Raw genomic sequence first — 53,607 nt, forward strand, 5'->3', positions numbered from 1 at the left:
ATCGCCATCAGGGTGTCGGCGGTCTCGCCCGACTGGCTGATCGCCACGACGAGGGTGTTGCGGGTCAGGATCGGGTCCCGGTAGCGGAACTCGTGGGCCAGCTCGACCTCGCAGGGGATCCGGGTCCAGTGCTCGATGGCGTACTTCGCCACCAGGCCGGCGTACTCCGCGGTGCCGCAGCCGACGATGATGATCTTGTCGACCTCGCGCAGCTCGTCATCGCTGACCCGCACCTCGTCGAGCTCCAGCCGGCCCTGCTCGTCATGCCGGCCGAGCATCGCGTCGGCGACGGCGCGCGGCTGCTCGAAGATCTCCTTGCGCATGAACCAGTCGAAGCCGTCCTTCTCCGCCGCGGAGAGGTCCCAGTCGACGTGGTAGCGCTTGCCCTCGGCGGGGCGGCCGTCGAAGTCGGAGACCCGGACGTCGTCCCGGGTGATCGTGACGACCTGGTCCTGGCCGAGCTCGAGCGCCTCACGGGTGTGCTCGATGAACGCCGCCACGTCGGAGCCGACGAAGTTCTCCCGCTCGCCGAGGCCGACCACGAGCGGCGAGTTCCGGCGCGCGGCAACGACTCGGGACGGGTCCTCGCCGTCGAGAGCGACCAGCGTGAAGGCGCCTTCGAGCCGCCGACACACCTGCTGCATCGCGGTGGTCAGGTCGGCTCCGCCCGAGACCGCGTCCTCGAGGAGGTGGGCGGCCACCTCGGTGTCGGTCTCCGAGCGCAGGTTGTGCCCGGCGGCCTCGAGCTCGTCGCGCAGCCGGGCGAAGTTCTCGATGATGCCGTTGTGTACGACGGCCACCCGGCCGCTCTGCCCCGAGTGCGGGTGGGCGTTCTCGTCGGTCGGCGCGCCGTGGGTGGCCCACCGGGTGTGTCCGATACCGGTGGTGGCTGGCGGCAGCGGGTCCTCCTCGAGGGCCTTCTCGAGGTTGGCCAGCTTGCCGGCTCGCTTGGCGCCGGCGATCCGTCCGCCGGCGATCACCGCGATCCCCGCAGAGTCGTAGCCGCGGTACTCGAGCCGACGCAGACCGTTGATCACCACGTCCCGGGCCAGCTTGTCGCCGACGTACCCCACGATCCCGCACATGGGCCGCAGTCTAGTTGCCTTCCTCTCGGCACGAGACCGCATCGGTGCGGACCGCGCCGAGGGGCCTAGGCTGATCGCCATGCAGATGACCGACTCCGTCACGGTGCACATGGACGCCTCCGCAGACCGGGTCTGGGACCTGCTCAGCGACGTCACCCGGATCGGCGAGTTCAGCCCGGAGACCTTCGAGGCGAAGTGGACCCGTGGCGCGACCGGACCGGCGGCCGGCGCGTACTTCAAGGGGCACGTGCGGCGCAACGGGATCGGCCCGGTCTACTGGACGCTGTGCCGGGTGGTCACCTGCGAGCCCGGCGAGGAGTTCACCTTCACCGTGCTCGCCGGGAATCGCGAGGTGAACACGTGGGGCTACCGGATCGCCCCGGCCGGCAACGGCGTCGACGTCACCGAGTTCTTCCAGCTCGCCGGCAATCCCCTGCTGAAGGCCTACTGGGGTGTGCTCGGGCGACTGCGTGGGCGGACGAACCGCAACGGCATGCGCACCACGCTCGAGCGCATCAAGGCCGTCGTCGAGCACGCTGCCTGAGCCCGACCGAGCCCGGCCTGACAGGATCGCCCCATGGCCAACGGCACGCACGCCGGCGAGTCCTCGCCGTACGTCGAGCTCGAGCGCGACGCCTGGGCCGAGTTGGGCGCACACACCGATCAGCCACTGTCGGCCGAGGAGATCGACCGGGTCCGCGGCCTCGGTGACCAGCTCGACATCGGTGAGGTGCAGCAGATCTACCTGCCGCTGTCGCGGCTGCTGAGCATGTACGTCGAGGCCGCGGGCGCCCTGCACCGAGCCCAGGAGGACTTCCTGCACCGGACCGTGCCGCCCCGCACACCCTTCGTGATCGGCCTGGCCGGCTCCGTCGCGGTGGGCAAGTCCACCACCGCACGCGTGCTGCAGCAGATGCTCGCGCACTGGCCGGCGCACCCTCGCGTGTCACTGGTGACCACCGACGGCTTCCTGCACCCCAACGCCGAGCTCGAGCGACGCGGGCTGCTGGGTCGCAAGGGCTTTCCGGAGTCCTACGACCGCAAGGCGCTGCTCCGCTTCGTCATCGACATCAAGTCGGGCAAGGAGGAGGTCGAGGCGCCGGTCTACTCCCACCTGACCTATGACGTCACCGACGAGAGGGTCGTGGTGCAGAGCCCCGACATCGTGATCGTGGAGGGGCTCAACGTGCTGCAGCCGGCGGGCATCCGTGGCGACGGCCGCACGGGCCTGGCAGTGAGCGACTTCTTCGACTTCACCGTGTACGTCGACGCCGCACAGGCCGACATCCGACGCTGGTACACCGACCGGTTCCTGCGGCTGCGGGAGACCGCATTCCGCGACCCGGCGTCGTACTTCGCGAAGTACGCCGGCCTCTCGCACGACGAGGCCGTCACCGAGGCGAACCGAATCTGGGACACCATCAACGGACCGAACCTCAATGGGAACATCGCACCGACCCGGTCACGGGCCACCCTGGTGCTGCGCAAGGACGCGGACCATTCGGTGCGCTGGGTGCGTCTGCGCAAGCTGTGAGAGCGGGCGTCACGCACAGCTTGCGCCAGCAAGGAGGACGAGCATGGACGAACAGCCACCGCTGACCCGCTGGGAGCGCGCGGGCGAACGCAACCACGGCTACGACCAGCGGTTCACCGCGCTGATCGCCGCCGGCGACGACATCGACGGCGAGGCCCGGCTGGCCGACGTGCTGGCGCCGCGGGGCGCTCGGATGCTCGATGCCGGTGCCGGCCTGGGCCGGGTCGGCGCGGCCCTGCAGCGCCGCGGGCACAGGGTCACGGCCGTCGAGAAGGACGGGCATCTCATCGGTCGCGCGCACGAGCTGTTCCCCGAGCTGCCAGTCATCGAGTCCGACGTGCTGGCGCTGACACCGGAGCTGCTCGAGGCGCACGGCGCACCCTCGTCGTACGACGTGGTCGTGCTGGTCGGCAACGTGATCGTGCTGGCCGCGGAGGACACCGAGGTGCGGATGCTGCGCACCCTGGGCGCACTGCTGGTCGAGGGCGGCCGAATGCTGGTCGGCTTCCACCACCACGGCGGTCCGGCCCATGCCCGCGAGTACCCCTGGGATGACTTCGCCGCCGACGTCACCGCGGCGGGCCTCTCGGTCGAGCAGCATTTCGGCAGCTACGACCTGCGGCCGCCGGACGACGACTACGTCGTTGCGGTGCTCACCCGGGGCTGACCAGCGGCGTCATCGGCCCTCGTCGGTGTGCCCGCGGCTCTCCCGCAGTGCGCGCCCCAGGGCCACCTCTTCGCGCAGCTTGGCCTCGTCCTTCTCGATGTTGCGATCGTCGCGGACGGGGAGCTGCACGGAGCGCTCGGCCGCCACGCCCGCCTGCAGCTCACGTCCGCGCTCGAGCTCGCTGTCGAGCTCGGCGCCCAGAAGCAGTGCCAGGTTGGTGATCCACAACCAGAGCAGGAAGACCACGGCTCCGGCGAGGGCACCGTAGGTCTTGTCGTAGCTGCTGAAGTTGCCGATGTAGAAGCCGAATGCCACCGACGCGACGATCCAGAGCACGATGGCCAGGACCGCACCCACGCTCACCCAACGGAACTTCGGCTGCGCGATGTTCGGCGTCGCGTAGTAGAGCACCGCGACGATGACGACGACCGCGAACAGGATGACCGGCCACTTCGCGATGCTCCAGATCGTGACGGCGGTCGACCCGAGCCCGATCGCGTTGCCCACCGACTGTGCCGCGCTGCCGGTCAGCACCAGCGCGAGCGCCACTGCCGCGGCCAGCACGATCGCCACCAGCGTGACCAGCAGCATCATCGGGCGGAGCTTCCAGAACGGTCGGCCCTCGCGGATCTCGTAGATGCGGTTCATCGCCCGTCCGAACGAGCCGACGTACCCCGATGCAGACCAGAGCGCCGACAGCACGCCCAGCACGAAGCCCAAGCCGGCAGCCCCGGTGGAGCGGCCGAGCTGGAGCAGGGTCGGCTCGATGCTCCGCGCGATCCCACCGACCCCGACGGTGCTCAGCACACCGACCAGGGTGTGCACGGTCGACGGTCCCTGACCGACCAATCCCACCAGGGAGAGCAGCGCGATCAGTGCAGGGAACAGCGAGAGCACCGAGTAGTAGGTCAACGACGCGGCGAGGTCTGTGCACTGGTCACGGGAGAACTCACGCAGCGTCTTGCGGGCGACATACCTCCAGGACGACCCGGTGAGGTCTGTCGGCGACGCCGGCTCCTCGACGTGTGTCATCCCGAGCCGGTGCCCGCTGACCATGCGGCCAAACCACCGCCGTGCCGGCCCCACCGACGGGACCGGGCGGCCCTGCTGGAGAAATGATGCCGGTTCGGCCGCTTCCAGCGGATACCTTTGCGCCCATGTTCGAAGCCCTGGGCCGGCTGGCCTCCCGTCGTCCCTGGTTCGTCGTCGCAGGCTGGATCATTCTCGCCGTGGTGGTCATCAGCATGGCGCCGAAGCTGACCTCGACCACGGACGAGTCGGCGTTCCTGCCCGACCACTACGAGTCGATCAAGGCCGCAGAGATCCAGGCCAAGGAGTTCCCGGCTGCGAGCCAGCCCGGCGCGATCCTCGTCTTCGACCGCACCGACGGCCGGGCGCTGTCCGCTGCAGACACCGCGAAGGCGAGTGGGATCGTCGATGCGCTGAACACCAGGCTGACCGGCCCGATGAGCCGCACCTTCTCCCATGGTGCCGTCGGAGCCGTCTCCCAGGACCACCAGGTGCTGATCGGAGTGATCGGCCTGGCCAAGGGCGCCACCGGCTACGACACCAGCGCGATCAACGACGCCAAGACCCTGCGCGCCGACGCCAAGCCGCTGGTCAAGGGCACCGACCTGCGGCTGCAGATGACGGGACCGGCGCCGCAGAGCCTCGACTCGCAGGACTCCAGCGCGAAGACGATGGAGATCGTCGGCGCCGCAACGGTCCTGCTCATCGTCGTGCTCCTGGCGCTGATCTTCCGCAGCGTGATCATCTGCCTGCTGCCGATCGTCGTGGTGGGCATCGCCTCGCAGGTCGCCACCGGGTTGATCGCGTGGGCGAACCAGGCCTTCGACCTGAAGGCGGACAGCTCGATCCAGGTGATCCTGATCGTGGTCCTCTACGGCATCGGGACCGACTACATCCTGTTCCTGCTCTTCCGCTATCGGGAGCGTCTTCGCGCTGGGGTCGCCCCCAGGGAGGCGATCGTGCAGGCGATGGAGCGGGCCGGTGAGGCGATCGCCTCGGCCGGCGGCGCGGTGATCGTCGCCTTCATGGCCCTGGTGCTCTCCTCGCTGAGCATCTTCCGCTCGATCGGCCCCGCCCTGGCGATCGCGGTGGCGGTCACCCTGGTGGCGGCGCTCACCCTGGTCCCCGCCGTGATGACGCTGCTCGGCCGGGCGCTGTTCTGGCCGTCGAAGAGCTGGCGCGACGAGCCGCAGGGCACGCGCTTCGCTGCGATCAGCAAGGCTCTCGGCGCACACCCGGGCAGGTTCGCACTGGCCTCCGGAGCCGTCTTGGCGGTGCTCGCTATCTTCGCGCTGAGCTTCAACCCGACCTTCGACTTCAACTCCAGCCTGCCGTCCAACCTCGAGTCCACCCAGGCCACCCACACCCTGCAGAAGAGCTTCCCGGCCGGCCAGAGCGACCCCGCGACCGTGCTGGTCCGCAGCGACGACGGAGGGCCCATCGACAAGTCGGCCCTCGCCGGCTTCGGCACGGCCATGTCCGGGGCCACCGGGGTCGCGAAGGTGCTGCCGCCGCAGATCTCGAAGGACGGCACCACCGCCTCGGTCGCGGTCGTGCTCGACCACGATCCCAGCTCGGACGCGGCGTTGAGCGACATCAAGGGACCGATCCGGGACATCGCCCACCGGTCGGCCCCGCCCGGCACGACGGCGTACGTCGGCGGCACCACGTCCGTCTTCGCCGATCTCCAGCAGGCGATGGCCCGCGACTACTCGGTGGTGTTCCCGGTCGCGGCCGTGATCATCATGCTGATCCTCGCCCTCCTGCTGCGCAGCCTGGTCGCACCGGTCTACCTGATGGTCTCGGTGGGCCTCGGGTTCGGCGCGACCCTGGGGGCCAGCGTGATCCTCTTCCAGCACATCAAGGGCGACAGCGGGCTGATCTTCATGTTGCCGATCTACATCTACCTGTTCGTGGTGGCGCTCGGCACCGACTACAACATCTTGATGATCGCCCGGCTGCGCGAGGAGGCACGTGCCGGCAAGGATGCTCGCGCGGCCGCTGCCGAGGCGGTCAAGCACGCCGGGCCGACCATCGCCGCGGCCGGGCTCATCCTGGCCGGCACCTTCGGCTCGCTGATGCTCGGCGGTCAGTCGCTGATCGTGTCGATGGGCTTCGCGCTGTCGTTCGGCATCTTCGTGGCCGCCTTCGTGATGGCGATGTTCTTCACGCCCTCACTGACCGCGCTGATCGGGCACGCCGCCTGGTGGCCCGGGCACGGCGACGAGACCGAGGCCGAGCACGAGGCGCGCGTGGGTCACGGAGCCGTCGCGCAGCCCCAGCTCGAGCTGCCCCAGACGCTCGACCAGCCGCCTAACGCGCCTCGCTAGAGGGCGAGCTGGGCGCGCACCACGTCGGCGAGCCGGGCCGCGATGCTCGCGGCCTGGGCGTGGCTCGACGCCTCGACCATCACCCGGACCAGCGGCTCGGTGCCGGACTGGCGCAGCAGCACCCGACCACTGTCACCGAGCTCGGCCTCTGCCTCGGCGACCGCGGCGGCGACGACGAAGTCGTCGTCGGCACGCGACTTGTCGACGCCGGGAACGTTGAGCAGCACCTGCGGAAGGCGGTTCATCACGCCCGCGAGCTCGTCGATCGACGCGCTCGTCGCGGCCATCCGGTCCAGCACCTGCAGGGCGGTCAGCACGCCGTCTCCCGTGGTGGCGTGTCGGCTCATGATGACGTGGCCGGACTGCTCGCCGCCCAGCGTGTGGCCGAGGGTCTTCATCGCCTCCAGGACGTAGCGGTCGCCCACCTTGGTCTGCAGCACACCGATCCCGGCGCCGCGCATCGCCTGCACGAAGCCCAGGTTCGACATCACGGTCGCCACGACGGTGTCCGCGTGCAGCTCGCCGCGCTCGCGCAGGGCGAGCGCGAGGACGGCGAGGATCTGGTCGCCGTCGACGACCTCCCCGCGAGCGTCCACGGCCAGGCAGCGGTCGGCGTCGCCGTCGAGAGCGAAGCCGACGTCGGCGCCGTGCTCGACCACGGCCCGCTGCAGGCCATCGAGGTGGGTGGATCCGCAGCCGTCGTTGATGTTCAGCCCGTCGGGCTCGGCCGCGATCGCGATGACCTCCGCACCGGCGTCGCGGAGCGCCTTGGGCCCGACGACCGAGGCCGCCCCGTTCGCGCAGTCGAGCACGACTCTGAGCCCGCTCAGGTCGTGACTGACGGTGCCGACCAGGTGCGCGGCGTACTCCTCGATGGCGGTCGGGTGCCGACGGATCCGTCCGACGTCACCGCCGATCGGCCGCTCCCACGGCTCCTGCATCCGCTTCTCGATGGCGTCCTCGATGGCGTCGTCGAGCTTGACCCCCCCACGGGCCAGGAACTTGATGCCGTTGTCGGGCATCGGGTTGTGCGACGCCGAGAGCATCACACCGAGATCGGCGCCCAGCGCGCCGGTCAGGTACGCCACTCCCGGAGTGGGCAGGTCACCGAGGATCAGTACGTCGACGCCGGCTGAGGTGAGCCCGGCCACGACGGCTGCGGACAGGAACTCCCCGGACACGCGAGTGTCGGTGCCCACCACGGCCACGGGCCGGTGACCGGCGAAGGTCCCCCGTTCGCCGAGCACATGGGCTGCCGAGACCGAGAGGTCCAGGGCGAGCTCCGCGGTCAGGCGACCGTTGGCCAGCCCCCGGACTCCGTCGGTGCCGAAGAGGCGTCCCATCAGCGCTTGCTGAACTGAGGAGCCTTCCGTGCCTTCTTCAGACCAGCCTTCTTGCGCTCGATCACGCGGGCGTCACGGGTCAGCAGTCCGGCCTTCTTCAGCGACGGACGGTTGGCCTCGATGTCGACGGCGTTCAGCGCGCGGGCCACGCCCAGGCGCAGCGCACCGGCCTGACCGGTGATCCCGCCGCCGTGGATGCGGGCGATCACGTCGAAGCGGCCCTCGAGCTGGGTGGTCGCGAACGGCTCGTTGACGACCTGCTGGTGCAGCTTGTTGGGGAAGTAGGAGTCGAGCGTGCGGCCGTTGACCGACCACTGACCGGTGCCGGGGACGATGCGGACCCGCGCGACGGCCTCCTTGCGACGACCGGTGGCCGCCGCCGGGGCGATGGTGGCGGGCTTCAGCGGCGCGTCGGCGGACGGGGCGCTCTCGGACGAGTAGGCGATGCCCTGCTCGTCGACCTGGTAGGTCTCCTCGACCTCGGTGGATGCGTTCTCAGACACGTGTTTACCTCGGAGCTGGAAGTTGAAGTCTTACTGGGAGATCTGCGTGATCTCGAACGGCTTGGCCTTCTGGGCCGCGTGGGGGTGCTCCGGGCCGGAGTACACCTTGAGCTTCTTGATCATCTGGCGGCCGAGACGGTTCTTCGGCAGCATCCCCCAGACGGCGCGCTCGACAGCCTTGCGGGCGTCCTTCTCGAGCAGCTGGCCCATCGGGGTCGACGACAGCCCGCCGGGGTATCCGGAGTGCTGGTAGGACAGCTTCTTGGTCGCCTTGTCGCCGGACAGCGACAGCTTCGACGCGTTCACCACGATGACGAAGTCACCGGTGTCGACGTGGGGCGCGAACATCGGCTTGTGCTTGCCGCGCAGGAGGTTGGCGACCTGGACGGCGAGCCGGCCGAGCCGGACGTCGGTCGCGTCGATGACGTGCCATTCGCGCTGGATGTCACCAGGCTTGGGGCTGTAAGTGCGCACGTGCGTTGCCACTTTCTCGTTCGTGATCCGCTCGGGCTGGTCCCGAACGGCGGTGGTGCCGCGGCTTCTGACGAACACTGCCCGGCCTCAGTGGCCGGGTCTGCCCCAGGTCGTCGTGAACGAGCCGTGGAGCGGCAGGAGTCGCTACCAGCAAGGCTACCGGTGCCGCGCCGTACCGGTCAAAACGAGCCGACCGCGAGACGGCGGTTGGCGGCGGCAACAGTGGTGGGCGTAGGTTCGGAGGCGGAAATGGCACGATCAAAGTGACAGGAGCCGACGTGGCTGACAACGGCAGTTCCGCGGGGAACGACACCCTCACCGTCCGCGACAACCGGACTGGCAAGGAGTATGAGATCCCGATCAACGACGGCACCATCCGCGCCGCCGATCTGGGTCAGATCAGGACAACCGACCCTGAGACCAACGAAGAGGGCCCCGGACTGGCCACCTACGACCCGGGCTTCGTCAACACAGCGTCGTGCAAGAGCGCCGTGACGTTCATCGACGGCGAGAGGGGCATCCTGGAGTACCGCGGCTACCCGATCGAGCAGCTCGCGGAGGGCTCGTCCTTCCTGGAGGTCGCCTATCTCCTGATCCACGGCGAGCTGCCCTCCAAGGTGGAGTACGACCAGTGGGTGCACGAGATCACCTTCCACACGTTCGTGCACGAGAACGTCAAGGAGTTCATGCAGGGCTTCCGGTACGACGCACACCCGATGGGGATGCTGATGGCATCGGTCGGGGCGCTGTCGACGTTCTACCCGGAGTCCTCCAACATCCACGACGCGGACAACCGGCACATGCAGATCGTCCGGATGATCGCGAAGATGCCGACCCTCGGCGCCTGGGCCTTCCGGCACGCGCAGGGCAAGCCGTTCGTCTACCCGGACAACGAGCTCGGCTACACCGCGAACTTCCTCTCGATGCTGTTCAAGATGAGCGAGCGCAAGTTCGACGCCGACGAGCGGCTGGTCAAGGCCCTCGATGTGCTCTTCATCCTCCACGCCGACCACGAGCAGAACTGCTCGGCCAATGCGGTTCGCTCGGTGGGCTCGTCCCAGGTCGACCCGTACTCCTCGGTGGCGGCGGGCGTCGGCGCCCTCTACGGTCCACTGCACGGCGGCGCGAACGAGGCGGTGCTGCGGATGCTGCGCCGGATCGGGGGCAAGGAGAACATCCCCGACTTCATCAAGGGCGTGAAGGACGGCAACGAGCGGCTGATGGGCTTCGGCCACCGGGTCTACAAGAACTACGACCCGCGGGCGAAGATCATCAAGAAGGCCTGCGACGACGTCTTCGAGGTCACCGGGGTGAACCCGCTGCTCGAGATCGCGATGGAGCTGGAGAAGATCGCGCTCGAGGACGAGTACTTCGTCAAGCGCAAGCTCTACCCCAACGTCGACTTCTACTCCGGGCTGATCTACGAGGCCTTCCAGTTCCCGCCGGAGATGTTCACCGTGCTGTTCGCGATCGGTCGTACGCCGGGCTGGCTGGCGCAGTGGCACGAGCTGGTCCAGGACAAGGAGCAGAAGATCGCCCGTCCCAAGCAGATCTACACCGGCGACCGCGGCCTCACCTTCACCCCGGCGGCCGAGCGCTGGAAGTGACGTCAGCGGGGCGCCGTCGCGCTAGATTTGCCTCATGCTGGCGGACGACGCACCCGACCCCGAGCTGATCCAGCCCGAGGACTTCCTGCCGCCGAGCCCCTTCCCCACCGACGCCCAGCGGATGGGCTTCGACCGCTTCACCGGCGACAACGCCGCACTCCTCGCGGTCGCGTCTGCGCTGGACCCGGCGAAGTCGTCCCACCGGATCATCGCGTGGCTGCTGCTCGTGGTGGTCGGCCTGCCCGTGGTGCTGGAGATCTGGCGCCTGCTGGCGCGCTGAGGCACGTCGTCACCTGCTGCACCGACCTCAGGCAGTGCGGCGGACCAGCTGCAACCGCCAGGCCTCCGGACCGCGCTCGAGATAGCTGACCTCGAACACTGAGGGCTGACGCTGCTCGATCTGGGCCAGCAAGGGGAGCGGGTCGTGCGGGGCCACCAGCACCAGGCCGCCGCCGGGGTGCACCGCGTCGAGGGCCCCGAAGATGGTGGCGTGCCGGATCGCGTGCGGGACCATCCTCGCGTCGAGCTCGGGGTAGCCGGGCCCGTCGTGCTCGCCACAGGAGCAGTTGTGCCCCGCGGGCGCTGCCTCGGCCTCCTGCTCGTGGCCGTGATCGGCTGCGCCGGCCAGCTCCGCGTGCATCGCCGAGAGCAGGTCGGGCAGGCTCACCCCGGGAGCACCAGCCAGCGCGGGCAGGAGCTGGTCGTTCTCCTTGGCCAGGTGGCTGTCGAAGAGGACCTGCAGTGCCCGGGCCGCGCCGACGGCACGAACCGCGTCGGTCGCGGTGCGCAGGTCGGCGACCAGGGACGCGAGCACGACGTGCTCGGCGAGCATCGCCTCCACAAGGATCCGGGCCGGAGCGATCGCCAGGCCCGCAGGATAGAGGGCCGACTCCTCGGCGGCCGCGTGCGGCAGCAGGTCGCTCTCGCACCAGCCGACCAGGTCGGCACGCGCGGCGTCGACGCCGTCGCCGCCGCGAGCGGCCAGCTGCAGCGCGGACACCCGCGCGCTCAGCGCACCGGCCAGCTCTGCGTGGTGCTGCTCGATCGCCTGGACCGCGGCTGCGTCGGCCGCGGTGCTCGAGATCGCCACGTCGTTCATTGATCCTCCTTCGGTCCCGGATCCGGGACCGGCTCGGCGACCGCACCGGGATGTGCGATCCGCTGGGTAATTTACTACACTATTTCCCGTGGAAAATCGAACCCCCGATCTGGGCCCGCTGCCGGCGACGCCCACGGTCACCGGACTGAGCCGGGGGCGGCGCACCGTGCTCGACCTGCTGGGCGCCCGACCGGAGCCCACCACGCTCGCCGACCTGGCCGAGCTGGCCGGGCTGCACGAGAACACCGTCCGCGGACACCTCGACGCGCTCGCCGACGACGGCCTCGTGACTCGGGTCCGCGCCGAGCCCGAGGGTCGGGGCCGACCTGCCTGGCTGTGGAGCGCGAGCGGGGCCGGCACCGACCACCCGGAGTACGCCGGCCTCGCCACCGCCCTGGCCCGCACCCTGCTGCGCACCAGCGCCCATCCCGAGGACGACGCCGTCGAAGCAGGTCAGGTGTGGGGCCGCGAGCTGGCCAGCGCCTCGACCGCGACGTCCGAGGGAACCCCGCCCCGGCAACGGGTCCGGCGCCTGCTCGCGGACCTGGGCTTCGCGCCCGAGCCGGGTCGCTCGGCGAGCGGAATGCGGTTGACCCGGTGCCCGCTGCTGGAGCTGGCGCGCGAGCAGCCGGGCATCGTCTGCAACGTCCACCTCGGTCTGGTCGGCGGCGCGCTGGAGGAGTACGGCGCCACCGACCTCGACGCCGAGCTGCGGCCGTTCGCCGAGCCGGGAGCCTGCCTGCTCGACCTGCGAGACCAGCCGTGACGCTGCTGCACCCGGCCCCGGCCGAGGCCGGTGGTGCCAAGCGACCCACGGGATCCCGCGCCTGGCTGCTCCTGCCGGCAGCCGTCGCGCTGCTCGCCGGGCTCGACGCCGGGCTGATCCTGCTGGGCGTGCCGGCGCCGGTGAGCGCCCGTCGGCTGCCCGACGTCCACGGCATGGTGATGGCGCTGGGGTTCGTCGGCACCGTCGTGTGCCTCGAGCGCGCGATCGCATTGGGCGAGCGACGTGCCCTGGCGGCACCGGCCCTCCTCGGCGTCGGCAGCCTGCTGCTGGTCACGCCGCTTCCCCTGGTGGTCGGTCGAACAGCCCTGGTCGCCGGGATGGCGGCGATGACGTCCATCTACGTGCCGCTGTGGCGACGACAGCGCGACGATGCGGTGCTCGTGCAGGCGCACGGCGCCGTGCTGGGCACCGGCGCGGCCCTGATGTGGCTCGGCGGGACGCCGATGGCGACGCTGCTGCCGTGGCTGGCCGCCTTCCTGGTGCTGACCATCGCCGGCGAACGGCTCGAGCTCGCCCGGCTGGCGATGGGCCCCGGCGCCGGGCCGACCCTGGTGCTGCTCTCCGGGCTGCTGACCTGCGGGGTGGTGGCGGCGCTGCTGTGGCCGTCCGCGGGTCACCCCCTGCTCGGGCTGACCCTGCTGGTGCTCACCGGCTGGCTGGCGGTGCACGACGTGGCGTGGCGGACGATCAGGTCCACCGGGCTGCCGCGCTACACCGCCGCCGGGATGCTCGGCGGGTACCTATGGCTCCTCGTCGCCGGCGCGGTGTGGCTGGTCAGCGGATCGTCGTACGGAGGCCCGGCGTACGACGCGGTGATCCATGCGGTGTTCCTCGGCTTCACCATCTCGATGATCATGGCCCACGCCCCGGTGATCCTCCCGGCGGTGCTGCGCCGGCCACTCCCCTATCACCCGCTGATGTGGGCGCCTCTGGCGCTGCTGCACGTGTCGCTGCTGCTCCGGCTCTGGATCGGTGACGCCCTCGGGCAGCAGCAGTGCTGGCAGCTCGGTGGTGTCCTCAACGAGGCCGCGCTGCTGTCCTTCGCGGGCCTGGTCGTCTGGTCCCTGGCTCGTGCCCGCCGGACGGGGGTCCGATGAGGATCGCGAACGGACCGGTCGAGGTCGGTGCGCGCAGGCGCTTCAACCCGATGCGGGACATCCCCGCGGTGCTGTGGCTGCTCGCCGTCGTGGTGGTCGCGCTCGTGCACCGCGAGCTCGCCGCGCCACGATGGCTGATGTTCCACCTGCTGCTGCTCGGTGCGGTGACCCACTCGATCCTGGTCTGGAGCCAGCACTTCGCCGACGCACTGCTGCACACCGCGCCCACCTCGTCGGCGTACCGCAACCGGACCGTCCGACTGGTGCTGCTGAACCTGGGTGCCCTGGTCGTGGTGCTCGGCGTCACCGGCGTCCACTGGGAGGTCGCCGCGGCCGGCGGGACCGCGGTCGTGGCCGCGGTCGGATGGCACGGGGTCTCGCTGGTGCTGCAGCTACGCCGCGCTCTGGGCTCCCGGTTCGCAGTGACCGTGCGGTTCTACGTCGCCTCGGCGGCACTGCTGCCGGTCGGGGTGCTCTTCGGCGTACTGATGGTGCGCGGCGCGGGGATGCCTTGGCATGCCCGGCTGATGACCGCGCACGTGGTGGTCAACGTCCTCGGCTGGATGGGCCTGACCGTGATGGGCACCATGGTGACCCTCTGGCCGACGATGCTGCGCACCCGGATCGTCGTCGGGGCGGAGACGATCGCCGCGCGCGCCCTGTGGGTGCTGCTGGGCGGCATCGTGGTGGCGGTCGGCGGCTGCCTGGTCGGGCAACGCCTGCTGGTGACCCTCGGACTGCTGGGGTACGCCGCCGGGCTGGTCGTGCTCGCGCGGCCCTTCGCGCTGGCGATGCGCAGCAAGCCACCGCTGCACTTCCCGACCTGGTCGGTGCTGGCCGCGGTCAGCTGGCTCACCGGCGTCGTGGTCGCCCTGGCCGTGGGTGTCGGTGTGGCGCCCGGCTGGATGGCCGCCCACGAGCTCCTGGAGGCTCTCACGCCCGCGCTCGCCGCCGGCTTCGGGGCGCAGGTGCTGCTCGGCGCCCTGTCCTACCTGATCCCGGTCGCGGTCGGCGGAGGCCCGGCCGGCGCCCGCGCTGCGAACACCGTGCTGGACCGCGGCAGCGCCCTCCGGGTCATGGTCGTCAACGCCGGACTCGTGGTGTGCCTGCTGCCGGTCCCGGCGATGGTGCGGCTGCTGGTGTCGGTGACGGTCCTCGTCTCACTCGCCTCGTTCCTCCCGCTGATGTTCGCCGCGATGCGGGCTGCCCGCCAGGCTCGTGACGGGGCCGCGTCCATGGCCGCCCGAGAGGTGCCCGCTGCCCGGCGTACCGGTCCGGCGCCGGTTGCCGGCGAGAGGCCCCGCGGTCAGATCACCGGCCTGGCCGCAGCAGGGTTCGCGGTCGTGGTGCTCGCCGTGGCCGTCGGAGTTGCTCTGGACCCGGCCGCGCTTGCCGGCACCGAGCACCGCTCCTCCGCCGATGGGGTGGTCGCGACCGGCCACACCACCCACGTCGTCGTGCGCGCCGCGAACATGCGGTTCACCCCGTCGACGGTGAGTGTCCCGGCCGGCAACCGGCTGGTGATCGACCTGCGCAACACCGATGCCCACGACGTGCACGACCTGGTGCTCGACTCCGGCGCGCACAGCCCGCGGCTGGGACCCGGGGAGTCCGCCACGGTGAACGCCGGAGTCGTGGGTCGCGACATCGAGGGCTGGTGCTCGATGCCCGGGCACCGACAGTTGGGGATGGTGTTCCACGTCCGGGTGACCGGGCTGGCGGCCGTGCGGCACTCCGGCACCGGGCACGACATGCCGGGGATGGACATGGGCGGCACGACGAGCGCCGACCATCGGGCCGCGGCACCCGTCGACCTCTCCAAGAGTCCTCCGGCCGGGTTCCGGGCGCATGACCCGGTGCTGCCGGCGCTCCCGCACGGCCGCGTGATCCGCCGTACCTTCACCGTCAGCGACGTCGAGTCGGCCGTGGCGCCGGGCGTCCGGCAGGACCTGTGGACCTACAACGGCACGATGCCCGGCCCGACCCTGCACGGACGGATCGGCGACCGGTTCGTGATCCGGCTGGTCAACGACACCCCGATGGGCCATTCGATCGACTTCCACGCCGGCCAGGTCGCACCGGATCGTCCGATGCGCACCCTGGCACCCGGACAGGCGCTGACCTACCGCTTCACCGCCCACCATTCCGGGATCTGGCTCTACCACTGCTCGACCATGCCGATGGCGGTCCACGTCGCCAACGGCATGTTCGGCGCGGTGGTGATCGACCCGCCGCACCTCCCGCCGGTGGCGCACAGCTATGTGCTGCTGCAGTCCGAGCTCTACCTCGGCGCGCAGGGTGGCTCGGTCGATGTCGCCAAGGTGCTGGCCGAGAGGCCCGACGCCGTCGTCTTCAACGGGTACGCCGACCAGTACGACGCCGATCCGCTGACCGCCCGGGTGGGCCAGCGGATCCGGATCTGGGTGCTCGACGCCGGCCCCGACCGCCCCACCTCGTTCCACGTGGTCGGCGGGCAGTTCGACACGGTGTTCTCCGAGGGCGCCTACCTGCTGCGACGGGGCAACCCCGAGCACGGTGCGGCCCAGGTGCTGAGCCTCGGCCCCGCGCAGGGCGGCTTCGTCGAGATCTCGTTCCGCCAACCCGGGCACTACCCGTTCATGTCACACCTGATGGTCGACGCCGGCCGAGGCGCCCACGGGATCATCCGGGTCCGCCGCTGAGGACGGCGGTCGCTCGTCTAGATGACGCTGCGGTCGTGCCCCTCCCAGTACTGCCGGCGCAGGTCGCGCTTGAGGATCTTGCCGGTCGGGTTGCGCGGCATCTCTGTGACGAAGTCGACCGAGCGTGGGCACTTGAAGTGGGCCAGGTGCTCGCGGGCGTGGGTCACCAGCTCGTCTTCGGTCACCTCAGCGCCCGGCGCCCGGGTCACCACCGCCTTCACCACCTCGCCCCACCGGTCGTCGGGAACGCCGATGACCGCGACCTCGGCCACGCCCGGGTGCTCGGCGAGCACCCGCTCGACCTCGGGGGAGTAGATGTTCTCCCCACCCGAGATGATCATGTCCTTGAGCCGATCCTCGACGTACACGTAGCCGTCCGCGTCCACCTTCCCCATGTCGCCGGTGCGCAGCCAACCGTCCTCGGTGATCACCTCGGCGGTCGCCTCCGGCCGGTTGAGGTAGCCCTTCATCGTCTGCGGGGTCCGGAACCACAGCTCGCCGTGCTCGCCCGTCGGTACGTCGGCCAGCGTGGCCGGGTCGACGACCCGCAGCTCCGCCTCCGGCAGCAGCCGGCCGGCACTGGTCAGCCGTTCCTCGCGCCCGGTCGCCAGCGCCTCTCGGTGCTCGTCGGGCATCAGGTGGGTGATCACCCCGCACACCTCGGTGAGCCCGTAGACCTGGATGAAGTCGGTCTCCGGCCAGGCGTCCATCGCCGCCCGGAGCAGCGGCAGCGGCATCGGCGAGGCGCCGTAGCAGTAGGTCTTGAGCCGGCCGAAGAGGGCGATCGCGTCCGGGCCGGACTGGAGCACCTGCGCGAGGACCGCCGGAACCAGGAACGTGCGGTTGGCGCCGGCCATGATCGCGCCGGCCAGCGAGGCGCCGTCGGGCTCCCTGGTCATCACCGTCGGGACGCCGTCGTGGACGCCGAACTGGACGTACGACGAGCCGCCGACGTGGAACAGCGGCATCGAAACCATGTTCTTGTCGCCGGGCTCGAACGACCAACCGTCGTGGGCGTGCCGGGTGTGCTCGAGGACATTGCGCTGGGTGAGCATCACTCCCTTGGGATGCCCGGTGGTGCCCGAGCTGTACATCACCAGGCACACGTCGTCAGGAGTGACGTCCCGACCACGAGGGGCCGGAGCGGCAGCGGCAAGGGCCGACTCGTACTGGTCGTCCTCCCCGCCCTCGGGCGTCACGGTGACAATCCGCTCCACCGCGGTCAGCCGGTCACTCAGGCTCTCCACCAGGGGCATCAGCTCGGTGCCGACCAGGAGCAGCCGGGCGCCGGAGTCGTTGACGACGTAGTCGACCTCCTCGCCGGCGAGCCGCCAGTTGAAGATGGCCGTCGCCGCGCCGAGCGACGCGGCGGCGAAGGTGAGCTCGACGGTGGCCGGATGGTTCTTGTCCAGGCTCCCCACGACGTCGCCACGACCGATCCCCCACGACCGCAGCGCGCCCGCGAGCCGGCGTACCCGGTCGTCCCACTCGCGCCAGGTCCACGTCCGGCCGAGGTAGCTGAGCGCCTCGCCGTCAGGGTCGACCGCTGCCCAGTGGGCCAGCCGGTCGTCGAGGTGGGTCGGATCAGGCGGCGTCGGATCGGGCTGGGTGGGATCGGTGCCGGACGCGGTGGGCTCCATGGCGGAACTGTGACACATGACACAAGCGTCGTGCGGCCGGTCCGGGTCGTCTCCACCGGTTCCAGACCGCGGGTAGGGTCCGCCGGGTGATCACCGCAGCGGCCTTCGACCTCGGCAACGTGCTGATCGACTGGCAGCCCGAGCACGCGATCGCCCGAGCCGTCGGGATGGACGAGGCGCGGCGATTCCTGGCGTCGTACGACTTCCGTGCCTGGAACCACCTCCAGGACCAGGGCATGCCGTTCGAGGAGAGCGAGCGGCAGGCGATCGCCGCACACCCGGAGTGGGCCGAGCACCTGCTGGCCTACCGTCGCAACTTCGTCGCCTCGCTGGTCGGGCCCATCGACGGTGCGGTCGACCTGGTCCGAGAGCTGCACAGGCGCGGCGTCCCCGTCTTCGCCCTGACGAACTGGTCGGCGGAGACGTTCCACCACGCCCGAGAACGGTTCGCCTGGCTCGATCTCTTCGCAGACATCGTGGTGTCCGGGCAGGAACGGGTCGCGAAGCCGGATCCAGCGATCTTCGAGCTGCTGTCGCGGCGCTCCGGTGTCCCCCTTGATCAACTCTTCTACACCGACGACAGCCCGCGACACGTGACGACGGCGCGGGCGCTGGGGATGACGGCCGTGGTGTTCGCATCGCCGGAGCAGCTCCGTCGCGACCTGGTGGCTGCAGGGCTGCTGCCCGACTGACGGGGGTCGAGCCGGATCACGTCGCCTCGATCCGGCCGGGCTCCTCGGGGCCCTTGCCCACCCCCATCACGATCACACTGGCGAGCACCACCAAGGCCAATCCGGCCACCTGGGTCCCGGTCAGCGTCTGCCCGAGCACCAGCAGCCCGGCGAGCGCCGCGACCGCCGGCTCGACGCTGAGCAGGATGCCGAACACCGCAGCCTTGAGCCGGCGCAGCGCCAGCAGCTCCAGGGAGTACGGCAGCAGGGAGGACAGCACGGCGAGCCCCAGGCCCTTGGCCACGTGGTCCGCGGTCCACACGTCGTGGCCGGCCAGGCCGGCCGGCAGCACCACGACGGCAGCCACGCACAACGCGAGGGAGAGGCCGTCAAGCTCGGCGAAGGCCGCGCCGGTGCGGGCACTGAGCAGGATGTACGCCGCCCAGCAGGCGCCGGCCGTCAACGCCAGCAGCAGGCCGACCCAACTGAGGTCGCCCAGGGGGATGCTCAGCGCCCGCGAGATCAGCAGCACGCCCCCGGCGGCAGCGGCCACCGCGACGAAGTCCAGCGGCCGGCGCGACAGCGCCGTGGTCAGCACCAGCGGGCCGAGGAACTCGACCGTGACCGCCACGCCGAGCGGCAGGTGGGCGAGCGAGCCGTAGAAGCTCCAGTTCATCAGCCCCAGCGCGAACCCGAAGGCGACCACCGTCGCCCAGTCGGCACGGGTGTGCCCGCGGAGGGTCGGCCGGCTGACCGCCAGCAGGATCAGCGCCGCGAAGCCGACCCGGAGCAGGACCGACCCGCCTGCTCCGATCTGCGGGACCAGGGTGGCGGCCAGGGCGCCGCCGAACTGCACCGAGACGATCCCGCCGAACACCAGCACAGGCGCGGGAACCCGGTCGGCAGACACCCGGCGAGGGTAGTCGGGCAGGCGGCTCACCGCGCCCGCTCGACCCTCGTCTCATCCCAGACCGGCTCGGGTGACTCGTAGACCGCCCCGTCGGCCCCGAAGACCACGAAGCGGTCGAAGGACGCTGCGAACCAACGGTCGTGGGTCACCGCGAGCACGGTGCCGTCGTACGTCGCCAGTCCGGCCTCGAGTGCCTCGGCCGACTCCACGTCGAGGTTGTCGGTCGGCTCGTCGAGCAGCAGCAGGGTCGCCCCTGAGAGCTCGAGCAGCAGGATCTGGAACCGCGCCTGCTGACCGCCGGACAGCGAGTCGAAGGTCTGCTCGGCGGCGTGCGCGAGCTCGTAGCGGTCCAGCACCCGGCTCGCCTGCTCGCGCCCCATCCCCGTGCGGCCCCTCCCGTCGACGCCGGCGTCACCGCGATGCAGGATCTCCAGCAGGGTGCGGCCCACCAGCTCGGGGTGCGCGTGCGTCTGGACGAACCAGCCGGGGCGCACCCGGGCCCCCAGCTTCGCCGTCCCGGCGTGCGCCACGGGAGCGATCTCGATGTCCTCGACGGGCAGGTGCTCGGCCTCCGGACGGGTCCCTCCCGCGGCCAGCAGCCGCAGGAAGTGGGACTTGCCCGAGCCGTTGGAGCCGAGCACGGCCACCCGTTCGCCGTACCAGACCTCGAGGTCGAAGGGCCTCATCAGACCGTCGAGCTCGAGATCCTCGCAGACCACTGCCCTCTTGCCCGTGCGCCCACCGCGCAGCCGCATCGTGACCTGCTGCTCGCGGGGCTGCTCGATGGGTGGGCCGGCCTCCTCGAACTTGTGCAGCCTGGTCTGTGCAGCGCGGTAGCGCGAGGCCATGTCGGAGTTGTACGCCGACTTCTGCTTGTACATCAGCATCTGTGCGCGCAGCTTCGCGTGCTCCTCGTCCCAGCGCTTGGTCAGCTCCTCGAAGCGGGCGAACCGCTCCCGCCTGGCCTGGTGGTAGGAGCCGAACCCGGCCGGGTGGGTCCAGGTGGAGTTGCCGGCACCCGAGCCACCGCTCGAGAGCTCGACCGTCACGATCCGGGTGGCGGTGTTGCTCAACAGCTCGCGGTCGTGGCTGATGAACAGGATCGTCTTGCTGGACTCACGGATCCGCTCCTCGAGCCACATCTTGCCCGGGACGTCGAGGTAGTTGTCCGGCTCGTCGAGCAGCAGTACCTGGTCGGGGCCGGCGAGCAGGTATTCCAGCACCAGGCGCTTCTGCTCGCCGCCGGAGAGAGTGCCCAGGGAACGGTACTTGGCGCGGTCGAAGGAGAGGCCGAGCGCGGTCGTGCAGCAGCTGTCCCAGGCCACCTCGAGGTCGTAGCCACCTGCGTCGGCGTACTCGGCGAGTGCGGAGGCGTACTTCAGCTGGGTGGCCTCGTCGTCGGTGTCCATCAGCCTGAGCTCGAGCCGCTCCACCTCCGCGGCCGCCGCCCGGACCCGGGGTGGTGCCACGGACAGCAGCAGCTCGGCGACCGTGGTCGCGCCCTCACCGACGTGCTGACGCATCACGCCGAGGCCACCGGACCGCGTGACCGCGCCGGCATGCGGCGTCAGCTCGCCGGTGACGATCCGCAGCAGCGTGGTCTTGCCGGCACCGTTGGCGCCGACCAGGGCCACCTTCGCGCCCTCGCCGACCCGGAAGGACACATCGTCGAGCAGCACCCGGCCGTCGGGGAGCTGGTAGCGCACTCCGGCGACGTCGACGTGACCCATGGGATGGATTCTCTCGGTCGCGCACGCCGAGCGCGAACGGATATCTGATTCGGGCGTCTCGTCCTACGCTGGGCCGATGGCGGACGTGATGGCACTGGCCACGGAAGAGCGCCGGGACCTTGCCGACTACCTCGCGACCCTCACCGACGAGGATTGGTCGCAGCCCTCCCTGTGCCCGCGCTGGTCGGTGCGCGACGTGGCCGGCCACGTGCCGAGCTACGACGAGCTCGGCTGGCCTGGCCTGCTCGCGCTCCTCGCCCGGTCCAGGCTGTCGCTGGAGCGCAGCAACCAGCGCCTCGTCGAGCAGACCCGCCGACGGAGCACCGACGATCTGGTCGCACGCCTGCGCCAGCACGCCGTACCCCGGGGCATCACCGCCATGTTCGGGGGCCGGATCGCGCTCACCGACACCCTGATCCACCACCAGGACATCCGACGGGCCCTCGGTCACCCTCGCAGCGTGCCGGCTGGTCGGCTGGTCGCGGCGCTCGAGTTCGCGCCCCGTGCGCGTGCGCTGCCGGCACCGGGCAACGTCCGCGGCCTCCGGCTGGTGGCCACCGACCTCGACTGGAGCAGCGGCAGCGGTCCGGAGGTCGCCGGCCCCGGGGAGGCCCTGCTCGTCGCGGTCGCCGGCCGCTCGGAGGCGCTCTCAGACCTGAGTGGACCGGGGCTCGGCCTGTTGGCAGAGCGTGTGGCCGGGAGCAGCGAACGGTCGTGAGCCTGTCCGACCACCGGCGCGGCCCGATTCCTGGAAGCAGCTGGTGCGTGCCCCCAGGGGTGGTGGACGGTCCGAAGGGAGGGTGCCGGTGCGATTGACGACGAACCGGTGACCGTGGGGCGTCGTCCAGGTGACGACGCCTGGTTCGACGACGGCCGCGTGGTAGCCGGCGTGGGTCTTGAGGCGGTGGTGGTGTCGGCATAGCGGGATGAGATTGCAGGTGCAGGTGGATCCGCCGGTGGCGTAGGGGTGGACGTGGTCGTGGTCGCAGGCGGTCGCGGGATGGGTGCAGTAGGGGAACAGGCAGTGCCGGTCGCGGCGGTCGACGATCTCGCGGAGCCGACCGACCACCTGATAGGCGTCGCTGGCCCGGTGGGCGTCGGGATCCAGGACCGGGAGCACGGTCAGATCGGTGGCTGGGCGGCCGCACCAGGCGGCGATGCGCTCGGCCAGAGTGACGAACCCGTTGGTGGTCTCGGGCCGACAGTGGCCGACGGGGTCCAGGCCGAGCAGGGCCAGGTCACTGATCCGTAGCTCCAGCACGGTGCGCGACCGGCCCGGGATGCGAGCCGGTGCGCTGGTCTCAACGTCGGTCAGTAGCTGGTGGGCCAGGGCAGGGTCGGCGAGCACGCCCAGGGCGCGGGCTCGGCGGACCGCCAGGGTGTCGTGGGCGGCGTCGGGGTGCACCCGGTCGAGCACTTCGGCCAGCGCGGTCAGGGTGGTGTCGAGGTCGTCGAGGTCGGCGTAGTCCGCGCGGATGTCCATCCCGCTCACTCCGGTGTGGCCGACCGCCTCCTTGTCAAAGCGCACGTATCGACGGTCCAAGGCCTCGAGGCTGGCTGCCTCCACCTGCTCTGGATACAGCCTCAGCATCACCTCGCCGACCAGGCGCCGTACGGTGATCTGCCCGGCTCGGTCGGCGACCGGGGCGAGGGCGGCATCGATGGCGGCGACCACGTCGTCGGGCGCGCCGGCGACCTCGGTCGCGATCATCCGGGCCCGCCAGGCCGGCACCTGCCCGGCCCGGGTGCGGGCCCAGATCGCCGGCAGTCGGTGGGCCAGCACCAGCACGTCCCGAAGCAACCCCCGCCCAGCGGCCGTGGACAACCCGCATGCTGCAGCCAGCCCGGCCGGCGCGTCCCAGGCCACCGGTGGCAGGCCGGCCCACGCGGGAGAGTCCAGCGACTGCTCAGGGTCGATCCCGACGAAATGGGCGGCCAACGCGTCGTCATCGACCCGGGTCGGCGAGACCGGCTGACCGTCATCGCCCAGCTCAGGATGCGCATCGGCCCACGCCAACGCCAGCACCACCACTTCGGTCTCCGCTGCCGCGACCCGGGCGCGAGCGTCGCGGATCCGGTGTGCCAGCCCTACCGGCGAGCAGTCCTCCATCGGCAGCGCCGACTCACCGGGCCACGCCGGGTCGTCACGATGCGGAGCCAGTGTCATGAACTCATGATACTCGAACATCTGTTCGATTTCAAGAGAGATATAGGGGTCGGATTGCAGGGCGGCCTCAAGGCAGGCGTCCCAGAGCCATCGGGGTCATCCGGATGTCAGATCGCACATGCGCACAGCCCTGGAGCCGGCTCGACTCCCCTCAGCGGTGCTGGTCCCGATAGTGCTGCGCGAGCAGGTCGGCTCCCCAGTCACGGCGCAGGTCACGGACCACCGTGTGCACGTGGTTGGCTCCGGTCTGGGTGTTGTCCAACTCGATCAGCAGGCTGTCGGCGCGGACGGCGTAGTAGTGCCCCTCCCCCGGCTCGACCGAGCCCAGCCAGGCGAAGGTCGACCGATCAAGTGTGGACGTGACGGTCTGCGCCGGCCGCCCCGTGTAGACCCCGACCAACCTCGACAGCAGGTCGCGCTGGGAGGGGTCGAGGTCGGCGTACCCGATGCCGCGCGGCACCGCGGTCACCTCGGCCCGTACGGCGTTGCCGGTGATGATGTCGGCGGGAGCGTGGTCCGCGACGACCGCCACCGCCCGCTGGTCGGCGTCCAGGCTCTCCAGCAGTGCCCGGCCGGCGTCCTCCTCGGCGGCCAGCGGCCGAGTGCCATCCGGGGCGGTCGCCGGGTTGGCGCCGAGGAACAACGGCAGCGCGGCCACCGAGTCCCCCACGACGCTCACGTGCACGCAGACGTGGTGGCCGCCCAGCCGCCAGCCCCAGACCTCGTCGGCCGGATCGGCGAACACCGAGAGCCAGTAGTGGCCCGGGTCGCGCCGCTCCCAGCCAGGTCGGCCGGCCTGCTGCTCGACCGCACGCAGGACGGTCTCGAGGTCCATCACCGCCCGGGCCCGGGCCCACCCCGAGTCGCTCAGCCCGGTCGCCACCAGGTCGAGCGCCGCGGCGCGCTGCGGGTCGGTCATTCCGCCGAGGATCAGCCCGCCACGAGGCCCGGGGGTGTACTGCCAGCGCATCCGCTCGACGTCGTCGAACGAGTACGTCGCGCTCGCCCGCTGGTCGTCGTCGAGCAGGCCCAGCCACCTCGCGGCAGCCGCCCGCGTCCGCTCCGAGGTCGCCGCGGTCATCGCTGCTCGGAGACCACCGCTCGTCCCGCCTCCAGGCGCGCCACCGGCACCCGGAACGGCGAGCAGGAGACGTAGTCCAGTCCGACGCCGTGGAAGAAGTGGATCGATCGCGGGTCGCCGCCGTGCTCGCCGCACACCCCGACGTGCAGGCCGGGACGTGCGGACCGTCCCTTCTCGGTCCCGATCCGCACCAGCTCGCCGACGCCCTGGGTGTCCAGGGACTCGAACGGCGAGATGTCGAAGATGCCGTTGTCGAGGTAGGTGGAGAAGAACGACGACTCCACGTCGTCACGAGAGAAGCCCCAGGTCATCTGGGTGAGGTCGTTGGTGCCGAAGGAGAAGAAGTCGGCCGACTCGGCGATGTGGTCGGCGAGGATCGCCGCCCTGGGCAGCTCGATCATGGTGCCGACGAGGTGGTCGACCGCTCCGCGCTCCTCCGCCACCTCGGCGGCGACCTGGGCGATCTTGAGGCGGATGACGTCGAACTCGCGCACGCTAGCCACCAGCGGGATCATGATCTCCGGCCGTGGGTCACCACCCACGGCCTTGCGGTCCGCCGCGGCCTCGAGGATCGCCCGTGCCTGCATCACGAAGAGCCCCGGGATCAGGATGCCCAGGCGGACGCCGCGGAGCCCGAGCATCGGGTTCTGCTCGTGCAGCCGGCGGACGTGCTCGAGCAGCACCCGGTCGCGGTCGTCGACGGGGTCACCCCCCTGCTGCTGACGTTGCTCCTGCAGCGCGACCGCGACCGACAGCTCGGTGAGGTCGGGGAGGAACTCGTGCAGGGGCGGGTCGATCAGCCTGATCGTCACCGGCAGGCCGTCCATCGCCTCGAAGATCTCGGTGAAGTCCTGTCGCTGCAGCGGCAGCAGGGCATCCAGTGCCGCCTGCTGCTCGGTCTCGTTGTCGGCGACGATGAGGTCCTCGACGAGCTGGCGTCGCTCACCGAGGAACATGTGCTCGGTGCGACACAGTCCGATCCCCTCGGCACCGAACCTCCGGGCCCGGGCCGCGTCCTCCGGGGTGTCCGCGTTCGCCCGCACCCGCAATCGGCGTCCGGAGTCGGCGCGCTCCATCACTCGGGCGACGGCGGAGACCAGGTCGTTCGAAGCGGCCGGCACCTCGCCCTCGAAATGCTGCACGATCAACGAGTCGCTCACCGGCACCTCGCCCGCGAAGACCTCGCCGGTGGTGCCGTCGATGGAGATCACGTCGCCCTCGTTGACGACCCCGCCGTCACGGACCTGGACCGACCGGGCGGACACGTCGACGTCGAGCGCCTCGGCGCCGCACACGCAGGTGCGGCCCATCCCGCGTGCCACCACGGCTGCGTGGGACGTCTTGCCACCCCGGCTGGTGAGGATGCCGCGTGCGACCACCATCCCCTGCAGGTCGTCGGGGTTGGTCTCCTTACGCACCAAGATGACGTCCTCGCCCCGCGCGGCCCACTCGACCGCGGTCGCCGAGTCGAAGACCACCTTGCCGACCGCGGCGCCGGGAGACGCCCCCATGCCGGTGGCGAGCAGCGTGCGCTCGGCGGCCTCGTCGAAGCGGGGGAACATCAGCTGGGCGAGCTGGGCGCCGGTCACCCGGCGCAGACCCTCGTCCTCATCGATCAGCCCCTCGCTGATCATGTGCCGGGCGATCCGGAACGCCGCCTCCGGTGTCCGTTTGCCGACCCGGGTCTGCAGCATCCAGAGCTTGCCGCGCTCGATGGTGAACTCGATGTCGCACATGTCGCGGTAGTGCTTCTCGAGGATCGCCATGATCCGGAGCAGCTCGTCGTACGACGTCTTGTCGATGCGCTCGAGGTCGGCGATCGTCAGGGTGTTGCGGATGCCGGCGACCACGTCCTCACCCTGCGCGTTCTCGAGGTAGTCGCCGTAGACGCCTTGGTTGCCACTCGCGGGGTCCCGGGTGAAGGCCACGCCGGTGCCCGAGCCGGCACCACGGTTGCCGAAGACCATCGCGACGACGTTCACGGCAGTGCCCAGATCGTCGGAGATCCGCTCCTGGCGACGGTAGAGCCGGGCCCGGTCGGTGTTCCAGGACTGGAAGACGGCGTCGACGGCGAGGTCGAGCTGCTCGCGGGGCTCCTGCGGGAAAGGCCTGCCGGCGTGCTGCTCGACGAGTGCCTTGTACGTCGCGACCAGCGCACGCAGGTCGTCCGCGGACAGCTCGGGGTCCTCGGTGACGCCGCGCTCCTGCTTCAGCGCGTCGAACGCCCCGGAGAACACGTCACCCTCGATGCCCAGCACCGTGACGCCGAACATCTGCACCAGCCGGCGGTAGGAGTCCCAGGCGAACCTCTCGTCGTCGGCTGTACGGGCCAGCCCGACCACGGACTCGTCGTTGAGACCGACGTTGAGGACGGTCTCCATCATCCCCGGCATCGACACCGCCGCACCCGAGCGCACGGCGACCAGGAGCGGGTCGTCGGACTGCCCGAGCCGCTTGCCCATGGTCTGCTCGAGCCTGGCCAGGTGCTCGTCGACCTCGGCGCGCAGGCCGTCAGGGAGGGTGCCGTCGACGAGGAACGCGCGACAGGCATCGGTGCTGATGATGAACCCGGGAGGCACCGGCAGCCCGATGTTGGTCATCTCGGCGAGGTTCGCGCCCTTGCCGCCGAGCAGCTCCTTGTGGTCCTTGTCGCCCTCGGCGAAGTCGTAGACGAACTTGGTTCCCATGACCTGACTATGCCCGATCGGCAGATCTTCATGGGCGACGGGTCAGGGGCGGCGGGCCTGCAGCACTCGGAACCCCTTGGCGCTGGCGATCCGGTCGGTCGGGTAGCCCTGCTCGGTGAGCCACCGGGTCAGCGAGTCCGCGCCGAGGTTCTTGCCAACGACCATCGTCGCCGAGCCTCCGGGCACCAGGTGCGGGAGCCAATGCAGCAGCAGCTCGTGCAGGGCGGACTTGCCGACCCGGATCGGTGGGTTGGACCAGATCTCGTCGTACGACGTGTCCGCGTCGACCGCGTCCGGGAGCACTGCCTGGAACCGGTCGGCGACGCCGAGCGCCGCGGCGTTCTCGTTGGCCAGCAGCAGCGCCCGCTCGTTGACGTCCACCGCCGTCACCACGGCGTCCGGGCAGGCCACGGCGACAGCCAGCCCGATCACGCCGTAGCCGCACCCGAGGTCGAGCACCGAGCCGGCGGTGACCGGCGGGCCCACCTCGCGCAGCAGCACACCGGTGCCGATGTCGAGCCGGCCGCGCGCGAAGACTCCCGACCCGGTGGTCAGCTCCAGCCAGTGCCCCCAGACGTCGGCGCGCATCGGCACCCGCTGGAAGGGGCTGGCCGGGTCGGCGCTGAAGTAGTGGTCCTGCTCGTCGTCCATGGCTCAGTCCTCGGTCTGGCGGGCCCAGAGGTTCACGCCCGACTCCACCGCGTGCCCGTCGATGGCGGCCAGCTCCTCCTCGGTCAGCGGCGCCGCGTCGAGGGCGTCGAGGTTGGTGTCCAGCTGCTCGACCGATGACGCCCCGATCACCGCGCTGGTCACCCGGCGATCGCGCAGCGCCCACTGGAGCGCGAGCTGCGCCAGCTTCTGGCCACGTCCCTGTGCGATCTCGTCGAGCGCCCGGATCCGACGCAGCACGCTCTCGTCCAGCCCGGAGATCGTGCTGTCCGCACGTGCCGCTCGCGAGTCGGCCGGGACACCGTGGAGGTAGCGGTCGGTGAGCAGTCCCTGGGCTAGCGCGGTGAACACGATGCAGCCCATCCCCTGCCGCTCCAGCTCGTCGAGGAGCCCATCCTCGATCCAGCGGTTCAGCAGGGAGTACGACGGCTGGTGGATCAGCAGCGGCGTGCCCAGCTCGCGGGCGATCCTGGCCGCCTCGGCCGTCCGACCCGGTGAGTACGACGAGATGCCGGCGTACAGGGCCCGGCCGGAGCGCACCGCGGTGTCCAGCGCCATCATCGTCTCCTCGACCGGCGTCTCGGGGTCGAAGCGGTGGCTGTAGAAGATGTCGACGTAGTCCAGCCCCATCCGTGCCAGGGACTGGTCGAGCGAGGCGAGGACGTACTTCCGCGAGCCGCCGCCCTGGCCGTAGGGGCCGGGCCACATGTCCCAGCCGGCCTTGGTGGAGATGACCAGCTCGTCGCGGTGGGTCCCGAAGTCCTCGCGCAGGTAGCGACCGAAGTTCTCCTCAGCGCGACCGTAGGGCGGCCCGTAGTTGTTGGCCAGGTCGAAGTGCGTCACGCCGCGGTCGAACGCGCGGCGCAGGATCGCCCGCTGTGTGTCCTCCGGACGGTCATCGCCGAAGTTCTGCCACAGCCCCAGGGAGAGCGGGGGCAGCTTGAGCCCGCTCCGTCCGCAGAAGCGGTAGTCGCGGCCGTCGTACCGGTCGTGCGCTGCTTGATAGCCCATGCGACTCATCCTGCCGCACCGGTGGAGACCCGCCGCGTCCCCATAAACCCCGAGCGCCGACCGGGGTGTTCCCCTATGGTGCGAGGGATCGAGCCGCGATGGGATGTGCGCATGACCGTTTCCCGGATCGCCGCGCCGTTGCGGCGCCAGGTGCTGCGCTGGACGATGGGCCGCCGCGGTGGCCTGGACATCAGCATGGTGCGGAAGATCCCCGCGTCCACGACCTACCCGCTGCGCCGGGTGGGCGTCGACCCGGTGCCCGAGCTCTCCCGCGCTCGCGACAGCGCGCCGGTGACCCGGCTCGGACGGGTCTTCGGGATGAACATCTGGCTGGTGAGCGGGTACGACGCGGCGCAGGCCGTGCTCGCCGACTCGACCCGGTTCAGCAACGACCTGCGCCACCTGCTCGGCACCAGGGAGCGCACCGACGCGCAGGGGGTCGGCGGACTGGGCATGACCGACCCACCGGACCACACCCGGCTGCGCCGGCTGCTGACGCCCGAGTTCACCCGCCGGCGCCTCGCCCGACTCGACGGACGGATCGACGCGATCGTGGCCGAGACGCTCGACGCACTGGCGCGGACCGGCCCGCGCGCCGACCTGGTCGCGGACTTCGGGTTCGCGATCCCGTTCCGGGTGATCTGCGACCTCCTCGGCCTCTCGGTCGCGGACCGACAGGCCTTCCATCGGCTCGGCGCTGCCCGGTTCGATCTCAGCGAGGGCGGGTTCGGGGTGTTCAACGCCGCCACGGAGTCGCGTGAGTTCCTCATCAACGCCGTGCGCCGGCAGCGCAGCGATCCGGGTGACGGACTGATCGGCGCGCTGCTGACCGAGCACGGCTCGGAGTTCGATGACGTCGAGCTCGGTGGCCTTGCCGACGGCGTCTTCCTCGGTGGCTACGAGACCAGCGCCAGCATGCTGTCGATGGGGGCCTACGTGCTCAGCCAGAACCCCGACGCCTACGAGGCGCTGCGCCGCGGGGAGGCTGCCGAGGTCGACGCGGTGGTCGAGGAGCTGCTCCGGTTCCTCTGCCCCGTGCAGGTCGCGTTCCCGCGCTTCGCCCGCGACGGCATGGACCTGTTCGGTGCCCGGGTCAACCGGGGCGATCTGGTGGCGGTGTCGCTGTCCGGCGCGAACCGCGACCCCCGCAGGTTCGACACGCCTGAGGAGTTCGACCCGGCCACCGCGACGGCCGCCCATCTCGCCTTCGGGCACGGCCTGCACCGCTGCGTCGGCGCCGAGCTCGCGCGGATGGAGCTGCGGGTGGCGCTGCGGGGCCTGGCCCGCCGCTTTCCCGACCTGGCCCTGGCTGTGCCGGTCGAGGAGCTGGCCTTCCGGGAGCTGTCCGCCGTGCACGGGATCGATGCGCTGCCGGTGCACCTGTGGGCGCCGACCGGGACGCACCTCGAGGCCGTGCCCGGATGAGCGACCCGGCCGCCGGCCGGCCGGTGATCGTGGTGTGTGCGCCGGCGCACGCGGAGGTCCTCGTGGACGAGTTCGGCCGCTACGCCCGTGACTACGACCTGCGCACGACCCGCTCCGCGGCGGAGACGACGGCGTTGATGAGTCGGTTGCGGGCGGCCGGCGTACCCGTTCCGCTGGTGGTCACCGAGTCTCGGCTGCCCGACAGCGGGGTCTACGAGGCCTTCGCCGCCTGGCGCGAGGCGATCCCGACCGCCCGCCGGCTGGTCGCGGCGCACTGGGAGCACTTCGGCGCCGACGCTGCCGGGCTGCGCCCCGGTCTCGCCAAGGGGAAGTACGACGCCTACCTCCTGATGCCCCGGGGAAGGCGCGACGAGGAGTTCCACACAGCGGTGACCGAGCTGCTCTCCGACTGGGGCTCGACCGTGCCCCGGCCCGAGGTCGCGTCCGTCCAGGTCGTCGCCCCGTCACTCGACCCGGTGACCGTGGCCGTCCGCGACTTCCTCGACCGGATGGGCATGCCGCACGAGCTGCTGCACCCCGACAGCGAGGCCGCGCGCGCGATCCTGGCCGACCTCTCGGGCAACGTGGCCTACCCGGTGGTGGCCGCCTACGGGCGGGAGACCGTCGTCGCCCGCAGCGTGCGCGACGTGGCCGCGTCCTTCTACGGCCGGCCCGCCGACATCGTGGTCGACGAAGTGGTCGACCTGGCGATCGTCGGTGCGGGTCCCGCGGGGCTGGCGGCGGCCGTCTACGGAGCCTCCGAGGGACTCGACACCGTGGCCGTGGAGGCCGAGGCGGTGGGCGGGCAGGCCGGGACCAGCTCGATGATCCGCAACTACCTCGGCTTCCCGCGAGGCATCTCCGGGATGCGGCTGGCCCAGCGGGCCCGCAACCAGGCGATCCGGTTCGGCACCCGCTTCTTCACCGGCTGGCCGGTCGAGTCGCTCGCTCCCGGCGGCGACGGCGAGCCACACGAGGTGGTGACCGAGGGCGGCACCATCCGCGCACGCGCGGTGGTGGTGGCCTCCGGCGTCGCCTACCGCCGCCTCGGTGTCGCTCCGCTCGAGGAGCTGGTCGGCTCTGGCGTGTCCTACGGTGCTGCGGCCGGGAGCGCGCGCGAGTTCGAGGGCGCCGACGTGGTGGTCGTCGGCGGCGGCAACTCGGCAGGTCAGGCCGCGATCCACCTGGCCCGGTTCGCCCGCTCCGTGCGGCTGGTGGCGCGACGCCCCGACCTGGCCGCCACCATGTCGGCGTACCTCATCCGCGAGATCGCCTTCAACAGCCGGATCAGCGTGCTGACCGGTCGCGAGGTCATCGACGGCGGCGGCGACCAGCGCCTCGAGTGGTTGGTTCTCCGCGACGTCGCCAGTGGCGAGGCCGAACGACTGACCGCCTCCGGCCTGTTCCTGCTCATCGGCGCCGAGCCGCAGTGCGAGTGGCTGCCCGAGGAGATCTGCCGCGACGATCGCGGGTTCGTGCTCACCGGCCGCGACGTGCCCAAGGCACTGTGGTCGGGCGGCGTCCCGCCTGCCGACCTGGAGACCTCGGTGCCGGGTGTCTTCGCCGCCGGTGACATCCGGGCCGGCTCGATGAAGCGGGTGGCCGCAGCGACCGGAGAGGGCGCCTCGGTGGTCGCGCTGGTGCACGCGCACCTCGGCACGCGTCAGTCCTGACCGGGCGACGACGAGGGCAGCACCCGCAGGGTGCGGGACGCCTCCGCCCGGGCGGCGAGCTCCGCGTCGGGCGGATAGCCGACCTCCTCGAGAGTCAGGCCGTGCGCCGCAACGACGTTGACCGCCGGATCGCGGACACCCGCGCGCAGCACCTCGCCGATCCACCCGGGTTCGCGCCTGCCCTCGCCGACCGCCACCAGGCCGCCGACCAGCGACCGCACCATGTGGTGGCAGAACGCATCCGCGCGGACGGTGCCGACGAGCAGCCCGGCCTCGTCCCGGGTCCAGGACAGCACGTGGAGGGTGCGGATCGTGGTGGCGCCCTCGCGACGCTTGCAGAAGGCGGCGAAGTCGTGCTCGCCGAGCAGCGCGACGGCGGCGTCGTTCATCGCCAGATCGTCGAGCGGTCGCGGCCACCCCAGCACGTGACCGCGGGTGAGCGGGTCGACGGTCTCCGCCCGGTCCGCGATCCGGTAGGCGTAGCGGCGCCACACGGCGGAGAAGCGTGCATCGAACCCCGCCGGCGCCGCCACCACCCGGCGCACCCGCACGTCCGCGGGCAGGACCCCATTCAACCGCCGTTCAAGCCCGTTGAGTTGGGACCCCGTGCCCGTTGAGTTGGGTGTTCGTGCCTGTTGAGTAGGGAGTTCGGGTACGTCGACATGGGCGACCTGGCCGCGGGCGTGGACACCAGCGTCGGTGCGACCGGCACAGGTCATCGCGACCGACGGCACGCGCAGCACGGTGGCGAGAGCAAGCTCCACGGTCTCCTGCACGGTGCGAAGACCGGGCTGGGTGGCCCACCCGTGGAAGCCGGCGCCGTCGTACGCCAGGTCGATCCGCAACCGCACGCAGGTGAACCTACCCATCACGCCGTGGGGCGGTTCGTTCGGGACGCCGGAACACGCCGAGATGCACCCCTGATCGGCCCAGGCGACTCAGTGGGCGAGCCAGCCGGCATCAAGAGTGAGCACGGAGCCGGACATGGACCACGCTCCCGGCCGACAGACGAAGGCCACCGCTTCGGCGACCTCCTCGGGTTCGATCAGCCGCTTCACGCTGTTGGAGGCGAGGAGCACGTCGGTGAGCACATCGTCCTCGGCCAGGCCGTGGGCACGTGCCTGGTCTGCGATCTGCGCCTCCACCAGCGGAGTGCGCACGTAGCTGGGACAGATGGCGTGGGCCGTCACGTCCGCGCACCGCGCCCCGGCCTCGAGCGCCACCACCTTGGTCAGCCCGACGATCGCATGCTTGGCAGCCACGTAGCACGCCTTGTACGGCGAGGCGACCAGACCGTGCACCGAGGCGATGTTGACCACCCGGCCCCAACCGCGGTCGTACATCCCGGGCAACACGGCCTTCGTCAGCAGGAACGGAGCAGTGAGCATCACCGCGAGCATGGTGTTCCACTCCTCCTCGGGGAATCGCTCGATCGGGTGGACGCGTTGCAGTCCGGCATTGTTGACCAACACATCGACGGCGCCGACCTCGGCCGCGAGACGGTGCACGTCCTCGGCCCGGGCCAGGTCGGCCACGACGGTCACACAACCGGGCAGCGTCTGCTCGAGGCGGTGGAGCGCAGCTCCGTCGACATCGGCCACCACCACCCGGTCGCCGTCGTCCGCCAGGCGTCGGGCCACGGCCAGGCCGATGCCCGAGGCACCTCCGGTGACCAGGACCCGGCGACGCTCAGGCATCGGCACCGACGCCGAGGTAGGTCCGGATCTCCGCGCTGTCGCGAAGCTCGTCGGCTGGTGCATGGTGGCGCACCGCCCCCTTCTCGATGATGTAGCCGCGGTCGGCGTACTGCAGCGCGAACAAGGCGTTCTGCTCGGTGATGAGGACCGTCACCTTCTCCTCCCTCAGGATCGCCAGCCAGCGCCCCAGGTCCCCGACGATCGCGGGCGACAGGCCCTCGGTCGGCTCGTCCAGCAGCAGGATCCGGGGACCCGACAGCAGGGCGCGGGCGAGCTTGAGCATCTGCTGCTCGCCGCCGGACAGGAAGCCCGCCCGTCGATCGGCGATCTCGGCGAGCTTCGGGAACATCCCCAGCACCCGTTCCATCGGCCAGGCACCGCTTCCGCGTCCCTTGCGGACCGAGAGCGCGAGGTTCTGCCGCACGGTCAACGAGCCGTAGGCCCGACGACCGCTGGGAACGAACGCGACGCCGCGACGCGCGATCCGGTACGTCGGTCGGCCGGTGATCCGGTCGCCGTCCAGGGTGACCGACCCTCGCCGCGGGGGCGTGAGTCCGACGATGCTGCGCATCGTCGTGGTCTTCCCCGCGCCGTTGCGTCCCAGCAGCGCCACGGTCTCACCGTCGTCCACCGTCAGGGTGATCCCCTGCAGGACGTGGCTGCGCCCGTAGTAGGCGTGCACGTCCTCGACTTCCAGCGTCATGCCTGGCTCCCCAGATAGATGGCCATCACGTCGTCGTCGGCCCGGACCTCGGGCGCCGGGCCGTCAGCAAGGACCTGGCCCTGGTGCATCACGGTCACCCGATCGGAGATCCCGAAGACGGTGTCCATGTCGTGCTCGGACAGGATGACCGTCAGCCCGTTGTCGCGCGCGAGGCCCTGCACCAGCTGCACCATCCGTTCGGACTCGAATGGCGACATCCCGGCAGTCGGCTCATCCAGCAGCAGCAGCCTCGGCCTCATCGCCAGGGCCAGCGCCACCTCCAGCGCTCGTTGGTCGCCGTGCGACAGCGTCTGCGACTCCACGTCCGCTGAGTCGCTCAGGCCCACTGTCTCCAGTACGTCGCGAGCCTCGTCCTCGACCCGGAGATGGAACCAGCTGGCCACGTCAGCGGTACGGCGGTGCCGGCTGACCAACGCAGCGCGGACCGACTCCAGCACGCTCAGCCGGGGAAAGATGTTCGTGGTCTGGAAGGCCTGGGCCAGGCCCAGACGCGCGATCACGTGTGGTGGCCGGCCCCCGATCTGCCGCCCGTCGAGCTCCAGTGACCCCGAGGTCGGACGCAGGATCCCCGTGAGCAGTCGGAACAAGGTGGTCTTGCCGGCACCGTTCGGGCCGATCACCGAGTGGATGCTGCCCGCGTGAACCACCAGATCGACATCGTCGACGGCACGGAACGCCCCGAAGTCGCGGGTCAGCCCCTGGGCGCGCAGCAGCACCTCATCGTGCTCAGCCATCGCTGTCCTCCTCCCCTCCGGAGCTCCGTCGGCGTCGGATGGCCCCCCAGCGGACCCGGGCGTAGGTGCCCAGAAGCCCGTCCGGCCAGAACATCACGATCAGCAGCAGCACCCCGCCGAGGACCAGCTGCCAGTCGTCGACGTAACGCACCAGCTCGTCGTGCCCGAACTGGTAGATGAACGCGCCCGCCGCCGGGCCGAGGAAGACCCCCATCCCGCCGATCACCGCCATGAAGACCGGCGCTCCCGACGTCGTCCAGTCGAGCAGCTCCGGATAGGCCGATTGGCTGTACACCACGAACATCGCTCCTGCCAGGGAGCAGAAGAAGCCGGAGATCACGAAGGCAGCCAGTTGATGGCGGTAGACGTTGACGCCGAGCGCCTGCATCCGCTCCCGGTTCTCCCTGATCGCCCGCAGCACCAGGCCGAAGGGCGAGTGGTTCACCTTCCAGAGCAGCAGCAGACTCACCACGGTCACCGCGAGCAGGAAGAAGTACCCGGTCACGGGGTTGGTCAGGCTGGCGGGCACGAACGGGCCGAACACGCCGTTCGCGCCCTTGGTGAAGCTGTACCGGGACTCGGCCAGCTGGTAGGCCAGCTCGGAGAATGCCAGGGTCGACAGCGCGAAGTACAACCTGCGGGCACGCAGTGCGACCAGCCCGATCGGAACGGCGAGGGCCGCACCGACGAAAGGCGCGAGGAAGAAGGTCAGCCAGAACGAGAGCTGCCAGTGCAGCCACCCGAGAGCCACCGTGTAGGCGCCGACACCGTAGAAGACGCCCTGACCGAAGCTGACCACGCCTCCTCCGCCGAGCAGGAGGTTGGTCGCCGTCGCGAGGACCACGAGCGCGAGCACCTCCTGCAGGGTCAGCAGTGGGCTGGCCTGCAGAACCAGCCCGAGCACGGCCATGATCGCGACGAGCACCACCGGCAGCAGGGCCTGCAGCCACGGTCGCCGGCGCATCGCCGGCCGAGTGCTGGCCAGGTCGGGGGCCCGGTCCACGGTCGAGGTGCCGCCGGGCAGGTCATTGCTCACTGTCATCTCCCTCTCCGGCCTATCTCTCCGGGGTCCCGAACAGTCCCCACGGCCGGACCGCGAGCACGATGATCATCAGCGCGTACATGAAGGTGGAGGCCCACGAAGGGGCCCACACCGCGCCGAGCGTCTGCACGATCCCGATCACCAATGACCCCACCGCGGCGCCCACGATCGAGCCCAGGCCACCGATGACGGCGACGATGAACGCGGCGACGATGATCTGCGCGTCCATACCCGGCTGCACCGCCTGCTGAGGCGCGATCACCACACCGCTGAGCCCGGCCAACAGCGCGCCGAGGGCGAACACTCCCGTGAGGAGCAGCGGGACGTTCGTGCCCGACGCGGACAGCACCTCGGGGTCGTCGACCACGGCCCGGATCCGCCAACCCAGGCGGGTCCGCGCCAGCAGGACCCACAACCCGAGCCCGACGACCCCCGCGACCCCCACGATCACCATGTCGTACGTCGGCACCACGGCACCGGCCACGCGGAAGTTGCTGCTGACCACTGCGGGCGGGTCGATCCCGCGGACGTCCTTCCCCCACAGCCGCAGGGCGAGGTCGGCGAAGATCAGCAGCAGCGCGAAGGTGGCCAGCAGCTGGGTCAGGTGCTCGCGCCGATAGAGCCGACGAAGAACCGCGACCTCGACCACCACGCCCATGACCGCCACGACCAGCGGGCTGACCACGAGAGCCACCCAGAAGCCGACGTGGGGGACGTGCGCGACCAGGGTGGTGGCCAGGAAGGCCCCGTACATGTAGAAGCTGCCGTGCGCGATGTTGATCAGCCGCAGTGCGCCGAAGACCAGGGTCAGCCCCGTGGCCACGATGAACAGCGACGAGGCAGTGGTCAGCACACCGACGGTGTCCGTGACGACCGTGTCCATTCAGTCCTCCTCGACCGAGTCCGCGTCGACCGGGCGGCCGCCGCGTCGGGCGGCCACCCGGACCTGTCGATCTGCCCGCGATCAGGGCTGCTGGGCGGTGGCCTCGCTGCAGGTGAGCGCGATCTTGTCGAACGGCGCCACGAAGACCGGCTTGTCATACAGGTGCATACCGCCGTACGACGAGTCCCCGCTCGAGCTGATCGTGCCTACGTACTCCGGGACCTCCGCCTGGTGGTCGCACGCCCGGATCGTCATGGGCCCGATGATGCTCGGCACTGTCGCGCCCGGCAGCGCCTTGCTGACCTTGGCAGCGTCGAAGCTGCCGGACTTGGTCACCCCGTAGGCCCACTCCTGCGCGGAGGCGTAGGCGAGGATCGCCCACTCGGTGGGGTACTTGCCGTACTTGGCCTGGTAGTCCTTGACGAACGTCTTCATCGCAGGGGTGTCGATCGCCCAGAAGGGCGCGCGGTCGAAGCCGATCGCTCCGACGGGCGCAGTGTCGCCGAGCGCAGCCAGCGGCGCGTAGGCGTACATCGCAATCACCTTGGTGTCCTTGAAGAACCCGTAGGACGAGGCCTGCTTGGTGAACGCGACCAGGTCCCCGCCGTACTGAGCGTTGAACACGTACTGCGGGTGCGCGGAGACCAGCGCCGACAGGTACGAGCTGATGTTGCTCGCGCCGAGCGGTGGGAACTCCTGCTTCACCAGCTTGAAGTGCACATGGAGGTCCTTGAGCGCCTGCAGGAACCCGTCGACCGTGTCGTGGCCGAAGCTGTAGTCGGGCGCGAAGGTGGCGATGGTGATCTGCTTGCTGCCCACCTTCTGGGCGAGATAGTCGGCAACGGCCCGCGGTTCCATCATCGTGTTCGGCACGTTCTGGAACGCGTACGGCGTGAACGTCTTGGTCATCAGGCTGACGTCGTTGGAGGTGTGGAAGAAGATCGGGATCTTGTACTGCGCCGCCACCTGCTCCTCGGCCGACGCGATCGAGCTCGCGACCGGGCCGAAGAGTGCCACGGCGTGATCCTTGGTGATCATCGAGCGGGCGTTCGAGGCTCCCGTGGCGGGGGTGATGTTGTCATCGGCACTGACGACCTTCACCTTCTTCCCGAGCAGGCCACCCTTGGCGTTGATGTCGCTGATCGCCATCTGCAGGCCCTGCAGTCCGGTCTGGCCGAGGTTCGCGATCGATCCGCTCAGCGAGGTCGACTCGCCGACCGTGACCGTGCCGCCGCCGCCACCACTCGTGGAGCCGCCCGCGGCTCCGCAGGCACTCAGCGTCGTGGCCAGGACGGCCGCGGAGGCGATCGTGAGGACTGGTCGTTTCTTCATCATGTGGTGCGCTCCTTCGTGGATTGCTTCTGCCGACCTGGAATGACCTGGGCCCGTGGGGGTTCGGCAACGGCTCGCCGGCGGGGGGCGTCGGTCGTCCCGAGTGCGTGCCGCAGACGCAGCGCCAGCAGCACGTTCTCCGCGGCTGCGCCGCTGTCGAGGTACTCCTGCCCGCAGCTGCGCAGCTCGTTGAGCCGGTACTTCAAGGTGTTGACGTGGATGTCGAGGTGTGCCGCGACGTCGCGCTGGCTGCCGCGGTGCTCCAGGTAGGCCTCGAGCGTGGGCAGCGCCCAGGTGCGCGCAGCCACCCGCGAGAACGGCTCCAGGGTGGCGGTGACGAACCGCTGCGCGCGTTCGGGGCGGCGGAGCATCTCGACGAGGGGAGCCAGGTCGAGGTAGTCGTAGACGTCGCCGCGCGGCCCGACCAGGGGACCGACCCGCAGAGCGTCGGTCGCCTCGAGGTAGCTCTCGCGCGAGTCGTGCGCGTGGTACGCCGCACCGCCGAGCCCGATCCGCAGCTCCTCGCTCCGGGACGCCAGCACCTCGAGCTGGCCGCGCACCAGGGCCCGTTGGTCGCTCGATCCCGCAGGAACGGCGGCGACCAGGCTCGAGTGGCGGACCGTCCATAACAGTGCGGAGATGGACTTCTCGAGCGCGTGGCCGAGCTCCTCGAGCTGCGTCATGGTGCGATCGGTGGCCGTGTCGACCACGACGATCAGGTGTGGGCGACCAAGCTCGACGAGCCGGTTCGCCGACTCCGCGCTCGATGACGCGAGGATCACGTTGAGCAGAGCGGATCGGCGGTACTCCTTCTGCTGCGCCGTACGAGTGGCCTCCTCCAGGAAGCACGACTCGACCTGGGTGCACAGCAGGTCGGAGTAGTCCAGGACCCAGCCGGTGATCAGAGCACTCGACTTCCGCAGGCTCGCCGACGTACGCCAGTCGGGAGCCTGGGTGAGCTGGGTCCACATCGAACGGACGCCGAGCCGGTAGGCGCGCAGCAGTGCGCTCAGGTCCATCCCCTGAGCGGCGCGCCGCCGCGCTCCCTCCTGGATCTGCTGCATCAGCTCGGGGTCAGCAGGGTCACCGGTGCGCAGCATCCGCAGCCAGCATCGGACCAGCGCCGCTGAGACTGCCTGAACGTCGGCCAGCAGTCCCTGGTCGGTGATCGCGGCGTACTCGGGGATCTCCTCGACATAGCCCGCGACCATCACCCGGGCGATCTCGTTGCTCGACGACTCCAGGGTGCCGGCGATGACCGTCAGCGCCTTCTGCGCTGCCGTGGGCATCGCGGCGTAGGTCGCCAGCATCCGTTCGATGACCGGCTCGGGAGCGGGTCCCGTGGCAGGCGGGTGCGACGACGGATCCATCCGGACCCCTTCTGGCGGTGTGGGCTGCAAGGACGCCGCTGTGATGCGGCTCACCATTATCTGAACGGCCCATTTGGACGAAGCAAGGCCCACAGAGGGCGAATTTGTGGCCAGTTTTCGTCTATTGGAGACAAGTCACGTCTCGACGGGACAAGGAAACCGGCCTCTTGGGTGGGCCGTTGCCGCCTGGTGGGGTGTCGGAGGGCATGCGAAAGGGCCCGCCACCATCGGTGACGGGCCCCTCGCAGGGATCAGAGCGGTCTTACTCGCCGGCCTTGGTGAACCCAGCGGCCTCGGCAGACTCGGCGGTGTCGAACCACACCTCGGCCACCGTCTGGGCGAACCACTGGCCGTCGGGCTCGTGGTACTTCATCGAGTCCCTGTTGCCCTTGATCGGGAAGCCCTCGGGTGCCTCCTCGGCGTCCTCCAGGGGCGCGTGCGCCCCTGCGGGAAGCTCCTCGGACGCTGCCTCGGTAGGAGTCTCCTCGACCGGAGCAGCCTCGACCGGAGCAGCCTCGACCGGACCAGCCTTGACCGGCTTGGCCTTCGGCGCCGACGGGGTGTAGGACTCGGTCACCAGCTCGATGACCGCCATCGGGGCGTTGTCGCCCTTGCGCGGACCGATCTTGGTGATCCGGGTGTAGCCGCCGGGACGCTCCGCAAAGGTCGGGGCGATCTCGGTGAACAGGGTGTGCACGACCGACTTGTCGCGGATCGTCTTGAGGACCTCGCGACGGTTGTGCAGGCTCTGCACGGTGCCGAGCTCGGCCTTCTTGGCCCTGGTGATCAGCTTCTCCGCCACCGGACGCAGCACGCGTGCCTTGGCCTCGGTGGTGGTGATCCGGCCGTGCTCGAACAGCGCCGTGGCGAGGTTCGAGAGGATCAGCCGCTGGTGCGCCGGGCTGCCGCCGAGGCGGGCGCCCTTCTTGGGAGTGGGCATTGCTTCTCTCGTTTCTCCCCGGCCGTGTCAGGTACCGGGATAGATGGTTCTTCGATGGTCCCGCAGAGGGCCCGAGCAGCTCAGAGCTGCTCGTCCTCCTGGTAGCTCTGGTCGTCGTAGTCCTCGTCGTACGCCGCAAGCGCCGCAGCCGGGTCGAAGCCAGGAGCGCTGTCCTTCAGCGACAGGCCCATCTCGACGAGCTTCGCCTTGACCTCGTCGATCGACTTGGCCCCGAAGTTGCGGATGTCGAGAAGGTCCTGCTCCGAGCGGGCGATGAGCTCACCCACGGTGTGGATGCCCTCGCGCTTGAGGCAGTTGTACGACCGGACGGTCAGCGCCAGGTCCTCGACCGGGAGGGCGAGGTCCTGGGCAAGCTGCTCGTCGACCGGGGACGGACCGATGTCGATGCCCTCGGCCTCGACGTTCAGCTCGCGCGCCAGGCCGAACAGCTCGACCAGGGTCTTGCCGGCCGACGCGATCGCGTCGCGGGGACGGATCGACTGCTTGGTCTCGACGTCGATGACCAGCCTGTCGAAGTCGGTGCGCTGCTCGACACGGGTGGCCTCGACCTTGTAGGTCACCTTCAGCACGGGCGAGTAGATCGAGTCGACCGGAATCCGCCCGATCTCGTTGTCGGCACCCTTGTTCTGCGCAGAGCTGACGTAGCCACGGCCGCGCTCGACGACGAGCTCCATCTCGAGCTTGCCCTTGTCGTTCAGGGTGGCGATCTTCAGGTCGGGGTTGTGCACCTCGACCCCCGCCGGCGGCGCGATGTCCGCTGCGGTGACGTCACCAGAGCCCTGCTTGCGCAGGTACATCGTGACCGGCTCGTCGTGCTCGGAGGAGACGACGAGACCCTTGAGGTTGAGGATGATCTCGGTGACGTCTTCCTTGACGCCCTCGATGGTGGAGAACTCGTGCAGAGCCGTGTCCACCTTGATGCTGGTCACCGAGGCCCCCGGGATCGAGGACAGCAGGGTGCGACGCAGCGAGTTGCCGAGCGTGTAGCCGAAGCCGGGCTCCAGCGGTTCGATCACGAACCGCGAGCGGAACTCGTCGACGACATCTTCCGACAGGGTCGGGCGCTGAGCGATGAGCACTGGTGTCTTCCTTTCCGAGCCCACCCGCTATTTGACGGGCTCGAACGGTGTTTGGGGTGGTTACTTCTTGGAGTAGTACTCGACGATGAGCTGTTCCTGGATCGGCATGTCGATCTGGGCGCGGACGGGCAGCGAGTGCACCAGGATCCTCATCCGGTTCGGAAGCGCCTCGAGCCAGGCCGGCACGATCCGCTCGCCGTGCGTCTCGCGCGCGACGATGAACGGGGTCATCTCCAGGCTCTTCTCGCGCACGTCGATGATGTCGTGCGCCGCTACCTGGTACGACGGGATGTCGACCTTGTGGCCGTTCACCCGGAAGTGGCCGTGCACCACCAGCTGGCGAGCGTGGCGACGGGTCCGGGCGAAGCCGGCGCGGTAGACGACGTTGTCCAGGCGGCACTCCAGCAGCTGGAGCAGGTTGTCACCGGTCTTGCCGGCACGACGCGATGCCTCGTCGTAGTAGCGGTGGAACTGCTTCTCCATCACGCCGTAGGTGAAGCGGGCCTTCTGCTTCTCCTGCAGCTGGTTGCGGTACTCGCTCTCCTTGATACGCGCGCGACCGTGCTGGCCGGGAGCGTAGGGACGCTTCTCGAACGCGGCGTCGCCGCCGACGAGGTCGACACCGAGACGGCGCGACTTCTTGGTCATGGGGCCGGTGTAGCGGGCCATGGAACTTCTCCTTAGACTCTCTCGTCGTCGCCGGTCAGACGCGCCGGCGCTTGGGCGGGCGGCAACCGTTGTGCGGGGTGGGCGTGACGTCCTGGATGGTGCCGACCTCGAGGCCGATCGCTCCCAAGGACCTGATCGCGGTCTCACGGCCCGAGCCCGGGCCCTTGACGAAGACATCGATCTTCTTCATGCCGTGGTCCATCGCCCGGCGCCCGGCGGCCTCGGCGGCCATCTGCGCGGCGAACGGGGTGGACTTGCGCGAGCCCTTGAAGCCGACGGTTCCGGCCGAGGCCCAGGAGATCACCGCACCGGTCGGGTCGGTGATCGTGACGATCGTGTTGTTGAACGTGCTCTTGATGTGGGCTTCGCCCTGCGCGACGTTCTTCTTCTCCTTGCGGCGCACCTTCGCGGTGCGGCTCTTGGGAGGCATTCAGATACTCCTTGAGGTTCTCGAAAGTTCGGTGACGTGATCGTGGCGGCGCACGGGAGCGCCGATCACTTGGCCTTCTTCTTGCCGGCGACGGTCCGCTTGGGACCCTTCCGGGTGCGGGCGTTGGTCTTGGTGCGCTGACCGCGGACCGGGAGGCCCTGACGGTGGCGGCGACCCTGGTAGCTGCCGATCTCGACCTTGCGTCGGATGTCGGCCTGGACCTCACGACGGAGGTCGCCCTCGATCTTGAAGTTGCCCTCGATCTCGTCACGGAGCTTCACGAGCTCCTCGTCACCCAGGGTGTGCACTCGGGCGTTCGGGTCGACCCCGGTCGCGGCGAGCACCTGCTGGGCGCGGGTACGGCCAATGCCGTAGATGTAGGTGAGTGCGACCTCGATGCGCTTGTCGCGCGGGAGGTCCACACCAACGAGGCGTGCCATGTATGGCCCTTTCCTGAAGGGTCTCCCCTTCGACTTTCACGGTGGTCTGGTCGTGATGCGCCCCACGGCACTCGCTGCTGTGGGCTCCGGCCATCCGCTCCGGAGGTATTTCGGTCCTGGCCCGGCGACTGGTCACCGGTGGGCAGGACGTAGCGATCACGTCGATGGCTTGTTCAGTTGTGTGGTCGGGCTCTCAGCCCTGGCGCTGCTTGTGGCGCGGGTTCTCGCAGATCACCATGACGCGGCCATGGCGACGGATCACCTTGCACTTGTCACAGATCGGCTTCACGCTCGGGTTGACCTTCATGTCAGCCCTTTCTTGCTAGTTCGGCTGTTACTTGTAGCGGTAGACGATGCGACCCCGCGTGAGGTCGTACGGCGAGAGCTCCACCACGACCCGGTCCTCGGGGAGGATCCGGATGTAGTGCTGGCGCATCTTGCCGCTGATGTGGGCGAGAACCTTGTGTCCGTTGGTCAGCTCGACCCGGAACATGGCATTGGGAAGGGCCTCCACGACGGAGCCCTCCATCTCGATCACGCCTTCTTTCTTCGGCATGTCCTCCACAATCTGTTGTCTCGTCGTCTACCGTTGGCCCGCGAACCGCCCGGGACCGGGCCCTTCGACACGCTCAGGGACCGGCAGTTCCGGTGGACCTCGTCGGGCCGTCCGAAGCACCTCTTCCCTCGCCCGCGGGCGTGACGGAGCACGTCACGCACACGGATTTCGGGCAGCCGCGAGGCACCACAAAACGGACCCACGTTGGGCCGACGCACCAGTCTAGGCGAAGACTGCTCCAAACCGTTAATCGGGGTGGCGCCGCTGCCGGCCGTCGCCCGCTCAGTCGCCGCCGTACGGCACCCCGAGCTCCTCCAGCTTCGCCCGGCCGCCGTCGATCGCGGTCAGGACCCACACCCCGTTGGGGGTGAGCGTGAAGGTGTGCTCGAAGTGCGCTGCCCAGCTGCCGTCCTCGCTGGTGATCGTCCAGTCGTCGTCCTCGACCAGGGTCCGCTTGCTGCCCAAGGTGATCATAGGCTCGACGGCCAGGGCGAGCCCCCGCTCGAGCCTCGGTCCCCGGCCGGGACGGCCGAAGTTGGGCACGTTGGGCGGCTGGTGCATCGCGGTGCCGATGCCGTGGCCGGTGTAGTCCTCGACGATCCCGAAGCTGCCGCCGTCGGGGTGGGGCTGCGAGCGGACGTAGCTCTCGACCGCGTGCGAGATGTCGGTGACTCGACCACCGAGCCGGGCGGCGGCGAAGCCACGCCACATCGCCTCCTCGGTGACGCGCATCAGCGACCGGGCGGCCGCACTCACCTCACCGACCGGCACGGTGAGGGCGGCGTCGCCGTGCCAGCCCGCGACGATCGCCCCGCAGTCGATGGACACGATGTCGCCGTCCTCGAGCCGGCGAGCACCGGGGATCCCGTGCACGACCTCGTCATTGACAGACGCGCAGATCGTCGCCGGGAACGGCGGCTCGCCGTAGCCCAGGAACGACGGCACGCCCCCGCCGTCACGGATGTTCTGTTCGGCCAGCGCGTCGAGCTCACCAGTGGTGACCCCAGGTGCCACCGCGCCGCGCAGCAGCTCCAGGGTCTGTCCGACCAGGAGGCCGGCCACACGCATCTTCGCGATCTGGTCCGGCGTCTTGATCTCGACGCCACGGTCCCGGAAGGACATCGACTACCCGTTCATCGGAGCGGCTGCGCTGCGCGGAGCCCGCTCAGCTCTGCCTGACCGCGTCGAGCGCGGCGAAGATGCGGCCGGTCACGTCATCGACGTCGCCCATGCCGTCGATCTCGACGAGAAGGCCCCGGTCCCGGTAGACCTCGATCAGCGGCTCGGTCTGCTCGGCGTACACCTCCTGGCGGCGCCGGATGACGTCCTCGGTGTCATCGGCACGCCCTTCGACCTGCGCGCGCTGCAGCAGCCGGGCCACCAGCTCGTCGGCGTCCGCGGTGAGCACCACGACCGCGTCGAGCTCGTGGCCGGTGAACTTGACCATCCCGTCGAGCTCCTCGACCTGGGCCAGGGTCCGCGGGTAGCCGTCGAGCAGGAAGCCGGGCTTGGCGTCGTCCTCGTCGATCCGGTTGCGCACCATCAGGTTGGTGACCTCGTCCGGCACGTACTCACCGGCGTCCATGTACTTCTTCGCCTCGACACCCAGCGGGGTGCCTTCGGAGACGTTGAACCGGAAGATGTCACCGGTCGAGATGGCCGGAATGCCGAAGTGATCGGCGACGAACTTGGCCTGGGTGCCCTTGCCGGCCCCCGGAGGGCCCATCAGGATCATGCGCATTTATCTCAGGAACCCTTCGTAGTTGCGCTGCTGCAACTGGCTCTCGATCTGCTTGATCGTATCGAGTGCCACACCGACCATGATGAGGATCGAGGTGCCACCGAAGGGGAAGTTCTGGTTCGCGTTGACCAGAACCAGTGCGATCAGCGGGATCAACGAGATGATTCCGAGATAGAGCGAGCCGGGCAGCGTGATGCGGGACAGGACGTAGCTGAGGTATTCCTGCGTCGGCTTGCCCGCCCGGATCCCGGGGATGAAGCCTCCGTACTTCTTCATGTTGTCCGCGACTTCCTCTGGGTCGAAGGTGATCGCGACGTAGAAGTAGGTGAAGAAGACGATCATGATGAAGTACAACGCCATGTAGATCGGATGATCGCCCTTGACGAGGTAGGTCGAGATCCAGGTGATGATCGGCGAGGTGGAGTTCTGGTTGAAGCTCACCGCCATCGCCGGGAGGTAGAGGAGGCTGGAGGCGAAGATCACCGGGATGACGCCGGCTTGGTTGACCTTCAGCGGGATGTACGTCGAGCTGCCGCCGAACATCTTCCGCCCGACCATTCGCCGGGCGTACTGCACCGGTATTCGGCGCTGCGCCTGCTCGATGAACACCACCGCGGCGATGATCGCGAAGCCCATGATCAGCACGCCGCCGAAGACGTACCAGCCGTTCGACTTCTTGACCTCCCAGAGGCTCAGCGGGAACCGCGAGATGATCTGGGTGAAGATCAGGATTGACATGCCGTTGCCGATGCCACGGTCGGTGATCAGCTCACCGAGCCACATGATGATGCCGGTGCCGGCGGTCATGGTGACCACCATGATCAGCGCCGTCTTGGTGTCGTTGTGGTACAGCAGGTCCTTGTTGCAGCCCTGGATCAGGTTGCCGGTCCGGGCCAGCGCCACGATGCCGGTCGCTTGGAGCACGGCGAGGGCCAGCGTGAGGTAGCGCGTGTACTGGGTGATCTTGCTCTGCCCGGCCTGCCCCTCCTTCTTGAGGGTCTCCAGCCTCGGGATCACCACGGTGAGCAGCTGCAGGATGATGCTCGCGGTGATGTAGGGCATGATCCCCAGCGCGAACACGGTCAACTGGAGCAGCGCGCCACCGGAGAACAGGTTGATCAGGCCGTAGATGCCGTTGTTGCCGTTGGCCTTGAAGCACTCCTGGACGTTGGCCATGTGCACGCCCGGCGTCGGGACCTGCGAGCCCAGGCGGAAGACGGCCACGATGAACAGCACGAACAGCAACTTGCGTCGCAGGTCCGGTGTCCGGAAAGCGTTGGCGAATGCACGAAGCAATTCGTGGCCTCTTTCTTATGCGTCCCTCGTCGTGTGCCCCGCGGCGCGGTCGACCGACGTGCGGTGCCGCGCCGTGGCAGCCTAACGAAAGCTCAAAGCTCGGTGGTGGTGCCACCCGCCGCGGAGATCTTCTCCTTGGCGCTGGACGAGAACTTGTGAGCGCTCACCTGGACGGCGACGGAGAGATCACCCTGGCCGAGGACCTTGACGGGCTGGCCCTTGCGGACCGCGCCCTTGGCCACCAGATCGTCGACCGACACCGAGCCGCCCTCGGGGAAGAGCGTTGCGATGCGGTCGAGGTTCACGACCTGGAACTCGACCTTGAACGGGTTCTTGAAGCCCTTGAGCTTGGGGAGCCGCATGTGGATCGGCATCTGGCCACCCTCGAAGGCGGCCGGAACCTGGTAGCGCGCCTTGGTGCCCTTGGTGCCGCGACCCGCGGTCTTGCCCTTCGAGCCCTCACCACGACCGACGCGCGTCTTCGCAGTCTTCGCGCCCGGAGCCGGGCGCAGGTGATGGAGTTTGAGAGTCATCGCTGTGCTTCTCCACTAACTTCCTCGACCGTCACCAGGTGGCGGACGGTGTCGACCATGCCCCGGATCTCCGGGCGGTCCTCCTTGACGACGACGTCGCCGATGCGCTTGAGACCCAGCGAGCGCAGGGTGTCGCGCTGGTTCTTCTTGCAGCCGATCGTCGACTTCTTCTGCTCGACCCGGATCGCCATCACTCGCTCACCCCAGCCGGAACCGTGGCGGCGGGCTCCTGACGTGCCCTGAGCAGCGCCGCCGGGGCGACCTCCTCCACGGAGAGGCCGCGACGAGCAGCCACTGCCTCGGGCTCCTCGAGCATCTTCAGCGCCTCGACGGTCGCGTGCACGATGTTGATCTGGTTCGACGACCCCAGCGACTTGCTGAGCACGTCGTGGATGCCTGCGCACTCGAGCACCGCACGCACCGGCCCACCGGCGATCACACCGGTACCGGGGGACGCCGGACGCAGCAGTACGACGCCCGCAGCCTTCTCACCCTGGACCGGGTGCGGGATGGTGCCCTGGATGCGGGGGACGCGGAAGAAGTGCTTCTTCGCCTCCTCCACGCCCTTGGCGATCGCGGCCGGCACCTCGCGGGCCTTGCCGTAGCCGACGCCGACCATGCCGTCACCGTCGCCGACGATCACCAAGGCGGTGAAGCTGAAGCGACGACCACCCTTGACGACCTTGGCGACGCGGTTGATCGCGACGACGCGCTCGATGTACTGGTTCTTGTCGGCGCCCTGGCCGCGACGGTCGTCACGACCTCCGCGTCGATCGCCGCGCTGTCCGCGCTGCGGTCCGCTCATGAGATCTACCTCTTTCCTCAGAGACCTTAGAAGGTCAGGCCGCCCTCGCGGGCGCCCTCAGCAAGGGCCGCAACGCGACCGTGGTACTTGTTGCCGGCTCGGTCGAACACGGCCGCGGTCACACCCTGGGCCTTCGCCCGCTCGGCCACCAGCTCGCCGACCCGACGGGCCTTGGCGGTCTTGTCCCCGCCCAGCATGCGCAGGTCCGCCTCCATGGTGGACGCCGACGCGAGCGTCCTGCCCACCAGGTCGTCGACGACCTGCACGGTGATGTGCCGCGACGAACGGGTCACGACGAGGCGCGGGCGCTCCGACGTGCCACTGACCTTCTTGCGGCCGCGGACCTGGCGCCGCAGCCGCGATGCGGTGCGGGACGAGGTGTGCTTGCCTGACTTCAGCGCGATGGCCATCGTCACTTACCAGCCTTTCCGACCTTGCAGTTGAGCGCTGCTTCGCCCGGCGTCATGCCGGCTCTCTGCGCGTTCGCCATCACTTGCCGGCCTTTCCGACCTTGCGGCGAATGTGTTCTCCCGCGTAGCGCACGCCCTTGCCCTTGTAGGGCTCTGGCTTGCGCAGCTTGCGGATGTTGGCGGCCACCTCGCCGACGAGCTGCTTGTCGATCCCCTGGACCCCCAGCTTGGTCGGGCCCTCCACCGTGAAGGTGATGCCTTCGGGGGCGTTGAAGGTGATCGAGTGGGAGTAGCCGAGCTGGAACTCGAGCTGGGTCGGGCCCTTGGAGAGCACGCGGTAACCCACGCCGACGATCTCGAGCTTCTTCTCGTAGCCCTCGGTGACCCCGAGGACCATGTTGTTGATCAGCGTGCGGGTCAGCCCGTGCAGCGAGCGGCTCTGCCGCTCGTCGTCGGGGCGCTTGACCTGCAGGGTTCCGTCCTCGGCGCGGTCCACGGTGATGGGCGCGGCCACGGAGTGGCTCAGGGTGCCCTTGGGCCCCTTCACGGTGACCAGCTGGTCATCGACGGTCACGTCCACGCCGGCAGGAACCGGGACGGGGAGCTTGCCAATACGCGACATCGTGCGTTCCTCCTCCTGGTCTCGGGCTACCAGACGTAGGCGAGGACTTCCCCACCTACGCCCTTGCTGTTGGCCTGGCGGTCCGTGAGCAGACCCTGGCTGGTCGAGATGATCGCGACGCCGAGGCCACCGAGGACCTTGGGCAGCGCGGTGTGCTTGGCGTAGACGCGCAGGCCGGGCTTGCTGATCCGGCGCACGCCTGCGATCGAGCGCTCTCGGTTGCGGCCGTACTTCAAGGTGACGTCGAGCGTGCGACCCACCGCGGGTCCGCCGTTCGCGTCGACGTTGTCGCGCACCGAGTAGGAGGTGATGTACCCCTCCTGCTTCAGGATGGCGGCGACGCCCTCCTTCAGCTTGCTGTAGGGCATCGACACCGAGTCGTGGTACGCCTGGTTGGCGTTGCGCAGACGCGTCAGCATGTCTGCGATCGGGTCAGTCATCGTCATGGTGTGTGTACTTTCTCGAAGTGGTTTCCCCGGCGGCGCCGTGGACCTGCTACGTCTTCTGTTGTGTGGTCTCGGCCTTCTGCACCGCGACCACGAATGGGGGTCGGGGCGGGGCCCCGGTCTGGCTGGCGGCCGACGCGGTCAGTCGCCGTCACCAAGAGCTCTTGGTCACGCCCGGGAGCTCACCGCGGTGGGCCATCTCCCGCAGGCAGATCCGGCACAGGCCGAACTTGCGGTAGACCGCCTTGGGACGACCGCAGCGCTGGCAGCGGGTGTAGCCGCGCACCTTGAACTTCGGCTGCTTCGCCGCCTTGACCTTCAGTCCGGTCTTCGCCATGTCAGTTGGCCTCCTTGAAGGGGAACCCGAGCTGCTTGAGCAGCGCGCGGCCCTCGTCGTCGTTCGTCGCGGTGGTCACCACCGTGATGTCCATCCCGCGCGAGCGGTCGATGCGGTCCTGGTTGATCTCGTGGAACATCACCTGCTCGGTCAGGCCGAAGGTGTAGTTGCCGCGACCGTCGAACTGGCGGTCGGAGAGACCGCGGAAGTCACGGATCCGGGGCAGTGCGAGCGCCAGCAGGCGGTCGAGGAACTCCCACATCCGGTCGCCGCGCAGCGTGACGTGCGCACCGATCGGCATGCCCTCACGCAGCTTGAACTGCGCGATGGACTTGCGGGCCCGGGTCACCTGCGGCTTCTGACCGGTGATCTGGGTGAGGTCGTTGACCGCGCCCTCGATCAGCTTCGAGTCACGCGCCGCCTCGCCGACACCCATGTTGACCACGATCTTGGTCAGCGCGGGCACCTGCATCACGTTGGCGTGGCCGAACTGCTCGCGGAGCGCCGGGACGATCTCCTCGCGGTACTTCGTCTTGAGCCGAGGGGTGACCCGCTCGGCTGCTGTCGTTGTCTCAGTCATCAGATTGCTCACTAGATCTCTTCACCGGTCTTGCGGGAGACACGGACGCTGCGCTCCACCTGGTAGGTCGATCCGTCGGGGCGCCGCTTGGTCGCCTCGACGCGCTTGTAGCCGACCCGGGTCGTGCCCTTGCCGTCGACCAGCATCACGTTGGAGACGTGGATCGGCGCCTCGGTGGTGATGATGCCGCCCGTGGTGCCGGCGTTGCCGCCCTGGTTGACCTGCTTGGTGTGCTTCTTGACGCGGTTCACGCCTTCGACGATCACCCTCTGCTCCTCACGGAGCACCGCGATGACCTTGCCTTCAGCGCCCTTGTCCTTGCCGGCGATGACCTTGACGGTGTCGCCCTTCTTGATGGCGGGGCCGTGAACGCTCATCAGAGCACCTCCGGTGCGAGCGAAATGATCTTCATGAACTTCTTGTCGCGCAGCTCTCGACCCACGGGGCCGAAGATGCGCGTGCCACGGGGCTCGCCGTCGGACTTGAGGATCACTGCCGCGTTCTCGTCGAAGCGGATGTAGGACCCGTCGGGACGCCGACGCTCCTTGACGGTGCGGACGACGACGGCCTTGACCACGTCACCCTTCTTCACACCGCCTCCGGGGATGGCGTCCTTGACGGTGGCGACGATGACGTCACCGATGCCGGCGTAGCGACGGCCCGACCCACCCAACACGCGGATGCACAAGATCTCCTTGGCACCGGTGTTGTCGGCGACCTTCAGTCGCGATTCCTGCTGGATCACTGTCTTTTCCTTGTCTCCTCGGCTCTCGCCGGGCCTACTTCGCCTTCTCGAGGATCTCCACGACACGCCAGCGCTTGGTCGCGCTCAGCGGGCGGGTCTCCATGATCAGCACCCGGTCACCGGCACCGCAGGCGTTCTGCTCGTCGTGCGCCTTCAGGCGCGACGTACGCCGCATCACCTTGCCGTACAGGGCGTGCTTGACGTGGTCCTCGACGGACACGACCACGGTCTTGTCCATCTTGTCGCTGACCACCAGGCCCTCGCGGACCTTGCGGGCCGAGCGCGCCTCGGTGTCGCTCACCGCGCTGTCGACTGCGTTCTCGCTCATGCGCCAATCTCCTCAGACTCGGCCTTGCTGCCCGGGGCCGTGCGGATGCCGAGCTCGCGCTCGCGCACCACGGTGTAGATCCGGGCGATGTCCTTCTTGACCGACCGAAGCCGGCCATGGCTCTCAAGCTGACCGGTGGCGGCCTGGAACCGGAGGTTGAACAGCTCCTCCTTGGCCTCGCGCAGCTTCGTCTCGAGATCGACGTTGTTCAGCTCGTCCATCTCGGTGGTGTTGGACCCTGCCATCAGAATTCACCTGCCTCACGAGTGACGAACCGGCACTTCATCGGGAGCTTGTGGATCGCACGACGCATCGCCTCGCGGGCAACGTCCTCGGGCACACCCGAGAGCTCGAACATGATCCGTCCGGGCTTGACGTTGGCGACCCACCACTCCGGCGAGCCCTTGCCCGAGCCCATCCGGGTCTCGGCGGGCTTCTTGGTCAGCGGGCGGTCGGGGTAGATGTTGATCCACACCTTGCCGCCACGCTTGATGTGGCGCGTCATGGCGATACGAGCGGACTCGATCTGCCGGTTGGTGACGTAGGCGCTCTCAGTCGCCTGGATCCCGTAGTCACCGAAGGCGAGCTTCGTGCCGCCCTTGGCCGCACCGGTCCGCTTCGGGTGGTGCTGCTTGCGGTGCTTGACCCTGCGGGGCATCAACATGGTGCTCAGCCCTCCCCGTTGGTTGCGGTGGCCTCGGCGGCAGCGGGGGCCGCGGCCTCGGTGGTCGGAGCCTCGGCGGTCGCCGGGGCCTGTGCGCCGCGGTCCGCGCGGGTCGGACGGTCGCCCGCCGCGCCGCGGGTGCCGCGGTTGGGACGGTCGGTGCGCGCGCCCCGGCCACGGCCGGGAGCAGCGGCGCGAGCAGCTGCCTGCGCCTCGCGCTCGGCACGCGTGCCGGCGACCTCGCCCTTGTAGATCCAGACCTTCACGCCGATCCGGCCGAAGGTGGTGCGGGCCTCGTAGAAGCCGTAGTCGATGTCCGCGCGCAGCGTGTGCAGCGGCACCCGGCCCTCGCGGTAGAACTCCGAGCGCGACATCTCAGCGCCGTTGAGCCGACCCGAGCACTGGATCCGGATGCCCTTGGCACCGGAGCGCATCGAGGTCTGCATGGCCTTCTTCATCGCGCGACGGAACTGCACGCGACCGGAGAGCTGCTCGGCGACGCCCTGGGCGACCAGCTGTGCGTCGATCTCGGGGCTCTTGACCTCGAGGATGTTCAGCTGCACCTGCTTGCCGGTGAGCTTCTCGAGCTCGCCACGGATGCGGTCGGCCTCGGCGCCACGGCGACCGATGACGATGCCCGGCCGTGCGGTGTGGATGTCGACGCGGACCCGGTCACGGGTGCGCTCGATCTCCACCTTCGAGATGCCGGCCCGCTCCATGCCCTTGGAGAGCAGCTTGCGGATCGCGACGTCCTCGCCGACGTACGACTTGTAGAGCTTGTCGGCGTACCACCGGCTCTTGTGGTCGATGGAAACGCCGAGGCGGAACCCGTTCGGGTTGATCTTCTGACCCATTACTTGCCGGCCTCCTTGGCCTCCGCGGGCTGTACGACGAGCGTGATGTGGCTGGTGCGCTTGTTGATCCGGGTGGCCCGGCCCTGTGCGCGCGGCCGCCACCGCTTCATCGTCGGCCCCTCGTCGACCATCGCCTTGGTCACCACGAGGGTGCCCCGGTCGAGGTCTTCGGTGGTCTCTGCGTTCGCGATCGCGGACTCCAGGACCTTGTAGACGGTCTCGCTGGCCGCCTGCGGCGCGAACTGGAGCAGCGCCAGCGCGTCGTCGACGGGCAGGCCGCGGACCATGTCGACCACGCGGCGGGCCTTCATCGGGGCGATCCGGGTGAAGCGGGCGCTCGCGAACGCGCCGGGCTGGTCGCCCAGCAGCGTGTCGCGGCGGGCGCTGGTGCGCCTACGCTCAACTGTGCTCATTGGCTCAATCTCTCCT

At 69.7% G+C, this 53,607-nt stretch carries 60 protein-coding genes and 1 pseudogene (1 of these 61 cut by a window edge); 13 read left to right on the forward strand and 48 right to left on the reverse strand.

All coding sequences use genetic code 11. From position 1 onward, the window contains the following. On the reverse strand, window positions 1-1,085 hold the 5' portion of the coding sequence (glmS, locus tag Q9R13_RS10065; RefSeq protein WP_310964996.1) for a glutamine--fructose-6-phosphate transaminase (isomerizing). It extends 760 nt beyond the left edge of the window; the window shows 1,085 of its 1,845 coding nt (coding positions 1-1,085); its start codon is at window positions 1,083-1,085; its stop codon lies beyond the left edge, outside the window. Window positions 1,086-1,164: 79 nt separating this feature from the next. Between glmS and Q9R13_RS10070 the strand changes: the two genes are divergently transcribed. The 3 genes from Q9R13_RS10070 to Q9R13_RS10080 are packed head-to-tail and all read left to right on the forward strand — an operon-like array spanning window position 1,165 to window position 3,286. Further along, window positions 1,165-1,629, forward strand: a complete 465-nt coding sequence (locus Q9R13_RS10070) for an SRPBCC family protein (RefSeq protein WP_310964997.1) — start codon at window positions 1,165-1,167, stop codon at window positions 1,627-1,629. Between the two features lie 33 nt (window positions 1,630-1,662). Continuing rightward, window positions 1,663-2,619: a type I pantothenate kinase gene (gene coaA, locus Q9R13_RS10075; RefSeq protein ID WP_310964998.1), complete on the forward strand. Its 957-nt coding sequence runs from the start codon at window positions 1,663-1,665 to the stop codon at window positions 2,617-2,619. Window positions 2,620-2,662: 43 nt separating this feature from the next. After that, the gene (locus Q9R13_RS10080) at window positions 2,663-3,286 is read left to right on the forward strand and encodes a class I SAM-dependent methyltransferase (protein WP_310964999.1); all 624 of its coding nucleotides are present in this window, start codon (window positions 2,663-2,665) and stop codon (window positions 3,284-3,286) included. Between the two features lie 9 nt (window positions 3,287-3,295). Here Q9R13_RS10080 and Q9R13_RS10085 read toward each other — a convergent pair whose 3' ends face one another. Next, window positions 3,296-4,342, reverse strand: coding sequence for a YihY/virulence factor BrkB family protein (locus Q9R13_RS10085; RefSeq protein WP_310965000.1), 1,047 nt, complete (start codon window positions 4,340-4,342; stop codon window positions 3,296-3,298). A gap of 101 nt (window positions 4,343-4,443) precedes the next feature. Here Q9R13_RS10085 and Q9R13_RS10090 point away from each other — a divergent pair, with 101 nt between their 5' ends. Continuing rightward, window positions 4,444-6,645, forward strand: a complete 2,202-nt coding sequence (locus Q9R13_RS10090; RefSeq protein ID WP_310965001.1) for an MMPL family transporter — start codon at window positions 4,444-4,446, stop codon at window positions 6,643-6,645. On the opposite strand, the gene glmM is transcribed toward Q9R13_RS10090, so the two are convergent. The 3 genes from glmM to rplM are packed head-to-tail and all read right to left on the reverse strand — an operon-like array spanning window position 6,642 to window position 8,965. After that, window positions 6,642-7,988 carry a phosphoglucosamine mutase gene (gene glmM, locus Q9R13_RS10095; protein ID WP_310965002.1) on the reverse strand — a complete coding sequence of 449 codons (1,347 nt, stop codon included), beginning with the start codon at window positions 7,986-7,988 and terminating at the stop codon, window positions 6,642-6,644. The genes Q9R13_RS10090 and glmM overlap by 4 nt on opposite strands. Continuing rightward, window positions 7,988-8,491 (reverse strand): 30S ribosomal protein S9, encoded by a 504-nt coding sequence (gene rpsI / locus Q9R13_RS10100; RefSeq protein WP_310965003.1) that lies wholly within the window; start codon window positions 8,489-8,491, stop codon window positions 7,988-7,990. The genes glmM and rpsI overlap by 1 nt, the downstream gene beginning before the upstream one ends. Window positions 8,492-8,521: 30 nt before the next feature. Beyond that, window positions 8,522-8,965 (reverse strand): 50S ribosomal protein L13, encoded by a 444-nt coding sequence (rplM, locus tag Q9R13_RS10105; protein ID WP_310965004.1) that lies wholly within the window; start codon window positions 8,963-8,965, stop codon window positions 8,522-8,524. 278 nt (window positions 8,966-9,243) lie between these two features. Here rplM and Q9R13_RS10110 point away from each other — a divergent pair, with 278 nt between their 5' ends. Continuing rightward, a complete protein-coding gene (locus tag Q9R13_RS10110; RefSeq protein ID WP_310961021.1) occupies window positions 9,244-10,572 on the forward strand; it encodes a citrate synthase in 1,329 nt (442 codons plus the stop codon). A 34-nt stretch (window positions 10,573-10,606) separates the two neighbouring features. Further along, window positions 10,607-10,852, forward strand: a complete 246-nt coding sequence (locus tag Q9R13_RS10115) for a hypothetical protein (protein WP_310961022.1) — start codon at window positions 10,607-10,609, stop codon at window positions 10,850-10,852. 27 nt (window positions 10,853-10,879) lie between these two features. On the opposite strand, the gene Q9R13_RS10120 is transcribed toward Q9R13_RS10115, so the two are convergent. Both Q9R13_RS10120 and Q9R13_RS10125 read right to left on the reverse strand, forming a co-directional pair. Further along, window positions 10,880-11,200 (reverse strand): DUF2249 domain-containing protein, encoded by a 321-nt coding sequence (locus tag Q9R13_RS10120; RefSeq protein WP_310965069.1) that lies wholly within the window; start codon window positions 11,198-11,200, stop codon window positions 10,880-10,882. A 66-nt stretch (window positions 11,201-11,266) separates the two neighbouring features. Next, window positions 11,267-11,671 (reverse strand): annotated as a pseudogene (locus tag Q9R13_RS10125) (hemerythrin domain-containing protein); the annotation flags it as partial. 88 nt (window positions 11,672-11,759) lie between these two features. Here Q9R13_RS10125 and Q9R13_RS10130 point away from each other — a divergent pair. From Q9R13_RS10130 to Q9R13_RS10140, 3 genes are read left to right on the forward strand one after another with little or no spacing between them, the layout of a single operon-like run. After that, the gene (locus tag Q9R13_RS10130; RefSeq protein WP_310961023.1) at window positions 11,760-12,437 is read left to right on the forward strand and encodes a helix-turn-helix transcriptional regulator; all 678 of its coding nucleotides are present in this window, start codon (window positions 11,760-11,762) and stop codon (window positions 12,435-12,437) included. Further along, window positions 12,434-13,555, forward strand: coding sequence for a hypothetical protein (locus tag Q9R13_RS10135; protein WP_310961024.1), 1,122 nt, complete (start codon window positions 12,434-12,436; stop codon window positions 13,553-13,555). Before Q9R13_RS10130 ends, Q9R13_RS10135 begins: the two co-directional genes overlap by 4 nt. Next, the gene (locus Q9R13_RS10140) at window positions 13,552-16,236 is read left to right on the forward strand and encodes a multicopper oxidase domain-containing protein (RefSeq protein WP_310961025.1); all 2,685 of its coding nucleotides are present in this window, start codon (window positions 13,552-13,554) and stop codon (window positions 16,234-16,236) included. Before Q9R13_RS10135 ends, Q9R13_RS10140 begins: the two co-directional genes overlap by 4 nt. 17 nt (window positions 16,237-16,253) lie before the next feature. On the opposite strand, the gene Q9R13_RS10145 is transcribed toward Q9R13_RS10140, so the two are convergent. Further along, entirely contained in the window at window positions 16,254-17,876 is a 1,623-nt protein-coding gene (locus Q9R13_RS10145) for a long-chain-fatty-acid--CoA ligase (RefSeq protein ID WP_310961026.1), read from the reverse strand. Window positions 17,877-17,962: 86 nt separating this feature from the next. On the opposite strand from Q9R13_RS10145, the gene Q9R13_RS10150 reads away from it, so the two are divergent. Next, window positions 17,963-18,568 (forward strand): HAD family hydrolase, encoded by a 606-nt coding sequence (locus Q9R13_RS10150; protein WP_310961027.1) that lies wholly within the window; start codon window positions 17,963-17,965, stop codon window positions 18,566-18,568. Between the two features lie 16 nt (window positions 18,569-18,584). Here Q9R13_RS10150 and Q9R13_RS10155 read toward each other — a convergent pair whose 3' ends face one another. Both Q9R13_RS10155 and Q9R13_RS10160 read right to left on the reverse strand, forming a co-directional pair. Beyond that, window positions 18,585-19,457 (reverse strand): EamA family transporter, encoded by an 873-nt coding sequence (locus Q9R13_RS10155; protein WP_310961028.1) that lies wholly within the window; start codon window positions 19,455-19,457, stop codon window positions 18,585-18,587. A 26-nt stretch (window positions 19,458-19,483) separates the two neighbouring features. Next, window positions 19,484-21,187, reverse strand: coding sequence for an ABC-F family ATP-binding cassette domain-containing protein (locus Q9R13_RS10160; RefSeq protein WP_310961029.1), 1,704 nt, complete (start codon window positions 21,185-21,187; stop codon window positions 19,484-19,486). Window positions 21,188-21,263: 76 nt separating this feature from the next. Between Q9R13_RS10160 and Q9R13_RS10165 the strand changes: the two genes are divergently transcribed. Continuing rightward, window positions 21,264-21,905, forward strand: coding sequence for a maleylpyruvate isomerase family mycothiol-dependent enzyme (locus tag Q9R13_RS10165; protein ID WP_310961030.1), 642 nt, complete (start codon window positions 21,264-21,266; stop codon window positions 21,903-21,905). Here the strand turns inward: Q9R13_RS10165 and Q9R13_RS10170 are convergent. The 5 genes from Q9R13_RS10170 to mgrA all read right to left on the reverse strand — a co-directional run bounded on the left by Q9R13_RS10170 (window position 21,837) and on the right by mgrA (window position 28,802). Next, window positions 21,837-23,354, reverse strand: a complete 1,518-nt coding sequence (locus Q9R13_RS10170) for an HNH endonuclease signature motif containing protein (protein WP_310961031.1) — start codon at window positions 23,352-23,354, stop codon at window positions 21,837-21,839. The two genes, Q9R13_RS10165 and Q9R13_RS10170, sit on opposite strands and share 69 nt — an antisense overlap. Window positions 23,355-23,505: 151 nt before the next feature. After that, on the reverse strand, window positions 23,506-24,435 hold the full coding sequence (locus Q9R13_RS10175) for a DUF3500 domain-containing protein (RefSeq protein WP_310961032.1): 930 nt from the start codon (window positions 24,433-24,435) through the stop codon (window positions 23,506-23,508). Further along, entirely contained in the window at window positions 24,432-27,122 is a 2,691-nt protein-coding gene (gene ppdK, locus Q9R13_RS10180; RefSeq protein WP_310961033.1) for a pyruvate, phosphate dikinase, read from the reverse strand. Before ppdK ends, Q9R13_RS10175 begins: the two co-directional genes overlap by 4 nt. 42 nt (window positions 27,123-27,164) lie before the next feature. Further along, the gene (locus Q9R13_RS10185; protein ID WP_310961034.1) at window positions 27,165-27,773 is read right to left on the reverse strand and encodes a class I SAM-dependent methyltransferase; all 609 of its coding nucleotides are present in this window, start codon (window positions 27,771-27,773) and stop codon (window positions 27,165-27,167) included. A 3-nt stretch (window positions 27,774-27,776) separates the two neighbouring features. After that, on the reverse strand, window positions 27,777-28,802 hold the full coding sequence (gene mgrA, locus Q9R13_RS10190) for an L-glyceraldehyde 3-phosphate reductase (RefSeq protein WP_310961036.1): 1,026 nt from the start codon (window positions 28,800-28,802) through the stop codon (window positions 27,777-27,779). A gap of 111 nt (window positions 28,803-28,913) precedes the next feature. Between mgrA and Q9R13_RS10195 the strand changes: the two genes are divergently transcribed. Together Q9R13_RS10195 and Q9R13_RS10200 are read left to right on the forward strand one after the other, a co-directional pair. Then, window positions 28,914-30,227, forward strand: a complete 1,314-nt coding sequence (locus Q9R13_RS10195; protein WP_310961038.1) for a cytochrome P450 — start codon at window positions 28,914-28,916, stop codon at window positions 30,225-30,227. After that, the gene (locus tag Q9R13_RS10200) at window positions 30,224-31,900 is read left to right on the forward strand and encodes an NAD(P)/FAD-dependent oxidoreductase (protein ID WP_310961039.1); all 1,677 of its coding nucleotides are present in this window, start codon (window positions 30,224-30,226) and stop codon (window positions 31,898-31,900) included. Before Q9R13_RS10195 ends, Q9R13_RS10200 begins: the two co-directional genes overlap by 4 nt. Here the strand turns inward: Q9R13_RS10200 and truA are convergent. From truA to rplV, 33 genes are all read right to left on the reverse strand, one after another. Then, window positions 31,891-32,751 carry a tRNA pseudouridine(38-40) synthase TruA gene (gene truA / locus Q9R13_RS10205; protein ID WP_310961040.1) on the reverse strand — a complete coding sequence of 287 codons (861 nt, stop codon included), beginning with the start codon at window positions 32,749-32,751 and terminating at the stop codon, window positions 31,891-31,893. The genes Q9R13_RS10200 and truA overlap by 10 nt on opposite strands. Before the next feature lie 87 nt (window positions 32,752-32,838). Further along, entirely contained in the window at window positions 32,839-33,597 is a 759-nt protein-coding gene (locus Q9R13_RS10210; protein ID WP_310965070.1) for a 3-hydroxybutyrate dehydrogenase, read from the reverse strand. Beyond that, window positions 33,590-34,300, reverse strand: a complete 711-nt coding sequence (locus tag Q9R13_RS10215) for an ABC transporter ATP-binding protein (protein ID WP_310961041.1) — start codon at window positions 34,298-34,300, stop codon at window positions 33,590-33,592. The genes Q9R13_RS10210 and Q9R13_RS10215 overlap by 8 nt, the downstream gene beginning before the upstream one ends. Then, window positions 34,297-35,055: an ABC transporter ATP-binding protein gene (locus Q9R13_RS10220; RefSeq protein ID WP_310961042.1), complete on the reverse strand. Its 759-nt coding sequence runs from the start codon at window positions 35,053-35,055 to the stop codon at window positions 34,297-34,299. The genes Q9R13_RS10215 and Q9R13_RS10220 overlap by 4 nt, the downstream gene beginning before the upstream one ends. Further along, entirely contained in the window at window positions 35,048-36,097 is a 1,050-nt protein-coding gene (locus Q9R13_RS10225; RefSeq protein ID WP_310961043.1) for a branched-chain amino acid ABC transporter permease, read from the reverse strand. The genes Q9R13_RS10220 and Q9R13_RS10225 overlap by 8 nt, the downstream gene beginning before the upstream one ends. Before the next feature lie 13 nt (window positions 36,098-36,110). Further along, window positions 36,111-36,980, reverse strand: coding sequence for a branched-chain amino acid ABC transporter permease (locus Q9R13_RS10230; RefSeq protein WP_310961044.1), 870 nt, complete (start codon window positions 36,978-36,980; stop codon window positions 36,111-36,113). 81 nt (window positions 36,981-37,061) lie between these two features. Next, window positions 37,062-38,315 carry an ABC transporter substrate-binding protein gene (locus Q9R13_RS10235; protein ID WP_310961046.1) on the reverse strand — a complete coding sequence of 418 codons (1,254 nt, stop codon included), beginning with the start codon at window positions 38,313-38,315 and terminating at the stop codon, window positions 37,062-37,064. After that, window positions 38,312-39,682, reverse strand: coding sequence for a PucR family transcriptional regulator (locus Q9R13_RS10240; RefSeq protein ID WP_310961047.1), 1,371 nt, complete (start codon window positions 39,680-39,682; stop codon window positions 38,312-38,314). Before Q9R13_RS10240 ends, Q9R13_RS10235 begins: the two co-directional genes overlap by 4 nt. 262 nt (window positions 39,683-39,944) lie before the next feature. Continuing rightward, window positions 39,945-40,622, reverse strand: coding sequence for a 50S ribosomal protein L17, sunset domain variant (rplQ, locus tag Q9R13_RS10245; protein WP_310961048.1), 678 nt, complete (start codon window positions 40,620-40,622; stop codon window positions 39,945-39,947). Window positions 40,623-40,702: 80 nt separating this feature from the next. Further along, window positions 40,703-41,722 carry a DNA-directed RNA polymerase subunit alpha gene (locus tag Q9R13_RS10250; RefSeq protein WP_310961049.1) on the reverse strand — a complete coding sequence of 340 codons (1,020 nt, stop codon included), beginning with the start codon at window positions 41,720-41,722 and terminating at the stop codon, window positions 40,703-40,705. Window positions 41,723-41,782: 60 nt separating this feature from the next. After that, window positions 41,783-42,391, reverse strand: a complete 609-nt coding sequence (rpsD, locus tag Q9R13_RS10255) for a 30S ribosomal protein S4 (RefSeq protein WP_310961051.1) — start codon at window positions 42,389-42,391, stop codon at window positions 41,783-41,785. Window positions 42,392-42,425: 34 nt separating this feature from the next. Then, the gene (rpsK, locus tag Q9R13_RS10260) at window positions 42,426-42,821 is read right to left on the reverse strand and encodes a 30S ribosomal protein S11 (protein WP_310961052.1); all 396 of its coding nucleotides are present in this window, start codon (window positions 42,819-42,821) and stop codon (window positions 42,426-42,428) included. A 65-nt stretch (window positions 42,822-42,886) separates the two neighbouring features. After that, a complete protein-coding gene (gene rpsM, locus Q9R13_RS10265; RefSeq protein ID WP_310961053.1) occupies window positions 42,887-43,261 on the reverse strand; it encodes a 30S ribosomal protein S13 in 375 nt (124 codons plus the stop codon). Between the two features lie 193 nt (window positions 43,262-43,454). Then, window positions 43,455-43,568 (reverse strand): 50S ribosomal protein L36, encoded by a 114-nt coding sequence (rpmJ, locus tag Q9R13_RS10270; RefSeq protein ID WP_004008316.1) that lies wholly within the window; start codon window positions 43,566-43,568, stop codon window positions 43,455-43,457. A 27-nt stretch (window positions 43,569-43,595) separates the two neighbouring features. Then, window positions 43,596-43,817: a translation initiation factor IF-1 gene (gene infA, locus Q9R13_RS10275; RefSeq protein ID WP_027860491.1), complete on the reverse strand. Its 222-nt coding sequence runs from the start codon at window positions 43,815-43,817 to the stop codon at window positions 43,596-43,598. A 282-nt stretch (window positions 43,818-44,099) separates the two neighbouring features. Beyond that, window positions 44,100-44,939, reverse strand: a complete 840-nt coding sequence (map, locus tag Q9R13_RS10280; protein ID WP_310961066.1) for a type I methionyl aminopeptidase — start codon at window positions 44,937-44,939, stop codon at window positions 44,100-44,102. Between the two features lie 43 nt (window positions 44,940-44,982). Then, on the reverse strand, window positions 44,983-45,558 hold the full coding sequence (locus tag Q9R13_RS10285) for an adenylate kinase (RefSeq protein WP_310961067.1): 576 nt from the start codon (window positions 45,556-45,558) through the stop codon (window positions 44,983-44,985). Further along, a complete protein-coding gene (secY, locus tag Q9R13_RS10290) occupies window positions 45,559-46,854 on the reverse strand; it encodes a preprotein translocase subunit SecY (RefSeq protein ID WP_310961068.1) in 1,296 nt (431 codons plus the stop codon). 92 nt (window positions 46,855-46,946) lie between these two features. Further along, the gene (gene rplO / locus Q9R13_RS10295) at window positions 46,947-47,387 is read right to left on the reverse strand and encodes a 50S ribosomal protein L15 (protein ID WP_310961069.1); all 441 of its coding nucleotides are present in this window, start codon (window positions 47,385-47,387) and stop codon (window positions 46,947-46,949) included. Next, window positions 47,384-47,578: a 50S ribosomal protein L30 gene (gene rpmD / locus Q9R13_RS10300; RefSeq protein ID WP_397217666.1), complete on the reverse strand. Its 195-nt coding sequence runs from the start codon at window positions 47,576-47,578 to the stop codon at window positions 47,384-47,386. Before rpmD ends, rplO begins: the two co-directional genes overlap by 4 nt. Next, entirely contained in the window at window positions 47,578-48,192 is a 615-nt protein-coding gene (rpsE, locus tag Q9R13_RS10305) for a 30S ribosomal protein S5 (RefSeq protein WP_310961071.1), read from the reverse strand. The genes rpmD and rpsE overlap by 1 nt, the downstream gene beginning before the upstream one ends. A gap of 26 nt (window positions 48,193-48,218) precedes the next feature. Next, window positions 48,219-48,602, reverse strand: a complete 384-nt coding sequence (rplR, locus tag Q9R13_RS10310) for a 50S ribosomal protein L18 (protein ID WP_310965071.1) — start codon at window positions 48,600-48,602, stop codon at window positions 48,219-48,221. 79 nt (window positions 48,603-48,681) lie between these two features. Continuing rightward, a complete protein-coding gene (gene rplF / locus Q9R13_RS10315) occupies window positions 48,682-49,224 on the reverse strand; it encodes a 50S ribosomal protein L6 (RefSeq protein WP_310961072.1) in 543 nt (180 codons plus the stop codon). 26 nt (window positions 49,225-49,250) lie between these two features. Then, on the reverse strand, window positions 49,251-49,670 hold the full coding sequence (gene rpsH, locus Q9R13_RS10320) for a 30S ribosomal protein S8 (protein ID WP_310961073.1): 420 nt from the start codon (window positions 49,668-49,670) through the stop codon (window positions 49,251-49,253). A 151-nt stretch (window positions 49,671-49,821) separates the two neighbouring features. Beyond that, on the reverse strand, window positions 49,822-50,007 hold the full coding sequence (locus Q9R13_RS10325; protein ID WP_310961074.1) for a type Z 30S ribosomal protein S14: 186 nt from the start codon (window positions 50,005-50,007) through the stop codon (window positions 49,822-49,824). Window position 50,008: 1 nt separating this feature from the next. After that, on the reverse strand, window positions 50,009-50,587 hold the full coding sequence (gene rplE, locus Q9R13_RS10330; protein WP_310961075.1) for a 50S ribosomal protein L5: 579 nt from the start codon (window positions 50,585-50,587) through the stop codon (window positions 50,009-50,011). 11 nt (window positions 50,588-50,598) lie between these two features. Then, on the reverse strand, window positions 50,599-50,964 hold the full coding sequence (gene rplX, locus Q9R13_RS10335) for a 50S ribosomal protein L24 (protein WP_310961076.1): 366 nt from the start codon (window positions 50,962-50,964) through the stop codon (window positions 50,599-50,601). After that, the gene (gene rplN / locus Q9R13_RS10340; RefSeq protein WP_310961077.1) at window positions 50,964-51,332 is read right to left on the reverse strand and encodes a 50S ribosomal protein L14; all 369 of its coding nucleotides are present in this window, start codon (window positions 51,330-51,332) and stop codon (window positions 50,964-50,966) included. The genes rplX and rplN overlap by 1 nt, the downstream gene beginning before the upstream one ends. Window positions 51,333-51,366: 34 nt before the next feature. Next, window positions 51,367-51,660 (reverse strand): 30S ribosomal protein S17, encoded by a 294-nt coding sequence (rpsQ, locus tag Q9R13_RS10345; protein WP_310961078.1) that lies wholly within the window; start codon window positions 51,658-51,660, stop codon window positions 51,367-51,369. Continuing rightward, window positions 51,657-51,905 carry a 50S ribosomal protein L29 gene (rpmC, locus tag Q9R13_RS10350; RefSeq protein WP_458295146.1) on the reverse strand — a complete coding sequence of 83 codons (249 nt, stop codon included), beginning with the start codon at window positions 51,903-51,905 and terminating at the stop codon, window positions 51,657-51,659. Before rpmC ends, rpsQ begins: the two co-directional genes overlap by 4 nt. Beyond that, window positions 51,905-52,324: a 50S ribosomal protein L16 gene (gene rplP, locus Q9R13_RS10355; protein WP_310961079.1), complete on the reverse strand. Its 420-nt coding sequence runs from the start codon at window positions 52,322-52,324 to the stop codon at window positions 51,905-51,907. Before rplP ends, rpmC begins: the two co-directional genes overlap by 1 nt. A 5-nt stretch (window positions 52,325-52,329) precedes the next feature. After that, the gene (gene rpsC / locus Q9R13_RS10360) at window positions 52,330-53,178 is read right to left on the reverse strand and encodes a 30S ribosomal protein S3 (protein WP_310961080.1); all 849 of its coding nucleotides are present in this window, start codon (window positions 53,176-53,178) and stop codon (window positions 52,330-52,332) included. Then, on the reverse strand, window positions 53,178-53,591 hold the full coding sequence (gene rplV, locus Q9R13_RS10365; protein ID WP_310961082.1) for a 50S ribosomal protein L22: 414 nt from the start codon (window positions 53,589-53,591) through the stop codon (window positions 53,178-53,180). Before rplV ends, rpsC begins: the two co-directional genes overlap by 1 nt. Window positions 53,592-53,607: the final 16 nt, after the last annotated feature.

This window comes from Nocardioides marmorisolisilvae (genome assembly GCF_031656915.1).
GTDB classification, from domain to species: Bacteria; Actinomycetota; Actinomycetes; order Propionibacteriales; family Nocardioidaceae; genus Marmoricola; species Marmoricola terrisoli.

Coding starts and splice junctions, on each gene's coding strand:
- Q9R13_RS10085 (WP_310965000.1), bottom strand. CDS start 4,342: ATGGTCAGCGGGCACCGGCTCGGGATGACACACGTCGAGGAGCCGGCG.
- Q9R13_RS10235 (WP_310961046.1), bottom strand. CDS start 38,315: ATGATGAAGAAACGACCAGTCCTCACGATCGCCTCCGCGGCCGTCCTG.
- rplR (WP_310965071.1), bottom strand. CDS start 48,602: ATGGCCATCGCGCTGAAGTCAGGCAAGCACACCTCGTCCCGCACCGCA.
- ppdK (WP_310961033.1), bottom strand. CDS start 27,122: ATGGGAACCAAGTTCGTCTACGACTTCGCCGAGGGCGACAAGGACCAC.
- Q9R13_RS10195 (WP_310961038.1), top strand. CDS start 28,914: ATGACCGTTTCCCGGATCGCCGCGCCGTTGCGGCGCCAGGTGCTGCGC.
- rplQ (WP_310961048.1), bottom strand. CDS start 40,622: ATGCCCACTCCCAAGAAGGGCGCCCGCCTCGGCGGCAGCCCGGCGCAC.
- Q9R13_RS10145 (WP_310961026.1), bottom strand. CDS start 17,876: ATGGAGCCCACCGCGTCCGGCACCGATCCCACCCAGCCCGATCCGACG.
- glmM (WP_310965002.1), bottom strand. CDS start 7,988: ATGGGACGCCTCTTCGGCACCGACGGAGTCCGGGGGCTGGCCAACGGT.
- Q9R13_RS10115 (WP_310961022.1), top strand. CDS start 10,607: ATGCTGGCGGACGACGCACCCGACCCCGAGCTGATCCAGCCCGAGGAC.
- Q9R13_RS10200 (WP_310961039.1), top strand. CDS start 30,224: ATGAGCGACCCGGCCGCCGGCCGGCCGGTGATCGTGGTGTGTGCGCCG.
- Q9R13_RS10080 (WP_310964999.1), top strand. CDS start 2,663: ATGGACGAACAGCCACCGCTGACCCGCTGGGAGCGCGCGGGCGAACGC.
- infA (WP_027860491.1), bottom strand. CDS start 43,817: ATGCCGAAGAAAGAAGGCGTGATCGAGATGGAGGGCTCCGTCGTGGAG.
- rplV (WP_310961082.1), bottom strand. CDS start 53,591: ATGAGCACAGTTGAGCGTAGGCGCACCAGCGCCCGCCGCGACACGCTG.
- rplO (WP_310961069.1), bottom strand. CDS start 47,387: ATGACTCTCAAACTCCATCACCTGCGCCCGGCTCCGGGCGCGAAGACT.
- rpsM (WP_310961053.1), bottom strand. CDS start 43,261: ATGGCACGCCTCGTTGGTGTGGACCTCCCGCGCGACAAGCGCATCGAG.
- rplF (WP_310961072.1), bottom strand. CDS start 49,224: ATGTCGCGTATTGGCAAGCTCCCCGTCCCGGTTCCTGCCGGCGTGGAC.
- rpmD (WP_397217666.1), bottom strand. CDS start 47,578: ATGGCGATCCGGGTCGAGCAGAAGAAGTCGACGATCGGCTGCAAGAAG.
- rpsE (WP_310961071.1), bottom strand. CDS start 48,192: ATGAGCGGACCGCAGCGCGGACAGCGCGGCGATCGACGCGGAGGTCGT.
- Q9R13_RS10325 (WP_310961074.1), bottom strand. CDS start 50,007: ATGGCGAAGACCGGACTGAAGGTCAAGGCGGCGAAGCAGCCGAAGTTC.
- coaA (WP_310964998.1), top strand. CDS start 1,663: ATGGCCAACGGCACGCACGCCGGCGAGTCCTCGCCGTACGTCGAGCTC.
- Q9R13_RS10210 (WP_310965070.1), bottom strand. CDS start 33,597: ATGCCTGAGCGTCGCCGGGTCCTGGTCACCGGAGGTGCCTCGGGCATC.
- rplP (WP_310961079.1), bottom strand. CDS start 52,324: ATGTTGATGCCCCGCAGGGTCAAGCACCGCAAGCAGCACCACCCGAAG.
- Q9R13_RS10175 (WP_310961032.1), bottom strand. CDS start 24,435: ATGACCGCGGCGACCTCGGAGCGGACGCGGGCGGCTGCCGCGAGGTGG.
- Q9R13_RS10090 (WP_310965001.1), top strand. CDS start 4,444: ATGTTCGAAGCCCTGGGCCGGCTGGCCTCCCGTCGTCCCTGGTTCGTC.
- rplX (WP_310961076.1), bottom strand. CDS start 50,964: ATGAGCGTTCACGGCCCCGCCATCAAGAAGGGCGACACCGTCAAGGTC.
- rpsH (WP_310961073.1), bottom strand. CDS start 49,670: ATGACGATGACTGACCCGATCGCAGACATGCTGACGCGTCTGCGCAAC.
- rpmC (WP_458295146.1), bottom strand. CDS start 51,905: ATGGCAGGGTCCAACACCACCGAGATGGACGAGCTGAACAACGTCGAT.
- Q9R13_RS10220 (WP_310961042.1), bottom strand. CDS start 35,055: ATGGCTGAGCACGATGAGGTGCTGCTGCGCGCCCAGGGGCTGACCCGC.
- Q9R13_RS10160 (WP_310961029.1), bottom strand. CDS start 21,187: ATGGGTCACGTCGACGTCGCCGGAGTGCGCTACCAGCTCCCCGACGGC.
- rpsD (WP_310961051.1), bottom strand. CDS start 42,391: ATGGCCCGCTACACCGGCCCCATGACCAAGAAGTCGCGCCGTCTCGGT.
- Q9R13_RS10285 (WP_310961067.1), bottom strand. CDS start 45,558: ATGCGCATGATCCTGATGGGCCCTCCGGGGGCCGGCAAGGGCACCCAG.
- rplE (WP_310961075.1), bottom strand. CDS start 50,587: ATGACTGAGACAACGACAGCAGCCGAGCGGGTCACCCCTCGGCTCAAG.
- map (WP_310961066.1), bottom strand. CDS start 44,939: ATGTCCTTCCGGGACCGTGGCGTCGAGATCAAGACGCCGGACCAGATC.
- Q9R13_RS10070 (WP_310964997.1), top strand. CDS start 1,165: ATGCAGATGACCGACTCCGTCACGGTGCACATGGACGCCTCCGCAGAC.
- rpsC (WP_310961080.1), bottom strand. CDS start 53,178: ATGGGTCAGAAGATCAACCCGAACGGGTTCCGCCTCGGCGTTTCCATC.
- mgrA (WP_310961036.1), bottom strand. CDS start 28,802: ATGGGCTATCAAGCAGCGCACGACCGGTACGACGGCCGCGACTACCGC.
- rpsQ (WP_310961078.1), bottom strand. CDS start 51,660: ATGAGCGAGAACGCAGTCGACAGCGCGGTGAGCGACACCGAGGCGCGC.
- Q9R13_RS10165 (WP_310961030.1), top strand. CDS start 21,264: ATGGCGGACGTGATGGCACTGGCCACGGAAGAGCGCCGGGACCTTGCC.
- Q9R13_RS10240 (WP_310961047.1), bottom strand. CDS start 39,682: ATGGATCCGTCGTCGCACCCGCCTGCCACGGGACCCGCTCCCGAGCCG.
- rpmJ (WP_004008316.1), bottom strand. CDS start 43,568: ATGAAGGTCAACCCGAGCGTGAAGCCGATCTGTGACAAGTGCAAGGTG.
- Q9R13_RS10230 (WP_310961044.1), bottom strand. CDS start 36,980: ATGGACACGGTCGTCACGGACACCGTCGGTGTGCTGACCACTGCCTCG.
- Q9R13_RS10215 (WP_310961041.1), bottom strand. CDS start 34,300: ATGACGCTGGAAGTCGAGGACGTGCACGCCTACTACGGGCGCAGCCAC.
- Q9R13_RS10225 (WP_310961043.1), bottom strand. CDS start 36,097: ATGACAGTGAGCAATGACCTGCCCGGCGGCACCTCGACCGTGGACCGG.
- Q9R13_RS10185 (WP_310961034.1), bottom strand. CDS start 27,773: ATGGACGACGAGCAGGACCACTACTTCAGCGCCGACCCGGCCAGCCCC.
- rpsK (WP_310961052.1), bottom strand. CDS start 42,821: ATGCCTCCCAAGAGCCGCACCGCGAAGGTGCGCCGCAAGGAGAAGAAG.
- Q9R13_RS10170 (WP_310961031.1), bottom strand. CDS start 23,354: ATGACACTGGCTCCGCATCGTGACGACCCGGCGTGGCCCGGTGAGTCG.
- Q9R13_RS10140 (WP_310961025.1), top strand. CDS start 13,552: ATGAGGATCGCGAACGGACCGGTCGAGGTCGGTGCGCGCAGGCGCTTC.